Genomic DNA, 57,671 nt, shown 5'->3' on the forward strand with positions numbered 1-57,671 from the left:
ATGGGCGGCGCGCCGTACTTCGAGCGGACCATGCTCTTCGATCGGCGCGATCGACATCTCCCGTCCGAACGCATCGGCCTGTTCCGAGAGCTGCCGCAAAGGGCGGATGACGCGCGAAATCGCCCAGGCGGACATCGCCGCAACGCCTACGCACAGGAAGATCAACGCGCTGTAGAAGGGACCGGTGAACCTGCCCGGCTCTCCCGAAGTACGGTCCGTCAATATCTCGAGGGTCTGGCCGTCCAGCGGAACAAGAACCTGGATGGTCTCGCCGGGCTTGTGGGAAGTGCAGGCGCGCACGGCCAGATCTGTGATGCCGGGAAGTTCGGCCCTGAGTGCAGCGTCGAAGTCATGCGTATCCAGTGTCTGTCGGGAGCACGCCGAAGGCGACGATGTCAGCCGGACGGACAGGTCGGGGCGCCTGACGGCGGCGACGATGGTGTTGCGTACGTCTTGCGGCGCGCCCCGGAGACTTTCCACGAGGCCCGCGACGCGATAGGCATTCTGCCAGGGCCACGGCGGAGCCGGTGGCGAGCCGAAGTAAGACAGCAGGACGATGAAGAGCAGGAACGTCGCAACCGATGAGCATCCGATGATGGCCAGTATCTGTCCGAGAGTGGTGGAAAGAAGGCGCCGCATCAGATAACCCTGACCTCGGGCTCAAAGGCGTACCCGTCGGCGCGCACGGTACGGATCGTTTCCGCGAACGGATCATCGCCGGCGAGTTTGCGGCGCAGCCGGCTCACGAGCAGGTCGATCGAGCGCTCTGAGATTGGAAAGTCTCTGCCGCGCGTCAGGCTGATGAGTTCCTCGCGTGAGAGCACTTCACGCGCATGCTGGCACAGCACGAGCAGCAGGTCCGTTTCCGCGCCGGTGAGCGGCACGCGCAGGCCCGCGGGGGAACGCACGAAGCGCCGGTAAGGATAGAACGTGAACCCCGAAAACTGCATGACCAGTTCCACCGCTGGCGCGCGCCGTGCGTTTTCCGCTCCCGCCGGCCGTCGCAGTACGGCACGGATGCGGGCAAGCAGTGCGCGCAGGTCAAACGGCTTCGACACATAGTCATCTGCACCCATCTCAAGGCCAACGACCGTGTCGGTCGGGTCGTCCAGCGCGGTGACCATGATGATGCGAGGGCCCCCCTTTGCACGCAGGCGTCGGCAGAGGTCCAGTCCGTCGGCGCCCGGCAGCATGATATCGAGCAGGATCAGATCGATGTTGACCTTCTCGAGCATGTCTTCGGCCGCTTCGGCGCTTGCCGCCACATACGCGGCGTAGCCCTTGTCCGCAAGAAAGGTGGCCAGCGGGGCACTGATGTCGGGGTCGTCATCGACGATGAGGATATGGATATCGTTCAAGTGTTTTCCGCAAGCAGGAGCCACCTTCCACATGGAATGTGGCCATGGACTCGATGGCCGCGACGGGTGCAGCCCCGTCAACGATTCCGTATTCTCCAGCAAAGCGATCCGCCCCGAGCATTCTGTAATGTGTCAATCCAGACACAATATGTGAATGCTTCAAAGTACCAACAGGCTGCGGCGTGATTGCCTTATTGTGCATGACTTCATCCGAACTGATGGTCATGACCATGAAAAGGCAGACTGTGCGTCGCGGATCGTCGCGGCGACTTTCGACGTCACAGGGAATTCCAGGTGTCCATCCGGGCTGCCGGAGGGCCGGATGGTCGTTCGCACTGGCCTTGCTGGTGGCGCTCGGCATCGCGGCCTGTACGCGCCATCAGAATGCAGCTTCGCCGCCGCCGGCCGCCGCGGCCGTCGAAGTCGGTGTCGAAACCGTCTCGCCGCAGCGGATCGTGCTCACCACGGAGCTGTCAGGCAGACTGTCGGCGCTCAAGGTTTCCGACGTACGCCCGCAGATCAGCGGAATCGTCCAGAAGCGGCTTTTCACCGAAGGCGCGGACGTGAAGGTCGGCCAGATCCTTTACCAGATCGATCCCGCAACTTACCAGGCAACCTACGATCAGGCGCGCGGCACACTCGCCAAGGCGCAGGCAACCCTTGCGTCCGCGAGGAGCAAGGCCGACCGCTATGCCCAGCTAGTGAAAATCAACGCGGTCAGTGCGCAGGACAACGACGATGCAGTCGCCGCGGTCCGCGAAGACGAGGCCGACGTCATCGCCGACCGCGCATCGCTCGAGTCGGCACGGATCAATCTCGGCTATACGCGAATCACGGCTCCGATTTCCGGTCGGATCGGCGCTTCGTCGGTGACCGAGGGTGCCCTGGTCACCTCCGACCAGACAACCGCGCTCGCCACGATCCACGCCTACAACCAGATGTACCTCGATGTGACCCGCTCGAGCGCTGAATGGCTGCGGCTGCGCAAAGCGTATGCGTCCGGACGGCTTCAGCTTGCCACTGGCGGCGCGACGGTGCGCCTGGTCATGGAGGACGGTACGCCGTATGCGCAGCCGGGTGTACTGCAGTTCTCTGGCATAGCCGTCGATCAGACTACGGGTTCGGTCACGCTGCGGATGATTTTCCCGAATCCGGACGGCGAACTGTTGCCGGGGATGTTCGTGCGGGCGCAACTCGATGAGGGCGAGGACGCGGGCGCACTGCTCGTTCCACAGCTCGCGGTCACCCGTGCATCGGATGGTAGCGCGACGGTGTGGGTCGTCGACGCGACGGACCATGCGAAGCAGGTCGTGGTTCGCGCTGATAACGCGTATCGGGACAGTTGGATCGTCACGAGCGGCCTGAAGGCCGGTGACCGCGTGATCGTCAGTGGGCTGCAGAAAGTGCAGGCGGGCGTTGCAGTTCACGTCGTCGCGAACGCATCGGCGAATGTTGCTGGCGGGGCCAACGCCACGAACGTGGGTAGCGCGGCCTCAGCCGTACCATCCAGCGCGCTTCGGGGCGTCGTGTCGTCCGCAGTGGCAGGGTGAGGAGGGCGCATGGCAGGCTTTTTCATCCAGCGGCCCATCCTCGCGTGGGTCATCGCAATTGTGATCATGCTGATAGGCGGCGCGGCAACCACGCGGCTGCCGATCGAACAGTACCCGACGATCGCTCCGCCGTCGGTCCAGGTCAGCGCGACCTATCCGGGCGCCTCCGCCGATACGGTGGCCAGAACGGTGACGCAGGTCATCGAGCAGAAGCTCTCCGGGATCGACAATCTGCTGTACATGTCGTCAACGAGCAGCGGCTCCGGCCAGGCGACGATCAACCTGACGTTCAGCCCTGGCACCGACCCGGACATCGCCCAGGTGCAGGTCCAGAACAAGGTCAGCCAGGCCAGTGCCTCGCTGCCCGAGACCGTGCAGGAACAGGGCGTACAGGTCGCGAAAGCCTCGAGCAACTTCCTCATGATCGTGGCGCTCTGGTCACCCGGGGGATCGCTCAATTCGACTGACCTGGGAAACGTGATTGCCACCCAGCTTGAAGACCCACTCACCCAGCTGAACGGCGTTGGCGATGTCACGCTCTTTGGCGCACAGCACGCGATGCGGATCTGGCTGGACCCGGTCAAGCTGCGTGGTGTCGGTCTCACGGCCTCCGATGTGACGACCGCCGTGACAAACCAGAACGTCCAGTTATCGGTCGGCGAGCTCGGTGGCGCGCCAGCGACGGACTCCCAGGCGATCAACGCGACGATTTCGTCATCGAGTCTGCTGAACACACCCGACCAGTTTGGAGACATTCTGCTGCGTGTGAACACGGATGGCTCGAAGGTTCGGCTCAAGGACGTGGCGCGCGTCGAGATCGGCGGTGATTCGTACGACACGTCGTCGCGGCTGGACGGCAAACCCGCGGCCGCCCTGGCGATCAAGCTGTCGACCGGTGCCAACGCGATGGCGGTCGCGAAAGCTGTCCGTGCCAAGCTCACCGAGCTGCAGCCACAGCTGCCGAAGGACATCGCCATTGCCTATCCATACGACTCGACACCGTTCGTCAGGATCTCGATCGTGGAGGTCGTCAAGACACTCGTTGAAGCAGTCATCCTCGTGTTTCTCGTGATGTACCTGTTTCTGCAGAATCTGCGCGCAACCCTGATTCCGACGATTGTTGTGCCAGTCGCGCTGCTCGGAACCTTCGGCGTGATGTCGGCGATCGGGTTTTCGATCAATGTGCTGTCGATGTTTGCGATGGTGCTGGCGATCGGGTTGCTCGTCGACGATGCGATCGTCGTGGTCGAGAATGTCGAGCGGATCATGGCCGAGGAAAAACTTGGGCCCAGGACGGCGACGAAGAAGGCAATGGGGCAGATCACGGGCGCGCTCGTCGGTGTGACGACGGTGCTGACCGCGGTGTTCATCCCGATGGCGTTTTTCTCGGGATCGACTGGCGCGATCTACCGCCAGTTCTCCGTGACCATTGTCTCGGCGATGGTGCTCTCGGTGCTGCTCGCGCTGACGCTGACGCCTGCCCTGTGCGCAACCCTGCTGACCCCGTCGGCGGTCGGACATGAGACACGCCGCGGCGTGCTCGGCGGGTTCAACCGGCTGTTCAGCAGGGCCAACGCAGGCTACAGTTCGTCACTCGCCCGGGTCGTCGCGAAGCCTGCACGCTGGATGCTCGTGTATGCGCTGATCACCGGAGTGGTCGCCATTCTTTACGTGACGCTCCCCTCGTCGTACCTGCCGGAGGAGGACCAAGGCTCGTTCATGGTATCCATTTCGGCGCCCGTTGGCACGCCAGCGGCCGTGACGCTGAAAACCGTCGAGGCGGTCGAGCAGTATTTTCTGAAGCAGCCGGCCGTGACCCATGTGATGGCGGTGAACGGCTTCAGCTTCAATGGCCAGGGGCAGAACAACGCGCTCGCGTTCGTCCAGTTGAAGGACTGGGGCCAGCGTGGGTCGGATGAGAGCGCGCAGGCCCTCATCAGTCGCGCGAATGGAGCGTTTGCGAAGAGCCGTGACGCGCAGGTTTTCGTGATGAATATGCCGGCAATCCAGGGACTCGGCACGCAGAGCGGCCTCGACTTCGAGATTGAGGACAGTGCTGGCCACGGCCATGACAGTCTGCTCAAGGCGCGCAACCAGTTCATCGCGCTTGCGGCGAAGGACCCGTCGCTCGGCATAACGCGTGCCGCGGGTCTTGAGGATACGCCCCAGCTTTACGTCAACATTGATCGCGAAAAGGCGAGCGCGCTCGGCCTGTCCATATCGGACCTGAATTCGACGCTGTCCACGGCGTTTGGCTCGACGTACGTGAACAACTATATCGATACTGGCCGCATCCAGAAGGTGTACGTGCAGGCCGATGCGCCTTACCGCATGATGCCGGCAGATATCGGTCAGTGGTACGTGAGGGCGGATTCCTCCAGTTCCTCGTCGGATTCTTCGTCATCGTCGTCGGGCACCTCTTCCACTTCGACCTCGACGAGCTCAAGCTACGACGGGCAGATGGTACCGTTTTCCGCATTCGCGACGACGCGCTGGACGTTCGGCCCCCCGCAGATTGAACGTTACAACCGCGCGCTTGCAATGGAGATGAGTGCCCAGCCGGCGTCCGGCATCAGCACCGGTCAGGCGATGGCCGCCGTCGAGAAGATCGCCCGCCAGTTGCCGTCCGGGTTCGGTATCGAATGGACGGGTGAGTCGTACCAGGAGGTGCTTGCCGGCTCGCAGGCGAGCTACCTGTACGCCATTTCGCTGATTGTCGTTTTTTTGTGCCTGGCCGGACTGTACGAAAGCTGGTCGGTACCCCTCGCGGTCATCCTCGTGGTACCGGTCGGCGTGCTCGGTGCGCTGCTCGGCGCCCATCTGCGCGGACTGTCGAACGACGTCTATTTCAAGGTGGGTCTCCTGACCACAATCGGACTGTCGACCAAGAACGCCATCCTGATCGTCGAATTCGCGAAGGACCTGCAGACACAGGGGCGTGGACTCATCGCGGCGACGCTCGAGGCAGCGCACCTGCGGCTGCGGCCGATCCTCATGACGTCGCTCGCGTTCGTGTTCGGGGTGCTGCCTCTCGTCGTCAGTAGCGGAGCGGGTTCGGCCGCGCGACGAGCCATCGGGACAGGGGTGGCAGGCGGAATGATCGCCGCGACAGTCCTGGCGATTTTCCTCGTGCCCGTGTTTTTCGTCGTTGTGCGCGGACTGTTCAGGGAAGAGCGGTCCGATAGTGAGGCCGCACGCAGACAGGAGGATGAAGCATGAAACTCAAACTCCTGTCGCTGCTTTGCGCAGCGGCGATGTGCGCATGCTCGTTTGACCCGGTTTACCAGCGGCCGTCCGCGCCGGTGGACGCCACCTGGCCGACGGGCGATGCGTATGGTACGCGCGACCAGAGTGCGGCCGCCGCGACACCTGCTTCGACTTCTTCCGCAAGTCTGGCAGCGACGGCGACACCAGGATCGAACGTCACGGCCGCCGCGGCTACCGACACCAGCGCCCCGGCGGCGCCGCTTGCCGCAGACGTGGGCTGGCGGGATTTCTTCAGGGATGCACGGCTGCAGTCCCTGATTTCGCTGGCATTGCAAAACAACCGCGACATGCGGGTCGCCGCGTTGCAGGTGGCCGAGTATGAGGCGCAATACCGGGTCACGCGAGCACAGCTTGCGCCGACGATAGACGCGACGGGTTCGATAAGCAATGCGCGCAGCGATGGAATAACTACCCGGTCCGATAGTGTATCCATCGGCACGACGTCGTGGGAAATCGACTTCTTCGGCCGTCTGCGCAGCCTGACCCGTCAGGCGCTCGAGAACTATCTGGCGACCGACGCGTCGCGCGCGAGTACACAGCTGTCGCTGGTCGCGACCGTTGCGACTGACTATCTGCAACTGCGGTCCGACGAGGCGATGCTGAAAATCTCCACCGATACGGTGAAAGCAGATCAGGGAACGTATGACCTGACGGTTAGCATGATGAAGATCGGCAGTTCGTCACTGCAGGATGTACGCGAGGCACAGACGTCGCTCGCGAGTGCTCGCGCGAGCGTGGCGGCCTACACCCGGGCAGTGGCACAGGACCGGAACAATCTGGTTGCGGAGATTGGCTGCCCGTTGCCTGACGGCCTGGACGGTGGCGCCACGCTCCTCGATAGCGATGCCATGCTGGCTGACATCGGTGCGGGTGTGCCGTCCGACCTGCTGATCCGGCGTCCCGACATCATCGCGGCCGAGCACACGCTGAAGGGCGCGAACGCAAACATCGGTGCAGCACGCGCCGCATTCTTTCCGAAGATCGAGCTGACCGCAGCGGCCGGCACCGCAAGCACGAGCCTGTCGACGCTATTCAAGGCGGGAACCGGCGCATGGACTTTCGCGCCGTCAATCACGATGCCGATCTTCGACTATGGCAGCAACAAGGCATCGCTGGATGTCGCGAAGATCGAAAAGGACATCGACGTCGCCGATTACGAGAAGACCATCCAGACCGCGTTCAAGGAAGTATCGAACGCACTGGCTGGGCGCCTGACCTACGTGCAGCAGGTCGACGCCGACCGTGACTACGTGAACGCTGCCCAGGACTACTACAATCTGGCGCAATCCCGCTACAGGACCGGTACCGACAGTTTCCTGACACTGCTCACCGCGCAGCGCACCTTGTACACGGCGCAGGAGCAGCTTGTGACCGACCAGTTGTCGAAGCTCTCGAATCTCGTGACGCTTTACAAGGTGCTGGGTGGTGGGTGGTCTGAGACGAGTGGAGGCAGTTCTTCGATCGCGGTACACGACGGCTCCTGAGCGCCCGAGGTGTGCCAATTGTCCGTCTATCTGGTTCGGGGCTAACTGGTGAGCTATCAAACCAGCGTACCTCACAGCCTCCACTAATTCGATACCGTTTGCAGGTTCAAGGTGTGCAACAACAGGTTTCCTCATCCACTCGTTACATAGGAACGGGAGAGCAGTTACAAAACGACACGGACGCCACCATTCCGTAATACGGCGGTAAAAAACGCACGCCAACTGGGTGCGAACATTTGATGGTCAATTGCAACTGAGGATAGTTCATGAAAAAACAGGCAATCTTTTTTGCTGTGGCAGCAAGTCTGCTCGGGTTATCGGCGTCTGGATCTGCGCAGCAAGGGCCGGGGCCGGGCGGCCCGGATGACGGCGGTCCCTATGCGCTGCGTCCGGATCGCCATGATGGACCTGTGCCACATCACGACTGGCATCCCGGCGAACCGGTGCCCCCATCCTACCGCGGACCACACTATGTGGTCGATGACTGGCGCGCTTACGAACTGCAACCGCCGCCCGCCGGCTATCAATGGCTGCGCGTGAATGGCGATTTCGTGCTCGCTGCCGTAACGACAGGTGTCATCACGAGCATCCTCGCGGCGCCCCATCGATAAATTTTCCCTGCCGGCACCGCCGTTTGCCGGGGCAGCGGCTTGCCGGTCCGGTGATCGGTTTCATGGTCGAAGTCGCAACCACGGAGTCGACTTCCAGACAAATTCGTCTTTTACCGAAGGAGAAATGCATGAAAAAAGTAACGATGTTTGCAGGATTGGTTGTCCTGGCTGCTGTGCTCGGAGGATGCTGGTGGGGACCGCCTCCCGGCGGTCCCGGCCCGGCTGGCGGCCCCGGCGGCGGTGCACCAGGTGGAGGTGGACCAGGCGGGCCCGGTGGCCCGCAAGGATCGGTTCAGGTACCGCACTCGTCTGGTGCCGCGTAACAAAGCCGTGTGAATGGGTTCCTTCTCATTTCAGCCATCGTCTACTGATAATCGCTGAACCGGGACGTCGGTTCAGTGATCGTCGAACTCGGCGTATAGCCCGGCACGTTCGCGCGAAACTGATTCAGCAAGCCGTTATCCACCTGCGAAAAACCCTTGAGCTGAAGCTGCATCAATACGCGCGTGCCGGTGCTGGGCGACGTCGTCGAACTGGTCGCATTGGTGTACTTCTCGAACGCGATTCCCAGCGACCAGCAATCCGCGTCGTACTGAAGTCCCAGCAAGCCCGCGATAAGACGGTGCGTGCTCATGTCGTAATTCACCCGTCCGACGCTCACCACGTTATGCGCGAGCGGCCATTGCTCCGACACGATGAACTGATTGATCGGCTGGTAGTCGAGCGTACTGTTCGCGCGGGTATAGCGATAAGCAAAGTTCAGTACCCGCTGCGGACCCGGCGCCCATCCCAAACCAGCCTCCGCATTCGACAGGTAATTGTTCGCCTGGCTATATTCCACCGCCTGTTCGGCGGTGAGATCCGTCCCGAGCTTGTACGATGCCCCGGCGATGACCCCGGTGCGCGCGACCGTGCTGATCGCATCGTCCGTTTGCAGCGTCACGCGCGGCGTGCGGAAGTCGTACTGCTGCGCGAGGATGAAACGGGCTCGCTCGTCGCCGCTGGCCGCATCGATGAATCGCGTAGTCAACGCGGCGGTGACGCGATTCGCGTCGGACACCCTGTCGTTGCCGACGAAGCTGTTGGGCATGAACAGTTCGGTGAGCCCGAAGTCGGCTGCCGCCGTATCGAAGAGCGGCGCGAACGACTGGTTGCGATACGGCGTGTACACGTAAAAGAGCCGCGGTTCGAGGGTCTGGATGTACGATTGCCCGAAGAGCCGAACGCTGCGCTCGAAGCGCATGCCCGAGTCGAGCGTGAAAGTGGGCACGTTGACGGAAAACGTCTTCGGCTCGCCGGCCGGTACATCGGTGCCGATCGAAGTCAGATCGTAGGCGGCGAAGTGCCATGCCAGCTTCGGTGTGATGAACCATCCCGGGCGCTCGATCGGATAGCTGACATACGGATTGAAAACGAAGCGGTTACCCTCGGTCATATCCGCCGACGAGATCGTGAAGCGCGTTGCGTCCGCTTCCGCGCCGAAGTCGAAACCGCCCACCGCGTAACGTGCATAGCGCACGTTGACCTGCGGCTCGCGGTTATATGTCGAGTCGCTCGTGAAAGCCTGCCAGCGCTGCTCGCGGGCCAGAACGCTCCACGGCCCGTTGTTGTACGTGAGACCCGCTTCCTGTTGATACAGCGTGGTCGAGCCGGTTGGAAACGCGATGCCCGACGCCAGATCGGTCGTTACCGTCGAGTCGGACACGCGGTTGTAGTGCACGTATGCGCCGAAACCCGAACCGGGATTCCAGACCTGATTCAGTGCGATCGAGTAGCGCTGCGTGCCGGTGATCATGTCGTGTGGCAACCACGCAAACGACATCGTTCCCGAATCGTTCGGTTGCAGATAGCGGTAGTCCGCGGTCAGCATCTCGCCTCGGCGCGTCATGATGCGCGGCGTCACCGTGAGATCGTAGTTCGGCGCGAGATTGAAGTAGTACGGCAGCGCGAGGTCGACGCCATTGGTCGAGCTGAGCGAAAACGTCGGCGGCAGAAAACCGCTGCGCCGCGCGCCGGATAGAGGAAACGACAGCCACGGGCTCGCCAGCAGCGGCACGCCCTGGAAGAACAGCACGCCGTTGTGCGCAATGCCTTCGTCGTTGCCGTTGTCGATCTCGAACTCGGATGCTTTCAGATACCAGTCCGGCTGCGCATCGCATTGGCAGGTCGTATAGGTGCCGTGATGAACGACGGTGCGTTCGTTATCCAGCACATCGGCGCGCTCGGCACTCCCACGCCCGCCGCTCGGATAGAACCGGTATTTCGGCACGCTGATATAGCCCTGGCTCGCTTCGACGTAGAAATGCGCGTCCGGCCCCTCAAACACGTCGCCATTGTCGACGAGGCGCGCGTGGCCATACGCGTCCGCCTTGTCGCGATCGACGTCGTAATGCAGCGCGTCGCCCGCGACGACCGACGCCGCCTGCCGCAATTGCGCATGCCCTTTCAGCGAGACGTCCGTGTCGGCGGTGCCGGTCATCGAATCGGCGATTGCCGACGTGCCGGGTCGATCGCCCGGCCGCAGCGGATGCTCGCCCAATTGGGGCTCGAGGCGCAAGCCCCAGATGCCATCGAGCGCTTCGGGCTCCGCGGCGGCGCCGGCCAGTTGCGCGAAAGCGGACAGCGGCACGAGCAGCGGCGCGCATCCCACCGCGCACAGCACGAGCGGAACCAGCGGGCGCATGCGCAGACGCCTGAAAACACTGCGTAGTATCAAGTCAGGTAAAACTCGGGAAGGATCAGGGGCGCAATGACGCGCGAAGAAGAGAAGAGCAGGGCTTGCGCGCTTGCCAGAAGTGTCGTGCGCGCCATGTGGACCATGCGCGCACGCTCGAATGACGGGTCATTGCAGCGTCGCGTCGTCGGGGCGCGGTGCGCTCGCAACGGCGCTCGCGGCCGCCGCGTCCATTCCCGCGACGCCCCCGAGCGCCTGCAGCAGATAGGGAATCTGCCCGGCCGGCAGGGAAAACGACAGGCCAGCGTTGCCGGAGAGCCGGAAGCGAATCACCACCATCCCCATGCCGTTGAGCCGCCCGACTTCCCAGCCCTGACAGTGCAATGCGAAACCCATCTCCTGATTGTTGTGCAGCACGCGATCGGCGTGTTCGATCGCGTTCGGCAACGCGACGAGCAGGTCGTTGAGCACCGAGCGGTGCAGCGCCGCGCTCGACTCGGCGCCGTGTAGCAGCAGATATTGACCGTCCGCGGTCAATTGCATGTTGGTAATCGCATTCAGCACGAGGAGCGGATCAGTCACGACTCGTGCCCTCCTGCGTGCAGGTTGCGGTGCGCGCGGCGTTGAAGCGCGTTTCGCGCGGCGTCGGCAGCGACGTGAGCGCCGACTGGATCGAAAAGACCGGTGTGGAACTCGCACGCAGAACGGCCGCAAGGACTTGGGGTGACAGATATTTGATCATGGGCGCTTCTCCGAAACGCGTTTCGCGGGGAGCGAAATCGACGTTTCTGACAATAGCAGCGTGCGCCGCGCGCCGGGTTACACGTGTCCTTCTCTTGCTTCCGTTCTGTAACGCTGTATTTCAGCGCGCGTCGGCCAAATCCGCGTCCCGACGCAATTCAGGCGATCGCCAACCCCGTCCGCGGCAAATTTGCGGAAAGTTTTCGGTAACGATCGATCCTACGCGCAGTCCCTATACTTCGCGCTTTCCAGGAGTCAAGACACGTCGCCTCGAATGCGTCGCTCATTGCTCCGCGCGTCCCGCGCGATGTATCAGGACTGAAAACCCAAGATGAACTTCAAAGTTTCAACGAGCCGTTTAGCCAGCGCGCTGTCGTTCGCCGGCATCACGCTGACCAGCGGGCCTGCCCATGCGGTGCAGCCGTTCGTGGTGCAGGACATCCGCATCGACGGTCTGAGACGCATCGAATCCGGGACGCTGTTCGCCTATCTGCCGATCAGGCAGGGCGACACATTCACCGACGATAAGGCATCTGAAGCGATTCGCGCGCTGTACGCGACCGGCTTTTTCAACGAGGTGCGGATCTCGACCGAGGGCAATGTCGTCGTGGTCCACGTGCAGGAGCGTCCGGCGATCGGCACGATCGATTTCGCGGGCATCCACGAGTTCGACAAGGATAATCTGACCAAGGCGCTTGCTTCCGTCGGGCTGTCGCAGGGCCGCTATTATGACAAGTCGCTGGTGGACAAGGCGGAGCAGGAACTCAAGCGCCAATATCTGACGCGCGGCTACTACGCTGCCGGGGTCACCACGACGATCACGCCGATCGACCGCAATCGCGTCGGGCTGCTGTTCTCGGTCGCCGAAGGCCCGAGCGCGAAGATCCGCCAGATCAATTTCATCGGCAATCAGGTATTCAGCAGCAACACGTTGCGCGACGAGATGCAGTTGTCCACGCCGAACTGGTTCTCGTGGTACACGAAGAACGACCTGTATGCGAAAGACAAGCTGACCGGCGATCTGGAGCGCGTGCGCTCGTACTACCTGAACCGCGGCTATCTCGAGTTCAGCATCGAGTCGACCCAGGTGTCGATCTCGCCGGACAAGAAGGACATGTACCTGACGGTCACGCTGCATGAGGGCGAGCCGTACACGATCTCGTCGATCGGACTCGCGGGCAATCTGCTCAATCGCGAGGCGCAGTTGACGAGACTCATCGACATCAAGCCGGGCGAGCGTTTCTCGGCCGAAAAGCTGCAGGCCACCACGAAGGCGATCGTCGACAAGCTCGGCGAATATGGCTATGCGTTCGCCACCGTCAACGCGGTGCCGAAGATCGATCAGCAACGTCATACGGTCGATATCTCGCTGCAGGTCGATCCGAACCGGCGCGTCTATGTGCGCCGTATCAACGTGGTCGGCAACACGCGCACGCGCGACGAAGTGGTGCGCCGCGAAATGCGCCAGCTCGAAAGTTCGTGGTTCGATTCGAACCGGCTTGCGCTATCGAAAGATCGGGTCAACCGATTGGGCTATTTCACCGACGTCGACGTGACCACGGTGCCGGTGGAGGGCATGCCCGACGAGGTTGACATCGACGTGAAGGTCGCTGAAAAACCGACCGGCGCGATCACACTTGGCGCGGGCTTTTCATCGACGGACAAGGTGGTGCTGTCGGCCGGGATTTCGCAGGACAATGTGTTCGGCTCGGGCACGAGCCTCGCGGTGAACGTCAATACCGCGAAGACGTACCGCACGCTGACCGTCACTCAGACCGATCCGTACTTCACGGTGGACGGGATCAAACGGATCACCGACGTCTACTATCGAACCAACTATCCGCTCTACTACTACACCGATACAAGCTTCCGGATCATCACGATGGGTGCCGACCTGAAGTTCGGCATTCCCTTTTCAGAGGCCGACACGGTCTATTTCGGCGTCGGGCTCGAACAGAATCGCCTGAATACGGATTCGAAGACGCCGCAGAGCTATCTGGACTTCGTGAATGAATTCGGCCACGTGGTCAACAACGTGCCGCTGACGACGGGCTGGGCGCGCGACAATCGTGACAGCGCATTGGTGCCGAGCCGCGGCTACTATCTTCAGGCCAATGGCGAAGTCGGCACTCCCGCGGGCGCCACCGAGTACTACAAGACGGACGTGCAGGCACAGTACTTCTATTCGTTCGCGCGGGGCTTCATTCTCGGCCTGAATCTGCAGGGCGGTTACGGCAATGGCTTTGCCGGCAAGGCCTATCCGATCTTCAAGAATTACTATGCGGGCGGTATCGGCTCGGTGCGGGGCTACGAATCTGGCTCGCTCGGCCCGACCGACAAGACGACGGGCGACCCGATCGGCGGCTCGCGCATGGTGGTGGGCAACATCGAAATGACGGTCCCGCTGCCGGGTAGTGGCTGGGACCGGACGCTGCGCGTCTTCACGTTCGTCGACGCGGGGAATGTCTGGGGCAGCGAAGGCAACAGCAACGGCGCGAACGGCTTGCGCTACAGCTATGGCGCGGGCCTCGAATGGATTTCGCCGATCGGGCCTCTCAAGCTGTCGCTCGGCTTCCCGTTCGTCAGACACGCGACCGACAAGTACCAGGTGTTCCAGTTTCAGATCGGCACGTCGTTCTGAGGGGGGCCGTTGTCGATGGCGGTCAGTAGCCGCACGAGCGCAGCGCACGCGTCGGCGAATCAGCTTCACCGTTGGCCGAACTGCTGACAGCAGTTAGCGGAAATTGAAGCCGCTATGAGGTAGGAATAATTCCAATACTCGCCCGGCGCGACGTCCTTCGAAGCCGATCGACAGATGCGCGACTTCCGGGTGGCCGGTGTCCGAGCTCATCGGCGGGCTTCGGGCGGATGGGCGGCGCGCGGCATTGGCCACGTCAGCGTGATCGACTTGACCGTGAATGCTCCTAAGACATGTGCCGCATTGCGAGGAGGTTTGCGTCGACCCAGCGAGGGAAGAGATCGTCACCTCAGGCTGAAACGCAAGCGACCGGTTAAATTCTTCGCGACCCAGGCATGGCGGCTGGCGGCCTGAAGCGGCGGCAACCGGTCGAACATCTATGCTCCTGATGCATCTCCGGATTTGAGCCGCGCCCGCGGCTGGGGCATTTCCAGCCGGATCCATCGAATCAATCGATATCTGATTTCGCTTTCGTGAGGTTTTTCGACGGCACGCTTCTGCGTATATTGCCCGGGTGCCCGGCAAATCGATGTACCGCCATGCCGTGCCCGCCAGTCAGAAAAGAACCGATGGGGACACTATGGTTTTGGAGAAGCGCTTTCCGTCGCCGCGATACGCGTGGACGCTCGTGTTCGTGCTGTTGTGCGCAAGCGTCGTTTCATATCTCGATCGCTATATTCTCTCGCTGTTCGTGGGGCCGATCCGCGCGGAGCTGGCGCTCTCGGACACTCAGGTGAGTCTGCTTCAAGGTGTCGCCTTCGCGTTGTTTTATGCGGTGATGGGTCTGCCCTTCGGACGTCTCGTCGATCGTTATACGAGAAAGAACCTGATCGTCGTGGGCATTCTGGTCTGGAGCGGGATGACGATGCTATGCGGTCTCAGCACCGGTTTCTGGCAGCTGTTCTTCGCCCGTATGGGAGTGGGCATCGGCGAGGCGTGTCTCGGACCCGCGGCGTTTTCCATGATTGCCGACTGCTTTCCGCACGAACGGCGCGGCCGCGCGCTCGCCACCTACAACATGTCGAACTATGTGGGTGTCGGCGCTTCGCTGCTGTTCGGCGGGCTCATCATCTCGTTGCTGTCGCATGGGGATGTAGCCGGTTTCTGGCATGGTGACAGTCTGAGCGGGTGGCGTATCGCGTTCGTCGGCTCCGCGTTGCCTGGCGTCGTGCTCGCGTTCGTGGTTCTGGCGCTCAAAGAACCGGCGCGCACCGAGTTGATGCGCTCACGCGCGGGCGCGACATCCCGCGTGGTCGGCTTGTGGGCCTTCTTCCGAGCCCGAAAGCGCGCGTTCGTCAGCATCTACACGGTCTATGCGCTGACTGCGATGGTCGGTTACATGATCGTCGCGTGGGCACCGTCCTTCTATATGCGGCATTTTCACATGCGTCCCGCGGACGTCGGGCTCTCGATGGGTGTACTGGCGATCATCGCGGGAGTCGGCGGGTGCCTCTCCAGCGGCTATATCAGCGATCGCCTGATCGCCTCGGGCGCTCACGGTGGCCGCTTCCGCATCCCGCTGCTGTGGTGGCCCATCGCGCTGATGTCGATCATCGGCATGACACAAAGTCCGAATGCGGCGGCGAGCCTCGTTTTTCTGGGCCTACTGACGTTCGGTAGCGCGCTGGGGCTGTCGAGCGCGCCCGCGGTGATCCAGGATGTGGTGCCCAATCAGCTGCGCGGCCAGGCCGCCGCGTTGCACTTCATTTTCGCGGGGCTGTTTGGACTGTCGCTCGGGCCCACGGCGGTAGCGATGGTGACGGATTACGTCCTTCACGACCCGACCAGGGTGGGCGTGTCGCTGCTAGTCGTGATCGCGCCTCTCTCGGTCGTTGGGTTTATTGCGTGCTGGCTGGGTCAGTCGCACTATCACCGCATCCGCGCGGAGCTGCTGTCGATCCTCGAAACGAAAATAGACAACTCGCTGCCCCCGGGGGAACACGTAAATGGCGAGCGTGGTATGGAGCAGCAGGTTCGGTGAAGATTCGCGGTCGGCAGGGGGCGGCTTCAAAGGCAATGAGGACCGTGGCGGAGCCCCCGCGATCTTCAACCGGCGGATGATGTTCGGCCCGTTGCCCGACTATCGGTTCTCGAAGCGCACGGACATTTTCATCGCTCCGGCATAGAACCCGTATCGGGTGCTCGCCGTGCCCGCATACTCATATAGGGCGCGCGGCATCCCGCGGCCCTCGGTTCGCGCTCGACGTAGGGATTCGTCATAATTTCTGAACCGGCCGTGGTTTGCCACAATCACCGGGGGACGCATTCCTTGCTTTTTTGCGCGACGCGTCCCCGCGCACTTCGCACACCACCGTCGCCATCGCGCTGCGTCCGCCGTTTTCGCGCGGCCATTCTCGCTCAGCCAATGATGCCTGCCACGCGTGGCGTGCCTCCAACGGGACGTCGATGAAATGCCCCCCATGACGATTGGCGAAATTGTTCGAACCGCGCGCAATGGCCGTAGCCAGAAGGCGTTCGCGGATCTGCTCGGCGTCAGGCAGAGTTCCGTGAGCCGCTATGAAAGCGGCAGAGCGAATCCTCCGGCAGCCGTGATCGATACATGTATGCGGCTCGTGCATCAATTGAATGCTGGAGCATCGGAAGCGCGGAGCCGAACCGCCGCGGAGCCGCGTGCCGGATCGAAGCCGCTGAAAGCCGATACCGCCATGCCGCGCAGCGCTGATTCGTTATCCATTCATCGAGTTGAGGCGAACGCCATGCCTCGGCCGGCGCTACAGAATCAGGAGTCCGCCGCGCGCAAGCCGCTCGCGCTGACGATTCTGGACCCGCGCTGGTCGGTTTTTCTTTCGGTTGCGCTGTCGGGTAGCTTCAGCCGCGCAGCCTCGGCCTTGAATATGCCGCAATCGATGGTCAGCCGCAGCATCGCGCAACTCGAGATGCAGTGCGGCGAGCGGCTATTCAGACGGACCGGGCGCGGCGTAGTGTTGACGGAGTTCGGTGAGCAAACGCTGCCGCGGGTTGCCTGCCTGAGCGCCGATGCCGAGGCATTGGCGGACGACATTCGCAGTGCCAGAGGCCAGCCGCTTGGCGAAGTGCGGATCGGCTTATTGCCTTCCGCGGTCAAGCGCTTTGCCGGTCCGCTTTATGCGGCGGCTCGCAAGCAGCTGCCGGGCGTGCGCTTGCATTTCACCGAAGGCGCGAGTGCGCAGCTCGAAGAGCATCTGCGCGAAGGGCGCCTCGATATGGCCTTGGTGCTTCGCGAAGAAGAACGGGCAGTGCGCGATGACCATGTAATCGCGCGGGTTCCGTTGCATCTGGTCGGCCTACGCGGCGAAGCGCCGCTCGCCGCGCCGGAGGTGTCGCTCGCGATGCTCTCGGGCTTGCCGCTGGTCGTGCCGAGCCGGCCGCATCTGCTGCGCGCGCGTCTCGATCGCCTTGCGGAGGAATATGCGCTGACGCTGGACGTTGCGGTGGAAGCCGATTCGGTCGACCTGCAATATGCGGTCGTGGCGGCGGGCGGCGGCTTTGCAATCGCGTCGGTAGTCAGTGGCCAACTGGGCGACGAGCTCGCGTCCGCGCGGATCGTGCAGCCCGAGCTCGAGCGCTTCGTGGTACTGGCCGAATCGCCCAGACGTCCGGGCACGCGCGCAACGGAGGCGATCAAGCGGCTGCTCCACCGCGTCGCCGAGACCCTTCGCGCCGAGGACTGAATCCATCCATCGGCCGGATATCTGCTTTCGATCCGGCGGTCTGTCTCGTGCATGGGTTCGTCCCTATAGTTCGCTGGTCATCCACTTCGACACCAGCCCCATGAACGACGCTCTGCCGGAGTGCCGGCCACCATCCACCGTATTTCTCAGCGACGCGGACGTCGCAGCGCTGGCCGACTGGCCGTCGGCTGTCGCGGCGCTCGCGCGCGCCTATGCCTCGCCCGTGCCGGCCAACGCGGTGCCACCGCGTTCGATGGCGCGCGGCGACGGCATCTGGTTGCGCAGTCTGACCGCCGTTTCCAGCTCCGGACAACACATGGGTTGCAAGCTCATCGCGGCGAGCACGCGCGCACGCCGCGCGAGCTACCTGATCGCCTTGTTCGACAAGGACACGATGGCGCTCAGCGCGCTGATCGACGGCAACCGCGTGACGGCTTTGCGCACCGCCGGGACAGCCGCGGCCGCGGTCGATCTTCTCGCTCCGCCCAGGCCGTTGCGCGTCGCCGTGATCGGCTCGGGCTTCGAGGCGCGTGGCGCGCTCGATTGTCTGCTCGCGATCCGTGAAGTTGCGCAGGCGACGGTTTTCAGTCCCACCCCGTCCAGCCGCACGCGCTTCGCCGATTCGTTCCGCAACGTGATCGACGTCGGCGTGGCCGAGGATCCGCAAAGCGCCGTAAGCGCGGCCGACGTCGTGATTTGCGCGACCCGCAGCCGCGACGAGACGCCGGTGCTCAAGGGCGCATGGTTGCCCGCCGGCGCGAGCGTCGTGTCGCTCGGCTCGACATTGCCGGAACAGCGTGAGGTCGACGAGGAAACGATGCGCCGCGCGGCATGCATCGTGGCCGACGTCGCGGACGAAGTCGCCCACGACACCGGCGACGGCCTTGCGGCGGCGCAGGCCGGCGTCGACCTCGCGAGCAAGCTCGTGCCGCTTGCTTCGCTCGCGGCCGGCTCGATCGTCCCGCGGCAGACGAACGACGACATCGTGCTCTACAAATCCGTCGGCTCGGCGCTGCAGGACGTCGTCATCGCGGAGATGCTCTATGCGCGGGCTCGGGAAGCCGGCGTGGGCATTCCGCTCGCGTCGACGATCGAACCGGTCGCGAAATAACACCCTTCAATCTTCGGAAATAAACACATGGCAAATTATCAGAAGCGCGATGCGCGCGCATGGGCGCGCGAACATCTGACCGGCTGCTCCGCGGTGACCATCCCGAGCTACAGCACCGATCTGAAGCGCTTGAACGAGCGCGGCATCCGGCACGACATCGAACTGACCAGCAAGCTCGGCTACAGCTTTACGCTGCTGTGCAGCGAAGTCGCGATCACGCCGCAGGAAAACGCGCAATTCACCGCGTGGGCGCGCGAGAGTGCCGGCCAGAATCTCGGGCTGTTTTTCCATGCGGCCTTCGGCACGCTCGCCGAAAACATCGAAGCGGTGAAGCTCGCCGAAAAGGCTGGCGCGGATATCGTGCTGCTTGCCTATCCGTCGCAATTCTGGCCGACCACGGAAAAGGAAATCTTCGACTATACGAAGGCCTTTTGCGATGCGACGGATCTGGCCGTCATGCTATTCCCGATTCCGCTGTGGGGCTTCGAGCGGATTCATCCCGCGGGCATGCCGGTGCCGCTCGTGCGCCAGCTTCTGGAAGCCTGCCCGAACATCGCCGCGATCAAGTCGGAGCAGGGTTTCCCGCTGCCGGCCGGCATTTGCGAGATGTATCACCATTTCCGTGACGAGGTGGTGATCAGCTGCCCGATCGAAGGCGATGCAATTCCGCTGATGAGCCTGATGGACCTGCGGTTCTCCGGAACGAGCAACACGGCGTGGATGAGCGACTACTACCCGAAGGCATTCGAACTGGCTCGCGAGGGAAAGTGGGAAGAAGCGATGGCGCTGTACTGGAAAGTCAATCCCGCTCGGAGCGCCAACGGTGCGGCCGCGCAATCGTATGCGGGCGGGACCGGTGTGCTGAACCGCACCATGTGGAAGTATCAGGACTGGCTCGCGGGCTTCAATGGCGGTCCGCTGCGCGGACCCGCGATGCGCGTGCCGGACCGTTTCATGAAGATGCTTCGCCAGGGGCTCGTTGCTTCCGGTCTGCCGGTCACGTCCGACGCCGACGCCGAGTTCATGGCCGGCCGCTATCGTTGCTGAGGCCCGCGATGAAACATCTTCTCAGCGATCCGTCACTGTGGCGCGAAGCAGCTTTTATCGGCGGCGAATGGGTGAGCACCACGCCGCACGGCAGCTATGCGGTGCGCAATCCCGCGGACCAGTCCGTGCTCGTCGAATTGCCGCGCTGTCGTGAAGGAGAGGTGAAGTCGGCGATCGAAGCGGCTCACCGGGCATTTCACACGTGGCGTTCGACGACCGCGAGACATCGGGGCGACGTGCTGCGACGCTGGTACGAGCTGATGATCGCGAACCGGGAAAATCTCGCGATACTGATCACGCTCGAAGAGGGCAAGCCGCTCGCGGAGGCACGCGCGGAAGTGGATTATGCCGCGTCGTTTCTGCGCTGGTTCTCCGAAGAGGCGACCCGGGTTCGCGGCGACGTGATTCCCGCGGCGCGCGATGGACAGCGCATCTTGACGTTGCGCGAGCCGATCGGCGTGTGCGCGGCCATCACGCCCTGGAATTTTCCGGCGGCGATGATTACCCGCAAAGCTGGCCCCGCGCTGGCAGCGGGCTGCACGATGGTCGTCAAGCCCGCGAGCCAGACGCCGCTCTCCGCATTGGCGCTGGCAGAGCTTGCGCAGCGCGCCGGGGTGCCGGCGGGTGTATTCAGCGTCGTCACCGGCAATGACACGCGGGCGATCGGCGGCGAACTCACGAGCCATCCGCTGGTGCGCAAGCTGACGTTCACCGGCTCGACCGAGGTGGGTCGCCTGCTGCTCGGACAGGCTGCCGGAACCGTCACGAAATGCTCGATGGAACTGGGCGGCAACGCGCCCTTTATCGTCTTCGACGACGCCGACCTCGACGCCGCCGCGGACGGCATCGTGGCCGCCAAGTTCCGCAACACCGGCCAGGCGTGCATCAGCGCGAACCGCATTCTCGTGCAATCGCGCGTGTACGACGAGATCTCGCGGCGGGTGGTCGAACGCGTCGCGGGGCTGCGCCTCGGCAACGGTCTGGAGCCGGGCGTGCAACTGGGTCCGCTGATCGACGCGGCAGCGGTCTGCAAGGTGGAAGAGCACGTGGCCGACGCCGTCGGCAAGGGCGCGACGCTGTTGCACGGCGGCCGGCGCTCCGGGCTGGGCGGCGGTTTCTATCAGCCGACCGTACTCGCTGACATGACTGCCGGAATGCGAATCGCGCATGAGGAGACCTTCGGTCCTGTCGCTGCGTTATTCCGCTTTGAAACCGACGACGACGCCATCGCGATGGCGAACGATACCGAGTACGGCCTCGCGGCCTATCTGTACAGCCGCGACGCCGCGCGCATCTGGCGCAATGCCGCGCATATCGAGGCGGGGATGGTCGGGATCAACTGCGGCCTGATTTCAAACGAAGTCGCGCCGTTCGGCGGCGTCAAGCAGAGCGGTCTCGGACGCGAAGGATCGCATCTCGGGATCGACGAGTTCACCGAAGTCAAATACCTGTGTTGGGATGGGCTTGCGGTTGCGTGAACGGTCGTCGCGCTCGCCGCCGAAGCGCGTTGCTTCGGCGCTTGCCGAACGCGCGGCGCCGCGTGGACACCGGCCCGAACGGCAGGCCGGCGTGATCCGCCTAGAAGCCAAACCCGCCGCCGTCGACGTTCAGCACCTGGCCGGTGATGAAGCGCGCGTCGTCGGACACCAGAAACGCCAGCGCGCCCGTCAGGTCGTCCGGCAGCTCGGTGCGCGGGATGAACTGGCGCGCGCGGACCGCTTCGAACGCCTGCGCCGGCAGATTCGCGGCGCTGCCCGGATGCCGCGTGAGCCCCGGCGAGATCGCGTTGACCGTGATGCCGTGGCCGCCGAGTTCCGCCGCGAGCGCGCGGGTCAGGCCGATCACGGCCATCTTGCTGCTCGCATAGGCGCTCATGCCGGGCGGCGGTCCCCATACCGTGCTGGACGCGAGATTGACGATACGTCCCCAGCGCCGCTCGATCATCGCGACCGAGAACGCCTGAGCGAGCAGGAAGGGCGCGTCGACGTTGACCGTCATGATCTTGCGCCAGAGCGCGGCCGTGATCGACGCGAGCGGCGCCAGTGGCATGAACGCCGCATTATTCACGAGCACGTCCACATTGCCCACGCGTTCGAGAACGTGCGCGGCAAAGCGCGCGATCCCGGCGGGTTCCGCAAGGTCGCATGCCAACGACGTAGCCGAGCCGCCGCTCGCGACGATCCGCGCGGCGAGTGCGTCGCACGGCTCGCGGTCAGTCAGCACGAGGGCGTGCCCACTTGCCGCGAGACGCAATGCGAACGCCTCGCCGAGGCCGCCCGCCGCACCTGTCACGACGGCTGTACGTTGCGTCGTAGTCGCCGGTTTTTTCATCTCTGTCTCCTGGAATGTGCCGGTCCTGATCGCGCTTTTCGCTGCTTTAGAGCGGCTCGCGCAGCGCCTGTTGGGCCGCGATCATTACACGCGTATGTTCGTCGCGCGAGCCGCTTGCGCGTTCGATCTCGCCGAGGCGTCCCGAAGCGCTGACCACCAGCCGCGCGCGGTCGTAGTGGCGTCCCGTATAGGCGACGAGCGCGCCTTCGAGCGAATGACGCCGCGCCAGCTCGCGGGCAAGGACGATTGCGCCTTCGACCGCGATACCCGCGCCGGACGCCAGGTGCGGGGTGGTCGCGTGCACCGCGTCGCCGAGCAGCGCGATACGTCCGTTGTGCCACGGCGCAGCGACGATGTGACCCATTAGCGGCCGGTACAGAACGCGCGCGTCGGAGAGCGAGCCGTCGAGCAAGCCGTCCCGGAACTCGCCGACGGTTCCGCCGAACTCCCGCAGCAGCTCCGCGAGCATATGCGGCCACCGCTCGGGTGCGATGAAATCCATGTCGTCGCGCCGGTCCAGCACGAACAGATAGGATTCCGTCGCGCTGATCGGATTCATGCCGGCCTTCGTGGTCGCGCCCATGTAGATCGTCGAGTTTTCGTGGCGGCGCGGCACCACCGCGCGCCATGACCCCTGGCCGGTGAAGCGGGGCCCGGGGTGCTCCGGCAGGATGTGCCTGCGCACGGCGGAGTTCACGCCGTCCGCTCCTATCACGAGATCGTAGCGGCCGCGGCTGCCGTCGGTGAACAGCACGTCGACGCCGTGATCGTCCTGCGCGAGCGTTTCGAAGCTGAGCCCGAGCCGGACCTCGACGCCCGCTGCGCGCGTCGCGTCGGCCAGAATATCCGCGAGCGTGGTGCGCATGATGCCGGCGCAGCCGGGCAGCTCGTCGGCGCCGACGGCGGGCGCAACGGGAACCGTCGCATTGCGTTTGCCGTTCGCATCGCAGATATCGACGGCGTTCCACACGCCGCCCAGCCGCAATACCTGCTCGACCACGCCGACTTCGCGCAGCGCGCGCAGCGTCGGGCCGCTGATCGTGATACCTGCGCCATCTGCCGCCCAGTGCGGATTGACTTCGACGAGATCGACGGCGATACCTTGCCTGCTGAGCAGAATCGCGGCGCTCATGCCGCCGATGCCGCCGCCGATGATCAGAACCTTGTTGACCAGTGCCATGGTGTGTCTCGATGTCGTTGTGTGTCGGCGACGCTCACCCGAGCGTGCCTCCGAGCTGTTGCGCGAGCCAGTCCGCGATCCGGTTGCCGGCGTTCAGCGGATTGTCGAGCGAGCTATGCTCGACGCCGCCTTCGCGCGCCGTGAAAATGAACAGATCCTTCCGCGGGCTGTTGACGAGTTGCTCGAAGCTCGCGTAGGCATATTTCAGCGGGATCTGCCGGTCGTTCTCGCCGTGCGTGATCAGGAACGGCACGCGGATGCGCTCGAGCACGCCGTTCAGATGCATGCGCGACGCCTTCTCGAAGAACTCGTCCATGTCCTTCGCGCCGAATACCCATTGCACGTGTTTCCAGTAGTGCGGCACGGGGTTTTCCCCTTCGCGCCTCAAACGCGCCTGCTGGACTTCGCGCCAGTCGTGATTGGCGCCCCACACGGCGCCGCACGCGAAGCGCGGTTCGAATGCGACGGCGCGCGGGCAGTAGTAGCCGCCCAGCGACACACCGAGCGCGCCGATCCGCCGCGGGTCCACCTCTTCATGCCGTTCGAGCCAGTCGACGATCGGCGTGGCCCACGTCTCGGTGTCGTGCACGGCGGGCAGGTTCGCCAGACGCAGTGCCTCGCCGGTGCCCGGCTGATCGACGAACAGCGCGGACAGCCCGCGCCGCGCGAACATCGTGCCCATCACGCTCTTTTGCAGCATCTCCTTGGTCGAGTCGAGGCCGTTCATCACGACGACGACGGGCGCCCGCCCGCCTTGCCGCAATCCTTCCGCACGCACGTAGAGCGCGGAAAGATGCGTATCGCGGTAAGGGATTTCGACGCGCGCGCAATTCTCGCGGCCGAGCGTGCGGCCGAGATCGAACAGTTCCAGCGAGCGGCGATAAATCGCGAGACGCGCGTCGAAGCCGTGCGCCTGCATACGTTCGGCGATGCCGTAATAAAGCCCGGCGCGCCCGTATTTCTCTCCAGCGGAGAGCTTGTGACCGCGCGCGAGGTCTTCTTCGGCGAGCGAGACGAGCCTGTCGGCGCCCGCCTTCCACGCGTCATAAAATGCGAGCGTGCCCGGATCGTCGCCGGCGAGCGCGGCTTCGCGCAACGGCGCGCACATCGCGTCGACCTCTCCGATATTGCCGCCGTGCGTGAGGGCGATCATCGTCGAGAGGCTCCAGACGTAGTTGGTTGGGAAATACTGGAACATGATGTCGTGTCGGTATGTCGTGATCGGTTATCGGTCGAAGATCGAGGGCAGCGCGGCGGGTATCCAGACGATGCCGTTCTCGACCCGCGCCGGCACTTTCGTCAGGTGCCGGCCGGTGCAGGGACCGGCGAAGCAGTAGCCGGTGCGAATGTCGAAGTGCGCCGAATGCGCGTAACAGACGATGTGCTGCGCGTCGCCGGACAGGAAGCGGTCCTGGCGGTACTCCATCGGCCGGTGTTCGTGCGGACAATCGTTGAGCCATACGAACACTTCCTCGCCCCGGCGCACCACGCACAGGCGGTCGTCGAGCCCTTCGCGCAGCATGCCGCGCGAGCCGCCGTCCGGCAGGTCGTCGAGTGCGCAGAGCTTGCGTTCATCGCTCATTGCCGCGCCTCCCGCGTCACTCGCCTGGCGCCCACTTGCTGCGGGCGTCGAACAGAAAGATCTGCGAGTTGTCGGAGCCGGGATCGCAGGCGCGCGGCAGCCAGCTGGCGTCGTGCTGGTCCATGTCCGCATCGAACTCGATGGTCGCGCCGAAGGGGCTGTTGAAGTACCAGAAGAAGTTGCTGCCGAGAATATGCCGGCCCGGTCCCCAGAAGCTCCTGTAGCCTTTCTTCACGAAATTCCAGCCGTGTTGCAGCACTTCCGCGGCGGAGCCCAGATGGAACGTGAAGTGATTGCAGCCGATCATGTGATCGTTCTGGCTTTCGATCATGAAGAGCGTGTGGTGATCGAGCGTGCCGGCCGGACGCATGAACGGTCCGAGACGGTTAAAGCGGTCCGTGACGACGAAGCCGAGGCGCGCATAGAACGCTTCGGCTTTCTGCGCATCTTCGACGAAGTACACGACGTGCGACAGCGTGCGCGGCCTGATGACTTCGTCGGGATTGGCCGCGCAGTCGTTCGGCGCGCGGCCGGCGGGCTGGCCGGGCACGTTGAAGCCGAGATGGCGCGCCTCGTACGCATGCCGCCGCGTCACCATGAAGGCGACGCCGAAGCCGGCGTCGTCGATGCAATGCACCGTGCCGTCGGGGTCGACGCGCACGTCGCGCTCCGCTTCCAGGTGCGCGCGGACCGACGCGAGCGTGTCGGCGTTGTCGACGCCGTAGACGGTCTCGCGCAGGCTCGGCGTCGCCGCCTTCGGCGGCAGCGGTGGCAAACGCGGATCGTCCGCGGCGCGCATCACGAGGCCGGTGCCGTCGAGCGCGGTGAATACGCCACCTCGTTGCGGATCGTATTCGGCTTCGTCGAGACCATAGTCGAGCAGGTACTGGCGCGCGCCCGCCATGTCGTCGATACCGAAGACGAGAAATTCGAGTCCCACGATATTCATGTGCTGGATTCCTTTTATCTGAAGTTGCGCTGGCGAAGAGCGGCGCTCAGCCGGCCATCGCGCGCGTGATGAGTTGCTCGACGCCGCCGTCGGAGCGCAGCCCGAGACGCTCGGATTCGGGCGTGAGAAGCGGCGGGTAGGCGGCAAACAGCCGCTCGATCAACGGATCCGGCTCGTACGTGACGAGTGCCTTGCGATCGGCGCCGAAACGCGCGCCCAGTGCGTCGACGACCTCGGCCATGGTGAGCCGCAACACCGGCATCTGATACGAGCGGCGCGCGTTGAAGCGCTCGGCATCGACCGTCGCGGCATGCAGCAGGTTGTCCACGCATGCGCCGACGGATATCCACCATGCGACGCCCTGCGGCGATACCGGCACGGTGAGCGACTGATCCGCGGCGAGCTTCCAGAACAACTGGCTCATGAACGCGGACATCAGTCCCGCGCCGTCGCCCGGACGCGCGACCACGCCCGGCAGCCGCAGCGAGCAGCCCTGTACCCAGCCAAGGCGGGTCGCATCCGCAACCAGCGTTTCGCCGATAAGCTTATGCGCGCCGTAGCTCAGCGCGGGCGCCGGCAGCGTGTGTTCGTCGACGCTCGCGGGTAACTGCTCGCCGTACACCGCGACCGTGCTCGCGAACACGAAACGCGGCGGGTGGGTTTGCGCGCGCAGGTCTTCGAGCAGGCCCAGCGTCGCGTCGAGGTTGATCGAGCGGCCCAGCGTGTAGTTTCTTTCGGCGGCGCCGCCGGGAATGCTCGCGAGATGAAACACCGCGTCGACGGGGCTGCCATAGGCTCGCGCTCGCAACTCCGCGTCCGCGATGCTGCCCGCGAGCTGGACGACGCGCGGGTCGCCATGCGGCGCGTCGAACGCGATATCCAGCAGCGTGAGCCGCGACACGCGCCGCGCCCCGAGTCCGTCGGCCAGTAGACGTTCGACCAGCGCGCGGCCGACGAAGCCTTGCGCGCCGGTCACGACGACGTGCGTCATCGCGCGCCTCCTTTGCGGAACGGCAGCGAAGCGAGGAAAGCGAGGCGCGACGCGCCGAGCATCTTCAGCCCGGCACGCGCCGATGCGGCGTCAAGGCGCGCTTCCATGGGCATCGTGCCGAAGCTCTTGCCCTTGATGACGAGTTCGTTGCCTACCCGCTCCAGCGACTCGACGTGCATCAGCTCTTCGTCGGCGGGGCCGCGCAGGACCATGCCTTCCCTCGCGGGAAGGTTCGCCACCGACTTCGAGCCGCCGGCCGTGGCCGGCACGCCGGTGTCCTCGCGCACGCCCTTCGCGATCCGGCTGAAATCCATGCCGAGCTGTTCGAACATGCGGATCGCCGTCGCGCGGCCCGCGCCGTAGACGCCGCCGCCCGGATGCTGGAACGGGCCGGCAAGATAGAGGCGCTCGACGCCGGGCACGGTGAATTGCCCGAGGTCGGGAGTCGGCCGATGCCCCGCGCTCTGATAGAAGTAGGGCGCCACGCCGTGGACGTCGCCGCGCATCATGCTGTTGGGGCTCGAGCGTTCGAGGTCGACGGGGCTGACGATGCTGCGCGCGACGATGTTGTCGCTCGTCAGGTTCGACACGAACCGGCGGTAGTGCGCGAGCGACAGGTCGCCGATCTCTTCCTTGAAGTCGTCCCAGTGGCGGCCGGCCCAGCGCCGGTCCTTCACGTCGTAGGGGGCGAAGGTGATGCCGTGGAACATGCCCGCGCCCGCCGGCACGCGCGTCTTGTCGCCGATGCTTTCGTCGCCGCCGGCGCACAGGCGCCGCTCGGTGATCAGGCCGCGCTTGAGGTCGTCGAAGTCGGCCAGCATCTCGTCGAGGCGGTCGGTGGCCATGAATTCGAGCATGGTCGCGTAGCCCACTTCCTCGCCGGCGTAGTACTCGCAGTTGCGCTTGAGGTCGTAGTGGCTGACCATGATCGAGAAGGGCGCGAGCTGGGTGCGCTCGGCCTTCTTGAGCACCGGCTCGGGCACGCCCTCGACGAACTTGCGCACCACGTGCGGGTGGATCGCGCCGATCACCGCGTCGCGCGCGTCGATGCGCTCGCCGTCGGCCAGCTCGACGCCGGTGGCGCGGCCTTCGCGCGTCAGGATCTTCTGCACCTCGGCGTTGCAGCGCACCTCGCCGCCGTGGGATTCGATGCAGCGCACCAGCGACTCGGTCAGCTTGCCGCTGCCGCCGATCGGCTGCGACACGCCGTAGGTGTGGATGATGCCGGGCATCAGCAGCACGCCCATGCCGGTGCCGAGTTCGCCGGGGGCCTGCAGGTTCTCGCTGACGAGGCGCAGCAGGTGGATCTTGATCTTGTCGCTCTCGTACAGCCGGTTCACCAGGTCGAGGCAGTCGCGCTGCATGTAGTCGAGCATCAGGCGGCCTTCGTCGCTGCGATCGAGCATCGCGACGAGTTCGCCCAGCGGCGGCGGCGGCGCGTAGAGTCCCGGCATGAAGGTCTGCAGCACCTGCTGGCTCATCCTGACGAAGCCGCGGTAGGTCTCGGCGTCCTTCGGCGAGATCCGGGCGAAGCATTCGCAGGTCTTGTCGATGTCCTTGTACGTGAAGAGCGCCGACTGGTCCGGGAAGATCGTCGCGTGCGGCACGGGCGAGTAGTGGTAGTCCAGCCCGTGCCTGGACAGCAGCCCGAGCTCGTCCTGGCGCAGCATCGGATTGCCCTGGATCATGATGTGCACGCTCGAATGCTCGTCGTGCCAGTAACCCGGCGTGTTCAGCTCGCGCGTGCTCACGCCCCCGCCCGGCCACGCCTTGCGTTCGAGCACCAGCACCTTTTTGCCGGCCTTCGCGAGATAGGCCGCGGCAACGAGGCCGTTGTGCCCCGCGCCCATCGCGACGATGTCGTATTGCTGGCTCATGCTCGCGCTCCTGACCGGACGAAGCGATGCTCGATGGCGCCGAATACCGACCGGCCGTCGTCGCCGAACATCTCGAAGCGCAGGCGCTCGCCGAAGCGCAGCCACGGCGTCGACGACTCGCCGCGTTCGATCGCCTCGATCGCACGCTGCTCGGCGAGACACGCGGAGCCGCTCGCGCGGTAATCGACGTTGGAGAACGTGCCCGAGCCGAGGATCATCCCCGCGCGCAGGTTGCGGTTGTACGCGATGTATTCGATCAGCTCGTGGAAGCCGAAACTCATCTCCCGGCCGTTCGGATGGCCGAACGGCTCGCCGTTGCGATGCACCCGCATGTCGAGGTGCACGCGGCCGTCCCGCCATGCGTCGCCGAGTTCTTCTGGCGTGACGGCGACCGGCGCGAACGCGGTTGCCGGCTTCGCGAGAATGAAGCCGAAGCCCATGCCCAGTTCGCGGAACAGATGCTTGCGCATGCTGACATCGTTGAAAAGCACCAGCAGCCGCACCTGCGCGAGCGCGTTCCGCGCGGGCGTGCCCATCGGCACGTCGCCGAGCACGACGCCGACTTCGCCTTCGAAGTCGCAGTTGTCCGCTTCGTCGGGGAACGGGTAGTCGTCGTGCGGGCCGGCGAAATCGTCGCCCTGGCGCTGGATCAGGACCGGCACCGAGCCGTCCGTTTTCTTTTCCGGGTGATACGCCTGCGTCATGATGCGGCCGTGGTTCAGGAACGCGGAGGCGTCGATGAACTGGCTGGTACGCGGCAGCGGAGCCGTGCACGCATGCGGGTCGAAAGCGAACGCGTGCGGGGCGGCGTCGCGGTTCAGGGCATCGTAGAGCGCCTGCAACGCGGGCTGCGCGCGCGCCCAGTCGTCCAGTGCGGCACGCAAGCTCGGTGCGACCGGGGTGGCGTCGAGCGCGCGGCTTAAGTCGCGCGACACGACGATCAGCGTCCCGTCGGGACCGCCGTTTTTGAGCGACGCGAGTTTCATGATGCCTGTCTCCTTCGTTGTGTTGACTGAGCGCTCCGTGGCGAGCGCGACCGGCGCATTAGCTGAGCGGCCGGCCGCCGTCCACGGGCAGCACGCATCCGGTGGTGAAACGCAGTTCACGCACGGCGGCGAGCACCGCGCGCGCGATTTCCTCGGGGTATGCGAGGCGGCCAAGCGGTGTGCGGGCCGCCTGTTCGTCACGCCACGCGCTGTCCATTGATTTGACGAACTCCGTATCGACGAGTCCCGGCGCCACCGATACCACGCGTATCGTCGGTGCGAGCGCGCGGGCGAGCGAACGCGTGAGGTTGTCGAGCGCGGCTTTCGACGCGCAATACATCACGTTGCTGCCCATCGCGGTCTGCGCGGCGATCGACGAGACGTTGATTACCACGCCGCCGCCCGCAAGGCGGCTGCCGGCGAGCAGGGCCCGCAGCGCGCGCACCATCGCGAACGGACCGCGCACGTTGGTCGCGAGCACGTCGTCGATCAGTGCATCGTCGAGTGCGTCCAGGTCTGCGTGCGCGACGAAGCGGGTGGTGCCCGCACAATTGACGAGCACGTCGCAGCGGCCGTAACGCGTCGCCACTGCGTCGGCGAGGCGGGCGAGCGCGGCGCTGTCGGCGACGGGCGCGCAGAGCGCGCAGTGCCCGTCGCCGGCAAGTTCTCCGACCAGCGCGTGCGCCGCGTTGGCCGAACTACGATAGCCCGCGACGATCGCGAAGCCCGCTTGCGCAAGCGTGCGGCAGATCTGGGCGCCGAGTCCGCCCGTCGCCCCGGTGACGACGGCGACGGGGCGCGCGCCGTGCGCGGTGGTGAGCGTCGTCATGTCGGTCCCGCCTGCGCGAGTTCGAGGATCATCGCGTGCTCCAGTGGGACAGCGCGAGGCCCGGTACCGGCGAACGGAAACTCGCGAGCGCCGTGCCGCCGAGGCTGCCGAGGTACACGGTGCGCAGGTCCTCGCCACCGAACGTGACGCTTGCCATCAGCGGCGCAAGCGTGCCGCGGCAGGCGCCCATCAGTTCGGGCGTCGTCGTGCCCAGCCGGTAGTGTTCTTCGTAGCGCGCCAGCGCCTCGGGATTGCCGTCGTCGAGCAGCGTCAGCACGTCGCCGTCCGGCGTCAGCGCGATGAGCTTCTCCGTCAGGATCAGCGTGATCCACAGGTTGCCGTGCGCGTCGAACGCGAAGCCGTCGGGAAAGCCGCCGAGGTCGTGCGGGCCGTAGATCTCGCGCCTGCCCAGCGAGCCGTCCGGCGCGACGCGCAAGCGCGAAATGCGGCGCGCGTTGGTCTCGACCACGTACAGCCATTCTTCGTCGGCATCGAGCCGGATCTCGTTGGTGCCGACGAAGCCGTCCGCGACGATGCGGATGCCGTGCTCGTCGATCAGGCCCACGTAGCCGTCGGCCGTCTTCTCGTTGATCGAGCGGGTCCAGGGCAGCTGGCGCGTCGTGACCGTGAACCAGATACGGCCTTTCGAATCGGTCAGCACGAAGTTCGTCTTGCCGAGCGGCATTCCGTCGATGCTGTCGTACAGCGTGCGTGAGGCGCCGTCGCGCGTCATCAGTTCGATCGCATCGGTGCCGAAGTTCGCGATCACGATCCGGCCGTCGCGATCGAACGCGAGGCCGTTGGGAAGCGTGCCGCCCAGCATCAGTTGCTGCGCATCGTCGGAAGCGGGCGCGCGAACCGGCTCGCGCTGTTGCGCGATCAGCGTCTGCGAGCCGTCGGGCGCGATGCGCATCACGCCGCCACGGGCGTCGGCGGTCCACAGCGTGCCGTCACGCTCGGCAAGAATGCATTCGGGGCGCAACAGGTCGCGGCCAACCATGCGGATGTCGTCGCGGTTGACCTGCCAGCCACGCAAGGGATTCAACGAAGTCGTCATCGGAAACCACGTTGTGGGTTGAATGGGAAAGAGCGGCTTGCCGCGTGTCACGCGGCGGGCCGGTCGACGGCGAAAGGTTCGAGCAATTCGATCAGATTGCCGCACGGGTCCCGCACGAATGCGGTCGGATTGCCGTCCACGACGAGCTCGAACGCGATGTCGGCGCCCTCGGCTCGCAACGCGGCGACAGCCGCGCGCACGTCGGGGACTTCGAAGCACATATGCTTGTTGCCGTGAGTGCGCAGATCGAGGTTCGGCACGCGGCGCTCGTCGGGCAGCGGTGCGGCGCCGGGTACCTCGAACAGTTCGATGCGAAAGCCTTCGCGGCGCATGAACGCGATCCGGGCGGGAATCTTGTCGATCGTCATGCACGACTCGAGCGCAAAGCCGAGCATGCGGCCGTACCAGTCGATCGCGGCGTCGAGATCGGGCACGCTGACGCCGAAGTGATGTGGTCGCAGCACGGGTAGCAGCGCCGATTTCGTCTCGATGATGTGGGAATGAGCGGCGGCCTCGCGCGCCTCGTCGGAGCGGGGCGCGTGTTTCGCCGGCGTGAGCGGCGCTGTTGTCATGGTGCATGTCTCCGGCTTGGCTGGCGCGCTTTGCGGCACGCCATTCTGTTTTGCTTGCCGGTACTGTAAAGCGCTTCATCTATCGAGACCATCAATTCCTAGTGGAAACACGCATTGATGGCATCGGATGCTTACCGGATAGTGCCGTCCATGAGACTAGGCCACTTCGACATGAATCTGCTCGTCGCGCTCGACGCGTTGCTCGACACGCGCAGCGTCACGCGCGCGAGCGAACGGCTGCATATCGGCGCGTCGGCCACGAGCAGCGCGCTCGGGCGGCTGCGCGAGTATTTCGGCGATCCGCTGCTGATGCAGGTCGGCAGGCGCATGGAATTGACGCCGCTCGGCAGGAGTCTCGCGCAGCCGGTCCGCGAGATCCTGCTGAGCGTGCAATCGACGGTCGTCGCGCGGCTCGAATTCGATCCGGCGCAGGCGCGGCGCAACTTCGTGATTCGCGCGTCGGACTATCTGACCACGGTGCTGCTGACCGACGTCGTGCAGCGGCTGCAGCGCGAGGCGCCCGGCATCACGCTGCACATCGCGAACATGGCCGACGACGTGCCCGACCAGCTCGATCGCGGCGAAGTCGACTTCGTGATTTACCCGAGCATCTCGGTCAATCCGAATCATCCTTCGCAGGTGCTGTTCGAAGACAGCCTCAGTTGCGTCGTGTGGAACGGCAATCCGCTCGTCGGCGAGGAACTGACCCTCGATCAGTACAGGGAGATGGGCCACGTCGCGGCAACTTTCGGCGACAGCCGCAGCGTGAGCTTCGACAGCCTGATGATGGCCAACCTGGGGATGTCGCGTACCGTCGAAGTCACCACGACCAATTTCAACACGCTGCCGCAGCTCGTGATCGGCACGACACGCGTCGCCACGGTGATGACAAGGCTTGCGCGGCTGTATGCGCATTACCTTCCCTTACGGCTGTTGCCGCTGCCGATGAAGCTGCCCCCGCTCGTCGAGGTGATGCAGTGGCACGCGATCAACAACAGCGATCCCGCGCACGTGTGGATGCGCCGAGTTTTGCAGGAGCAGGCGCAGTTGTACGTGGGCGCGGCCACGAAAACATTCGACTGATCGGGCGGCGCGGGATGGCCGTTCGTTCGATGCAGTCAAATGGTCGTGTCGACGCAATCTGATTGTGTCGTACGGTGTCTGCGGGAATCATTCGTCTCACACAAAACGGCAAGCGTTGTTAGAACGACGCCGGCATCCGCCGGCAGAACGGGCAGCGCGGACCTCGATAAACGGAGACGACCTCATGCATGTCCAGACGGATGGGCGCCGCGGCGCGCCCGCTGCCCGTGAAGCAAACCTGTTTCACGCGCTGATTCTGCTCAGTACGGTCATTTGCGGCACGCTCGCGCCGACCGTGATCGGCCCGGTGCTGCCCGCGATGCAGAAGCACTTCGCGAACGTACCCGACATCGAAACGCTGGTGCCCGTCGTCGTCACGATGCCGATGCTGGTGCTCGGCGCGCTGGCGATGGTGATCGGTGCGATCAGCGACCGCATCGGCCGCAAACGCGTGCTGGTCTTTTCGCTCGTCGCCTATGCCGTGGCGGGCACCGCGCCGCTCTACCTCGATTCGATTCATGCGATTCTCGCAAGCCGGGCGCTCGTGGGGCTCGCCGAGGCGGCGGTGATGACGGTCAGCACGTCGTTCATCGGCGACTACTTCAGCGGCACGCAGCGCGACCGCTACGCGTCGCTGCAGGTCACGGTCGCGTCTACCTCGGCGTTCGTTTTCAACCTGCTCGGCGGCGCGCTGGGCGCGCACGGCTGGCGTACGCCGTTCATCGCGTACGCGTTGCCGCTGTTGCTTGCGCCGCTGGTGCAGATCTTCATCTGGGACACGCGCCGCGAAACGGGCACCGCGGCCGCGGTCAGCCATGCCGGCGTCGACGAACCGGCCTTCAACCCGTGGCTGCTCGCGCTCATCTGCGTGGCGGCGTTCGGTGTCGGGATGGTCTTCATGGTCGTGCCGGTGCATCTGTCGTTCATGGTGGTTCAACTCGGCGTGCAGTCGACCAACGAGATCGGCCTCGCTTACGCGACGAACAGCGTCGGGATCATCGTGGGCACGCTCGCGTTCGGCTGGTTTATCGCCGCCCGGCTCACGGTGCCGCAGCAGTTTGCGCTGGGTACCGCGCTCTGCGGCGCAGGCTTCGTTTGCATGGGTTCGGCTCATGACTTTCCGACGCTGACTCTGGGCGGCGCGCTCAACGGCTTCGGTTGCGGCGTGATCCTGCCCGCGCTCGTCAGTTGGGGGCTGCGCTCGCTGCCGTTCTCGCGCCGGGGTTTCGGCACGGGTGCGTTCACCGCGGCGCAATTCGTCGGCTACTTCTGCAGTCCGCTGGTGGTGATGCCGATGGTCGCGCATTGGGGCTCGCGTTTCGTCGTGGTGCAGGCATGGGGCGTCGCGCTGCTGCTGCTCGCGGCGCTTGGCTTCGCCGTCGCGCTGATCGGCGCGCAACGCCTCAAGCTCAGCTGAACCAGTGGAGAACCCGATGAAACCTGTTTTCAAACCCGCTCTCGCGATTCAGGCAGGTGAGCGCCTGCGCGGCAAGGTGGCTGTCGTGACGGGCATCGGCAGCGGCATAGGCCGTGCATGTGCGATGTTGTTCGCGGCGCAGGGCGCGCGCGTGGTCGGTTGCGATATAGATGCCGATTCCGCCGGCCGCACCGTCGATGCGGTTCGTGCGAACGGCTTCGAAATGGACAGCTTGCAGCCTTGCGATCTGACCGATCCCGAGGGCGCGGCGAAGCTCGTCGAATTCGCGTGCGCGCGGCACGGTGGCTTCGACGTCGTTGTCAACGCGGCGGCGTTCGGCGCATTCGCGTGGCTGCAGGAGATGGACTATCAGACCCAGTGGCGCGCGACGCTGACCGGCGAGCTCGATATCGTGTTCCTGCTATGCAAGGCCGCGTGGCCCGTGCTGATTGCACGGGGCGGCGGCTCGGTGATCAACTTCGCGTCCGCGAATGCGTCGGTCGCACTCGACGGCTCGCCGGCGGTCGCGCATTGCGCCGGCAAAGGGGGCGTGCTCGCGATGACGCGTCAACTCGCAATGGAAGGCGGACTGCACGGCATACGCGTGAACAGCATCTCGCCGGCGCTCGTCGAAACGGCCGCTACGCGCGCGCACATGGCAGCTCAGCCCGAGTTTCTCGAACGGGCACTCGCAAAGGCGATGGTCAAGCGAACCGGTCAGCCGGAGGACATCGCCTGGTGCGCGCTCTATCTCGCCTCCGACGAGTCGAGCTGGGTCACGGCCGCGAACTTTCCGATAGACGGCGGCGCTACGGCCTGGTAGCGCAGCACCGCTCATCCATTTCCAACTTCCTGTAGCAGACCGCTCCCTCGAGAGGCGCGGTGGGCCCCTCTTTGCCCGCAAAAATAACGGAGACACCACATGACATCGAACAGGTCTGGAATCATTGGCTTTCGGCATCCTGCCGCCCTGCGTCTGTCGGCGATCACGATCGCTGCGATGCTGGCGGCGGGCACGGCGTTCGCTCAGGCGACGAACGATGCGGCCGCCCCGGACGCAACGGCGAAGCCGGCCGATGCGCAGCCGGCCCGGCCCACGAAGGGAGCCGACGCAACGCGCGGTGGTGACGCCCGCGTGCACGGGCAGAAAGCGGACCTGCATGCCGCCGGTACCACGGCGGCGAGCACGCCGGCAGCGGCCACGCTCGCGCAGAACAGCGATACCTTGAGGCAGGCCTTCACTGACCGCCCAACCGTTCAACAGGGCATACCGTCCACTGACCAGCTCGGCGTATCGCACGTCGGCAACGCGACGCCGGAGCCGCCGGAAAATCCGCGGCAGGGACCGTTGTCCTCGATCGGCAAGAAGATGAACGACTGGGGCTTTACGCCCGTGTTTAACCTCGTGCAGATGTATCTCGCCAATCCGGGTGTCGGCCAGCAGACCGGCAACCACGAGGCGCTGACGTTTATTTCGGTCGGCGGCGATTTCGATATGCAGAAGATCGCGGGCCTGAACGGCGCGACCATCCACTTCCAGCAATTGTTCGTGCCGTTCACCTACAACCTCGACTGGGGCAAACAGGTCGGCGACGTACTGGCCGGTCAACCGGGGCCTTACGTGCCGAAGGTTTCCCATCTCGCGCTCTTCACATGGGAGCAGAAGGCGTTCCATGACAAACTCGACTTCGAAGTCGGCAAGAGCAATCCGGGGCTGTACTTCGCCGCTCCGGTATGCAATCAGGGCTTCGGTTGTCAGAGCGCGATCCTGCAGGACAACGCAGGCATGAACCCGCCCATCTATGTGAACTGGGGCGGACGTGTCCGCTATAACCTGACGCCTGCGTGGTCCGTGCAGGCGGGCGTCTGGCGATCCAACCCGGCGTTCCCGTTTACCAATGGGTGGGAATGGACGGACAGCGTGCCTTCCAGCAACGTCTGGCTTGCGAACGTCGTGTACCGGACCACGTATCAGACCGACCCTTACCCGAAGAGCTATGAGCTGATGCTCTACTACAACACGGCGACGCAGACCGATCCGTTCACGCTGGGAACGCACAAGGGCACGTCAGGCGTTTATTTCGGCGGCCGCCAGGTGGTGTACCGGCCCGATGGCGGCAAGGCCGGCGCGAGCAGTCCGACCGCGCTGTCGGTATTCGCGACTTCGACGGCCACGTTCGATTCGCGCTCGAGCACGGGGCTCGCAATGACGGGCAGCACGGGCCTGATCCTGGAAGCGCCGTTTCAGAGCCGGCCACATGATAGTTACTCGCTGAGTTTCAACTGGGCGACGCTGACACCTCACGAGCAGGAGTATCTGAAACAGCAGAATCTTGCCGCGGGCGGAACCGGCTACACGGTGGGACGCACCCAGTTGGGACTGAAACTGGATGCCAATATTGCGGTCACTCGCAGCATCATCGTGAGTCCCTACGTGATGCGCACGTGGAATACGAACACCTGGGGCAATCCCGCGTATGCCGGTACGCCGAGAAACGGTTTTGTCGCGGGCGTTCTCGCGAGTGTGTTCTTCGACAAGATGCTGGGCTTGACCGACCACTGAAACCGGGCGTGAGCGGTTTGCGGTGTTGCCTTCCTGACTGGGAGGACGGTGACGTCATCGCGGCATTGCTGACGTGATACCGCCGCCGCATGCATGAGCGCGATGCCTGGCATCGAAAAATGCGATGCCGGGTGTAGTCGCAGCGGTGACTACAATTGCAGCGCGTCGGCGCGAGCAGGGGCAAGCTTTGCGATAACAGAACAGGCGGCGGCGCGCCTACCATGAGGGAGACCGTCAACGATGTCGCTGTTCCAGTATTTTCCGACCAATTACGTATGGAGTCTTGCCGTCGCCGGCGCGCTGGAAGCCGGCGCGAAGATCGGTGAGATCGAAGAAATCTGCGGATCGCTGCGCAAGGCAGCGGAGCAGGGCGACGACGCCGGCACCGAAGCCTTTTTTGCCGCATGGGTCGTAATGGGCGACAAGCTGATTGCGCTCGCCCGAGCCGACCTCGAAGCCGGCCGTGAACTGAGCGCCGGTGAAAAGCTCGACCGCGCGGCGCTGTACTTCATCACCGCGGAGCGCATGCAGGCGCACGATTTCGCTCCGCGTCACGCGCTCTATCGCAAGATGCTCGACACGTTCGCGCAGGCGCAGCGGCTGTTGCGCTCGAACTGCACGCGCATCGAGATTCCGTACCGCGACGTGCATCTGGCCGGTCTGCTGGTGCGGGCACGCGGAGCATCTGCCGACTCGCGCCCGCCGTTGCTTGTGATGCTGAACGGACTCGATTGCACGAAGGAGATGCTTTATCCCAATCCGTTCACGCGGCAGATCACCGAGCGGGGCGTTTCCGTTCTATATCTCGATCAACCGGGATCGGGCGAGGCGCTGCGCTTGCACGACCTGCCCGCGGTGGCGGACACCGAAGCGTGGGCGAGTGTCGTCGTCGACTACCTCGAGACGCGAGCGGACGTCGATCCGCAACGTATCGGCCTGGCAGGGGTCTCGTTGGGCGGCTACTACTGTCCGCGCGCGGTCGCGTGCGAGCCGCGCTTCGCGCTCGGCGCCGTATGGGGCGCGAATCACGATTGGGGGGAAATCCAGTTACGGCGGCGTCAGCGCGAGGGCGAGAACCCCGTACCGCATTACTGGCAGCACGTGATGTGGGTGTGGGACGCGCAGAACGTCGACGACTTCATGCGCAAGGCCGCGTCCGTCACCCTGGAGGGCGTGCTGGATCGCGTGAAAGTGCCGTTCCTCGTGACGCACGGCGCAAATGACCGGCAAATTCCGCTCTCGTATGCGCATCGTACTTACGAGCAACTCGTCAATAGCCCCGACCGCGAGTTGAAGATCTTCACGAGCGAGACGGGCGGCGTCGAACACGTCAGTCTCGACAACATGTCGAATGCCGGCGCGTACATCGCCGACTGGATCGCGGAGCGGCTCGGCGGCCGCACCACGGCCGCCTGAACGCGCGCCACGTCGCCCGCGCCACCGAGCAGGATTCAGACGGGCGGCAGACGTTTGGCCGCGGCGATGATCCTGTCGCGCAACCAGACCGTGGCCGCGTCGGAATCGCGCGAGCTGTGCCATTGCAGTACTTCGACCAGTCTCGGCGTTTCGAACGTCGGCTTGACGAGGCGTACTGGCAGGCTGTCGGCGCAGCGGTATGCAAGCCGCGTGTGCATGGTCGCGAGCCGTTGTGTGCCGACGACCATATGCGGCAGCAGGTTGAACGTGTGCGCGGCGACTTCGACGCGGCGTGCGCGCTTGTGCTGATGCGCAAACCACATCTCGAACATCGGCAGGCTGCGGCTGCCGTTCTGGAACCCGATGTGGCCCGAGTCGAGGTAGTCGTCCAGCGAGATCTCGTCGCCGAAACTGTCGTTTTCCCGCGCGGCGACGATCGTGTAGGTATCTTCGAACAGCACTTCGCTCGAATGGTGCGGCGAAGCGAACAACTCGTGATTGATCACGAAGTCCACTTCGCCGGCTTCGAGTTCCGCAGCCGAATTCACGCTGGGCTGACGCAGTTCGACCGTGAGTCCCGGCGCTTCGCGATGCAATTCGGCGAGAACGTCGAACAGCAGGATGCTCTGCACGTAGTCCGAGGCGACGAAGGAAAAATGCCTGCGTGTGTGCGCGGGATCGAACATGGGACGCGAGGCGAGGGCTGCGTCGATGCGCACGATGACGTCGTTGATGGGCTCGATGAGGCTTTCCGCCAGTTGGGTGAGCTCGGTTCTGCGGCCGACCTGGACCAGCAGCGGATCGTCGAAGAACTCGCGCAGGCGGCCCAGCACGCCGCTCATCGCCGATTGCGTCATATGAAGGCTCTCGCCCGCACGCGTCACGTTCTTTTCCTGTAGAAGGGCCTTGAGAGCGACCAGTAGGTTCAAGTCCAGCCGGTTGTAACGCACTGCTATCTCCTGCCTGAAGCCTGATTGCGGATATGGGGAAATGGCGCGAGTCGCGCGAAGGCCTGGCGTGGCCGTGGTGCTGGACCCGCCAGTATCGATAAACGTGATGCCGTAGATCGTGAAATTCGATTTTTCGGGCAATGGCGAGGTGGCTAGTATGCCCCAGCGTCAGGCGAAAAGCCTACATCGACAATAACACTTCGGGACAACCATGAACCTGCTGGTGACCGGTGCCAACGGATTCGTTGGACGGCTGCTCGTTGCCCGCCTCGCAGGCGGCGCAATTCTTCCCATCCCTTTCACGAAACTGGTGTTGCTGGACCGGACGTTCAACACTGCTTGCCGTGAATGCAACGATCCACGCGTCGAATTCGTCGAAGGCAGCATCGCCGACGGCGATGTGGTCGCGCGCGCATTCGAGAGCGCGCCCGATATCGTGTTCCACCTCGCGAGCGTGCCCGGGGGCCTCGCCGAGCTCGACTACGCGATGGGCCGTGAAGTCAATCTGAACGGCACCCACGCGCTGCTCGACGCTTGCGCACGACTACCGCGGGCGCCGCGGTTCGTGTTCGCCAGTTCCATTTCGGTGCTGGGCGCACCGCTGTCCGAGCCCGTCGACGACACCACCGAGCCGCGTCCGAACATGAGCTACGGCGCGCACAAATGGATCGGCGAAATCCTCGTCGACGACTGCCACCGGCGTGGCTGGATCGACGGACGCAGCATCCGCCTGCCCGGTATCGTCGCGCGTCCGCCGCAGCCGACCGGCGCGCTGTCGATCTTCATGAGCGATGTGATCCGCGAACTCGCGGCCGGGCGCCCCTACGCGTGCCCCGTCTCGGGCGACGCGACCATGTGGCTGATGTCCGGCGCGACCATCGTCGACAACCTGATCCATGCGGCGCTTGCCGACATTCCTCCCGACGTGCGCAAACGCAGCTGGACGTTGCCCGCGCTGCATTGCTCGATGCACGAGCTGGTCGAAGCGGTCGGCATTCATGCGCGCCGTCCGGTCGAGTCGCTGGTGAGCTATCGCCCCAATGCAGCGCTCGAAGCCAGCTTCGGCAACTACCCGCCGTTGGAGACCCCGGCCGCCGACGCGCTGGGCTTCCGTCACGACGGCACGCTAGCGCGGCTCGTGGCGCGCTCGCTCGACCCCTCGCATATCGATTCCCTCCCCGCGGACGCCTGATCCATGCCATCCATCCAAAACCCGCTGAAAGGCTGGCAACTCCAGCGCAGCGACATTAGCTACGTAGGCCATGATCTGCGTCGCCCGGAATGCATCCTCGCGCAGTCCGACGGCACGTTATGGACCGCGGATGCGCGCGGCGGAATCATGCGCATCGCTGCGGACGGCCAACAGACTCTGATCGCGGAGGTGCAGACTCACGCGCAACTCGACGAGAAGCCGGGCGTGGAACGGGTCATCCTCGAAGGCACGCTCCCCAACGGCGTGGCATTCGACAGCAACGGCGACTTCCTGATCGCCAACTTCGGCACCGACCGGCTCGAATTGATGCGTCGCGATGGCAGCTCGACCGTTCTGCACGACAACATCGACGGCGAGCCCATCGGCAAGGCCAACTTCGTACTGACCGATTCGAAGGGCCGCATTTATATGACCGTGACGACGCGACTGCAGCCATGGACGCGCTCGATCAATGAAAAAACCCCCGACGGCTATATCGCGCTGATCGACGGGAAGGGCATTCGCATCGTTGCCGATGGCTTCGTCGGCACCAACGAAATCCGCTTTGACGCGAACGAAGAGTGGCTCTACGTCGTGGAGAGCAACGGCAAGCGCATCTCGCGCCTGCGCGTGCGCGAGGACGGCACGCTCGGTGAGCGCGAGATCTTCGGGCCCTCGAATCTGGGCACCGGCTTCCCGGACGGCTTTGCGTTCGACGCCTTCGGCAACCTGTGGATCACGATGATCATGGCCGAGCGCCTGATCGCGCTCACGCCCGAAGGCGACCTGCTCGAACTGTTCGACGACGGCGTGCCGCCGGCCGTGGCCGCGGTCGAGCGGCACTATCGGGAGGGCACGGTGACGCCGGAAATTCTCGCGGCATGCCAGGGGACGGTTGCGCCGTGGATGGCCAGCGTCACGTTCGGTGGCCCGGACCTGCGAACCGTCTACCTGGGCAGCCTGCTCGGCAACCGCTTGCCGTGCTTCCGCGCCCCGGTCGCCGGCCTGCCCCTGCCGCACTGGCATCGTCAATTCGACCTGAAGGAGACTGCATGAAATTCGCTACCTTGCGTGACGGCACCCGCGACGGCTGCCTGTTGCTGGTATCGCGCGACCTGTCGCGCGCCGTGAAGTCAGACGACATCGCGCCTACGCTGCAACGCGCACTCGAAGACTGGCGCTCGGTCGAGCCGGCGCTGCTCGAGCGCTACGCGGCGCTGAACGCAGGAACGGCGGCGGGCGCCTTTGCCTTTGAGCCGGCGGCATGCATGGCGCCGTTGCCTCGCACGCATCAGTTCGTCGATGCATCCGCGTTTCTCAATCATGGCCAGATCATGAGCCGCGCCTACGAGCTCGACCCGCCGCCGACGGACCGTTCGGTGATGATCCAGCGCCAGGGCGACGACTTTCGCGGCGCGCGCGAGGACTACAGCTTCCCGGATCCCGGCGATCAATGCGACTTCGAGGGCGAGGTGGCGGTCGTGCTCGACGACGTGGCGCAGGGCGTGTCGCATGAAGCCGCGCTCTCGCACGTTCGCCTCGTGCTGCTGTTCAACGACGTGAGCATGCGCGGCAAGCTGGTGCAAGAGCTCAAACTCGGCTTCGGCTTCATTCAGGCGAAGCCCGCGCCGGCCTTTGCGGCAGTGGCGGTGACGCCGGACGAACTGGGCGACGGATGGGCGGACGGCCGGGTCAACCTGTCACTGCACGTGTATCGCAACGATGAGCGGGTGGGCAAGCCCAATGGCCGCGAGATGTCGTTCCCGTTCGGGCGCCTGATCGAGCAACTGGCCTATAACCGCAATCTGACAGCGGGCACGGTACTCGGCTCCGGCACCTTCTCTAACGAAGACCATGCCGCCGTAGGCTCGGCGTGCCTCGCTGAAATTCGTGCGCTCGAACGGCTCCGGTATGGCGAGAGCCGCACGCCGTGGCTCGCCTATGGCGAACGTCTGCGCTTCGAGATGTTCGGGCTGGACGGCCAATCGGTGTTTGGCGCGCTGGAGCAGCGCTTCGTGCCGCCGCAGCAGGCGGCGATCCGCGATACGGCGGCGTAGCCGGCGATGGTCGAGATGGCAACTTTCGAGGTGATGGCTGGGGAAGCGGAGCGGTTCGAGACCGTGTTCGGCGCGGTGGGACGGCTGCTCGCGAGTTCGCAAGGCTACGCCGGACACCGTCTGCTGCGCGACATGAACGACTGCGAGCGGTACGTGCTGATCGTCGACTGGCGTGACGGCGGTGGCGGCGCCGCCAGCTTTCGCGATTCGGGGCGCCTCGCTCAGGTGCGTGCGCTGCTCGAACCTTTTCATCGCCTCTCGCCTTCGCTGACTTTTTTCAGCGACGTGGATACGGCTGCCGACACGGCAGGGCTATCGCCCTGGAAGTCACATTGCGCGGACTGAGAGCGGGCAGCAAACAACGGAGCGGTATGAACACGACTTCAATCAAGGCGCCGGCGCCCGTATCGGTGGTGACCGGCGCCGCGGGCGGCATCGGCGCGGCCATCTGCAAGGCTTTCGCCGACGCCGGATTTATCGTGGTAGCGGGGTATCGCAGCTCCGCGGGACCGGCCCAGGCGTTGGTCGACAGCCTCGGCGGCATGGCAGGTCATGTCGCGATGCAGGTCGACGTGGCCGACAGCGCCTCGCTGGCGAAGCTGTCGCAGGCAGTGGCCGGGCGCTTCGGACGCTGCGATGTGCTGGTCAACTGTGCGGGTACTACCGGCTTCATACCGCACGCCGATCTGGAAGGGCTCGACGACGAATTGATCGATGCGATTCTCGCGACCAATGTGCGCGGCCCGTTTGCCGCGGTGCGCGCGTTTCGTCCGTTGCTGGCGCAAAGCGGGCAGCCCGGCGGTGGGGTCGTCGTCAACCTGTCCTCGATTGCGGCGCGCACGGCGATGGGCAGCAACGTCATGTACTGCGCGTCGAAGGCGGCGCTCGACAACATCACGGCTTCGCTCGCGCGTGCTCTCGCGCCGTGGATCCGCGTGCTGTCGGTCTCGCCGGGGCTCGTCGATACCTCGTTCGTCAAAGGACTCGACCGCGGCTGGCGCGACGAGCAGGCGCAGCGCACGCCGTTGCAGCGCTTCGCGGCGCCCGCCGAGGTCGCGGCTGCCGTCGTGGCGGCCAGCGTGGCGCTGAGTTTTTCGACCGGCTGCGTCATCGCTGTCGACGGCGGCCGACCGTTGGGCTGAAGCGCCGTGCGTGCGGCGGACGCCCATCTGGGCATCGAGCGCGCGAATGGGGCCCATCGCGAGAAACGATTCGAATTCGGGGGCATGACTGGCTAGCCTCTGTCGAAACAACGATCGCAATCCGTCGCGGCAGGCAACGGATGATGCGAGCCATAACAAAAGCAGGATGAAGGAGACAATCGTGAAGAAACTATTCGATGCGCTGGCGCACATCCGCGCGTGCATCCTGGTGGCGCTACTGGCCGCGGCGAGCATCTCGTCCCCGGCGGCGGCGGACGAATTCATCGTCGGCTTTACCGGCATGGGCGACTATGCGCCGATCTTCGTCGCGAAACAGCAAGGCATGTTCAACGCGCAGGGCATCGATCCGTCGCTGAGGATGATGTCCCAGGTCGCGTCGGCCGTGGCGTCCAATTCGGCGCAGATCGGCGGCGTCACGCCGACCGTGCTGCTTCAGGCGATCGACAGCGGCCTCGACCTCGTGGTGATCGCCGGCGGCTCGCAGACCACGCACGCCGATCGCAGCTTCGGCGTGGTCGTGCGCACCGGTCGCGACATTCACCAACCGAAGGACTTCGAAGGCAAGACCGTCGGCGTGCAGGCGATGGGCGCCTTTCTCCACGTGACGTTCCGGAAGTGGTTGCAGGACAAGGGCGTCGATAGCAACAAGGTGCACTTCGTCGAAGTCAAGATCCCGCAGATGAACGACGTGCTGAAGGGCGGCTCGGTTGATGCGGTGGTGGTGCCGAACCCGTTCATGCAACGCATCGTCGACGCCGGCAATGGTTTTGTCGGCGCCTACTACTCGGCGGATTTGCCCGAAGGCATGCCGTCCATGGTGTACGTGTCGACGCGAACGTGGGCCGACGCGCACCGCAAGGAAGTCGCCGCGTTCCGCGCAGCGCTCGAACAGGGAATCGCGTTCACGCGCAGCCACCCGGACGCCACGCGCGCGGATATCGGCGCGTTCATCAAGGTCCCGCCTCCCGTGCTCGCCAAGATCCAATGGGCGCGCCTGAATGCGCAGATCACGCCTGCCCAGCTCGACATGTGGAACGGCATCATGCGCGATCAGCATCTGCTGAAGGCCCCCGTCGACGTTTCGAAGCTCTTCTTCACACCATGAATTCATCATTGAAATCGCTACGCAGCGTCCGCGCCGTGCCGGATCTTTCGCCTGACACCACACCGACGCAGACCACGTCTTTCATCTCGTTTCGCGACGTTTCGCTGACGCTGGGCGGCCGGCAGATCCTCGAGCGTCTGAGCCTCGATTTGCGGCGCGGCGAGTTCGCCTGCGTGATCGGCCCTTCCGGCTGCGGCAAGACGACCTTGTTGCGCCTGTTGACGGGACTTGCGGCGCCGAGCTCGGGCGTGATCCTGCGCGATGGAGTACCTGTCAAAGGCCCGGCGCCCGACGTGGCGATCGTGTTCCAGGACTACGCGCGCGCCTTGCTGCCGTGGCGTACGGTCAGAGCCAACATCGGTCTCGCGCTGGAAGCGCTCGGCGTGGCGCGCGCCGAGCGTCCAGCGCGTATCGACGAGTTGCTGCACAAGGTCGGCTTGAGCGCGCATGCCGACAAGTTTCCCGCGCAACTTTCCGGCGGCATGCAGCAGCGCGTGCAGATCGCGCGTTGCCTCGCACAGCGGCCGGCAGTACTGCTGATGGACGAGCCCTTCGGGGCTCTCGACGCGATGACGCGCCAAAGCCTGCAGGACCAGTTGGCCGAACTCTCACAGGAGGCGGGCACGACCGTGCTGTTCGTCACCCACGATCTCGAAGAAGCCATCTACCTGGGCGACCGCGTGATCGCGCTGCAGGCGAACCCCGGGCGGCTTGCCAGCGTCATCGAGGTCGGCCTGCCGCGGCCGCGCGACCAGCTCGGCTCGCGCGAGCATCCCGCTTTCCTGCGGCTGCGCCGCGAGCTCTTCGACTTCATTCAGGGGCATGAGGTATGAGTCGCGCCACATGGCAGGCCCTCGCATTGCCGGCGTCGCTTGTCGTGCTGGCCGAGCTGGCGATGCGCACCGCACACGTGCAGAGCGACGTGATCGCGCCGCCTTCGGCCGTCGTCGTTGCGGCGTGGGACGCGCTCAAGGACGGCACGCTGCGGCGCGCCACCTTCGAAACGCTCGGCGCGGCGTTGGGCGGCGTGCTGCTCGGCGGCCTGAGCGGCCTCGCACTCGGCATCTGGTTCGGTCTCTCGCGCAGCGCCGCGCGGCTGGGGGCAATGTCGATCGAGATTTTCAGGCCGATCCCGGCTGTCGCGCTGATGCCGATCGCGATGCTCGTGTTCGGCTTCGGCTACCGGATGGAGATCGCCACGGTCGGCTTTGCCTGCTTCTGGCCGGTGCTGCTGCTCACCCAGGCGGCTGTCGCGAACGTCGAGCCCCGGCTGCTCGAAGTCGCCAGGGTGCTGAGCCTGAGTCCGTGGCGACGTGTCTGGTCGATCGTGCTGCCCGCAGCGTTGCCGCGCATCCTCGTGGCGTTCCGGCTCGCAACGGGCGTGGCGCTGGTGGTGGCGGTCACCGTTGAGATTGCAACGAACCCATTCGGTTTGGGATACGAAATGATGAATGCGTCGCAGAATCTGCAACCGGCGTTGACGCTCGCGCTGCTTGTCTGGGTGGGACTGCTCGGCTGGTCATGCAATGCGTTGATGAGCGCCGTGGAGCGGCACGGCTTGCGAAGATTCTCGGGAGTGCGCCCATGAGAGCGGAAATCAAGGCAGGCGAACGTCTGTTGTGGTCGGCCGGCAGCGTCGCGGTGACGGCGGCGATCATCGGCGCATGGGCGCTGTGCACGTCGCGCCATTGGGTTTCGCCGGTGTTCCTGCCGGCACCGTTCGACGTGTGGACGACCTTGCGCGACGGCATGCTCGACGGCGATCTGGGCAAGCTTGCGGCCGGCACGGTCGAACGGATGTTCCTCGGATGGCTCGTGGCGTCGGTGCTGGGCATCGCGGCAGGGGCGGTGCTGAGCATGTCGGGCGCGTGCCGGCGCTGGCTGCAGCCGTCGCTCGAATTCATGCGGCCGCTGCCGGCCTCGGCCATCGTACCGTTGGCGATCGGCTTTCTCGGTCTGTCGCCCTCGATGGTGCTGTTCGTCATCGCGTTCGGCGCAGTATGGCCCGTCCTGCTCTCGACGATGCACGGCTTCCAGTCGGTCGAACCGCGGCTGCGCGAAGTGGCGAGCGTGCTGCGCCTCTCGCGTGCCGCGTTCATCTTCAAGATAGGGTTGCCCAACGCGCTGCCCGACGCGCTGGCTGGCATGCGGCTCTCGCTGACGATCTCGCTGATCCTCGCGGTAGTGGGCGAGATGCTGGCCTCGCAGGACGGTTTGGGGACGGCGATTCTGTTGGCGGCGCGCAGTTTCCGGGCGAGCGATCTGTTCGCCGGCGTCGCGCTACTGAGCTTGATAGGTTTTGTCAGCAATTTCCTGTTGCTGACGGTGCAGCACTTTGCGTTGCCGTGGAAACGTACGACGCATTGACGATGTCCTGACCCGTCCGCGGAGGCGGCCGCGAAAGCCCGGCGCTCCCGCAGGCATGAAGGCGAAACGATAACAACACGGAGACCCGAATTGGAGATCAAGAAATTAGTAGTATTGGTGGGTTTGACCATCCCGGTTATGGCCAGCGCGCAATCGAGCGTCACGCTTTACGGCGTTGTGGATACCTCACTGGAAATGGCGAATACCGGCGCGAACCAGGTGGTGCGGATGGCGAGCGGCAAGGTTGTCTCGTCGCGCTTCGGCATGCAAGGGCAAGAGGATATCGGTGGCGGCACCAGAGTGATATTCCGGCTCGAGAACGGTTTCAACAGCGCGACGGGCGCGCTGGCGTCGTCCAGTGTGTTGTTCAACCGCGAGTCGTGGGTTGGCCTGCAGAGCAACTATGGGACCGTCAAGTTCGGCGTGCAATACACGCCGTTTCATACCGCGCGCGTGAAGTTCGGTGCGACCGTGTTGGGCGACGGCATGTCCTGGGGCGTGGCGATGACCGATTTCACGTTCGGACCCACCGTGCGGCCGAACAATTCGGTGCGTTACGAATCGCCGGTCATCGCGGGCTTCACGTTGCGAGCAATGTATGCGCGCGGAACGAACGGCACGACGGGCCAGCCGGGGTCGCTGGGGGATATCCGCAGCGCGGGGCTCGAGTACGCCAATGGCGCGCTGCTGTTCGAAGCCGCCTGGCTCGATCAGGTCGGCACGACGGCCAATCCGATCACCAGTAGCAGCCCGACCGCGCGCGGCAACTTCTCGCTCTTCACGCTCGGCTACGACTTCGGCTTCATGCGACCGCGCGCGGTGTTCCAGATGCATCGCGGAGGACCGAACGTCAGTACTTCCTATGCCGCGGGAGCGGTCACGCCGAAGCACAACATTTACGAGCTCGACGACACCATCCCCGTGGGCCGCGACATGGTCACGCTGTCGGTCGGCCATTACGCGAAGCTCGGCGACAGCAGCGGTGATGCGACGGGCTATCACATCCGTTATGACCATCCGCTCAGCAAGGCCACCGTCTTGTATGCGGGTGCCGGTTACGTTCGCAACGGCAGTTCGGCGAGCTTCACCGTCGGTGACGCCTCGGCCGCGGGCGTAGCGGTCAAGGCCGGCGAGAACGCCACTTCGGTGGCCGTGGGTCTCGTGCACAGCTTCTGATCCAACGGCGGCCTCGGGGCGGGACGCGACACTCGCGTGGCGTGTTTCCGCCTGCATTGCAATCATTCAGGAGGAGTTTCGATGCGGGTATTGAGAATGCTGGTGGGCGCGCTCGCGTGCGTGCTGATGTTCGACCACGCGGCGGCACATGCGCAAGGCTTGCCGATCGTGGTCGGCTACACGGGCGTGTCGGAGTTCGCTCCACTCTTCGTCGCGAAGGACAAGGGTTTCTTCGCGCAGCGCGGGCTCGACGTCGAGATCAAGCGCATGACGCTGACCTCGACGATTCCGTCGGCGCTGGTGTCGGATTCGCTGCAGGTGGGCGGCACGCCCGGCACCAACGTCTTGCAGGCCGTGGACAGCGGGCTGGACCTGACGGTGATCGCCGGCGACACCGTTACGATGCACACCGACCGCAACTTCGCCGTGGTACGGCGTCCGGGCGCACCGATTCACAACGCCGCGGATTTCATCGGCAAGAAGGTCGGCGTACCGGGGCTCGGTGCCTTTCTGCATGTCGCATTTCGCAAGTATCTGACGGCGCACGGCGTCGACTTCCACAAAGTGACCTTCGTCGAAGTGCAGATCCCGCAGATGCGCGATGCACTCAAGGGCGGGCTGGTCGACGCCGTGATCGCGCCCGACCCGTTCCTGACGCGCATCGTGCAGACTGGTACGGGCGAAGTGGTGTCCTACTTCGCGGCGGATCTTCCCGATGGCCTGCCGTCGCTCAGCTACGTGGCCGCGTCGCGCTGGGTGAGCGCCCATCCGCAGGCAGCGCGCGCGTTCCGTGACGCAATCGCGCAGGGCGTCAGCTGGATCGCGGCCAATCCTGAAGAGACGAAGCAGATCGTCGGCAAATATCTCGGTCTGCCGCCGGATGTGCTGGCCACCGTCAGGATCGCGACGCTCGGCGCGACCCAAACCCAGGCGCAGTACGCGCTCTGGGTGGACATCATGCGAGAGCAGGGGATGTTGCGCAATTCGCCCGACCTCAACCGCCTGATTCTGAACTGACATTCAACCAGTCATCGGCCGGGACCTTTCCCGGCAGGAGCACATTCCATGAGTCATCCGTTGTACGACCTGCATGGCAAACATGCGCTCGTTACGGGAGCATCGCGCGGCATGGGGCTCGCGATCGCGCGCGCACTGGGTCAGGCAGGGGCGAGCGTCATTATCGCGAGTAACGATGCCGATGAAGGCGAGACGCAGGCTGACGCATTGCGCAAGCTCGATCGCCTCGATGCGAGCTTCGTCTTCGTCGACGCCGGCGAACGCGAAAGCGTCGAGGCGATGTGGCGGCAGGCGCTGCAAACGCGTGGCGCGATCGACATCGTCGTCTGCAATGCCGGCGTCGCGCCGCACATGGGTTCGCTCGCCAGCGCGAACGACGATCAATGGGCAACCACGATGAACGTGAATCTGCACGGCGCGGTGTGGCTGACGAATCTCGCGGCACCGGCGATGGCAGAGCGTGGCGGCGGCAGCATCATCCTGACGTCGAGCATTGCCGGTGTGCGCGGCAATAAGGCGCTTGGCGTGTATGGCGTGTCGAAGGCCGCGCTCGCTGCGCTGGCGCGCAATCTGGCCGTGGAGTGGGGGCCGCGGAACGTGCGTGCCAACGCGATTTCGCCCGGCATGATCGCGACTGAGTTCGCACGGCCGCTGCTCGACGACCCCGAAGTGCGCGACCGCCGGATGCGGGCCACCCCGCTGCGCAGGCCTGGCACGCCCGAAGAAATCGCCGGCGTGGCGCTGCTGCTTGCGGCGCCGGGTGGCGCATTCATCACCGGCCAGAACCTGATAGTCGACGGCGGCACGACGATCAGCGATGGCAATTGAGTCGGACGAACCGGACCAGGACAGGAAGGAGGCTTGCGTGAAGCATCAGGTAAGGCGACTCGTGACGGGCAGCGATCCGCAAGGACGCTCGTATCTGCTCCAGGATGCCACGGCGCCGGTCAAGCCCGTCAAGGGACTGCCGGGGCTCGTCTTCCACGAGCTCTGGCGTACGGCGCACGCGCCGTCGCCGGTGGCCGCGCTGGCCGATCCGGCGGCACCATTGCGTCTGACGCCGGAACCGGGAGGGACCGTGATCCGGATTTGCGACATTCCGCCCGACGCCGCGCATCACCAACCGGGCGCGGATATCGATGCGCATTTCGCCGAAATGGGCCTGAGCAAATCCGGGGCGCCGGTCGATGCCGATCCGCACGCGCTGATGCATCAGACCCGGACCGTCGACTACGGCATCCTGCTGGAGGGCGAAGTGTGGCTGGTGCTCGACGACGGCGAGACCCGCCTGTCGCCAGGCGACGTGGTGATCCAGCGCGGCACGCGCCACGCGTGGAGCAACCGCACCGAGTGCCCGGCGCGCATGGCCTTCGTGCTGGTGGACGCCAGGGCCGACTGACCACGGGCGCGCCACGGGCTGGCTACGCGGCACGGGCGCGTCGTTTCGTACCGATATCGAGGAGACCCCGCGATGAAACCTGTCCTGCCGGTGCAGGCCGAAGACCTATTGTTCCGGCGTATCGCCCGCCGCATCGTGCCGTTGCTGTTCACTTGCTACCTGGTCGCGTTTCTCGATCGGGTCAACGTCGGCATCGCGCAGTTGCAGATGTCGCAGTCGCTCGGTTTGAGCGCGGCACAGTACGGGCTCGCGGCGGGATTGTTCTTCTTGCCCTACGCGTTGCTCGAAATCCCCAGCAACCTCTGGTTCGAGCGGATCGGCGCGCGGCTCACGTTGCTGCGCATCATGGTGCTGTGGGGGCTGACGGCCTCTGCCACGATGTTCGTCAGAGGGCCGGCCCAGTTCTTCGCGCTGCGCATGCTGCTGGGGGCGTTCGAAGCCGGCTTCTTTCCCGGCGTCATTCTCTACCTGTCCTACTGGTTTCCGAGCCGCTATCGGGCGCGCACGACCAGTGCGTTCTGGGTCGGCAGCGTGGCGGCCGGCGCAGTCAGCGGACCGCTGTTCGGCAGCATCATGACCGGGCTCGACGGCGTAGCGGGCCTTCAAGGCTGGCAGTGGGTATTCCTGCTCGCCGGCGCGCCCGCATGCATGCTAGGCGTCATCTGCTATTTCTGGCTCGACGACCGGCCGCAGGACGCCCGCTGGCTCTCTGCGCAGGATAAGGCGATGCTCGAGGAAGCCCATCGCGCGGATCACCTCGCGCTGCATGCAACAGATGCTGCGCGTGGCGAGGCGGCCGCGAGGCCCTTCGCCGTGATCCGCGATCCGATGATCTACGCGTTGACGCTGATCTACTTCGCCGGTTCATGCGGCGGCTTCACGATGAATTTCTGGTTGCCCGCAATGATTCGCGATACGGGCGTGACGTCGACCACGACCATCGGCTGGTTGGCCGCGATTCCCGCGGTCGCGGGAATCGTAGGGGCGTTGGTGCTGAGCTACAGCTCCGACCTGCGCCTCGAGCGGCGCTACCACCTGGCCGGCTGTCTGGCGGCAGGCGCGTTGGGGCTCGTCGGGACACTGCTCTGGAAAGGCGGTCCTACCGCTTTGCTGGTGGCGTTTTCGTTCGCGAGCGTCGGCATCTTCGGCAGTATGGCGCTGTTCTGGTCGCTGCCTTCCAGCTACCTGCCGCGCTCGCAGGCGGCGCTGGGCATCGCAGTGATCAACACGCTAGGTATCAGCGCGGGTTTTTTCTGCCCGTCGATTCTCGGCTTCGTCAAGACAATGACAGGTAGCGTTTCGCCAGCTATTGCACTGTTCGCGTTCCTGCTCGCCGTCGGTTGCTATCTGACCATTTTCGTCGTTCCCGAGCGGGCGATGGCGATGAGCCGGCGCGAAATATCCGAAGACGCCAACCTCGGGTTGCCTGCAAACGGCAGCAGCCCGGCTGAGCGCGCGTAGACCACGAATAGCAATCGTTGCACTGAATCCCGCTCTTCACCGCGATCGGCGCCTGCTGCCTCGTGTTTCGAGGGGCGGGCGCCGGCCAGCTCCAGCACGCCTGCTCGTTGCGTTTTTCCCCGATTGCCGCTTCGTTTCGCTTCGAACGAATCCCTCTGCGTATCTGCGCGCACTGGATGATCGGACGGTCATGCACTGAACGACCTCGCGAAAACATCCAGGGCAGGAGCGTTGCCGGGAACTGCCTGCGTTCTGCGCCCACGTCCCCGTGAGATGGAAAAGCACTAGTATGTTTATCGAGCCGCCTCCGTCGATGCATAGGCGGGGCTACCCTTCGAGCCAATAGTTTTTTGCGGATAATGGTTGTGTGCGTTCGCCCCACGAATCCTTGGAGGGTCATCATGAGAATGCATATTGGCAGGAAAGGATTATTTGTGTTTTCGGCCATGATCTGTTGGGCAACCCTGGCGCAGGGATCAGCGAGCATGGCTCATGCAAACGAGGCGGAGCACGTGTCAGGGCCCCCGCCCATGCGGAGGATGTCGGACCGGCAACTGGCAAAAACCGTGCAACGCGCTATTCAGCAATCAGGTGGAATCTACATGGCGGACATGGCAGTCCGCGCGAAAAACGGAATCGTGACCCTCGTCGGGGCCGTGCCGACGACCACTGAAGTCAGTCAGGCAGCCGAGGTGGCGCAGCGTGTTCAGGGAGTGGTCGGTGTCACCAATAACTTGAGGACACAAACACAGGAAAACTGAGCGTCGATAGCCACACGAGCAAAGAGGGCGTGAATTCAATCCAGGGAATCGAAAACCTCACTGTCTGCGCGCGTACGGTTGGCGATCGCGATCTGATCTAGCCGGGCAATTGACAATACCGGCGCACGTCCATTACTGTGCGCGGGCATTTCGCGCTTCGATTTCCCGGTGTGCGGGTGCGGGCGTTTCATTGTGCCCGAGGTTCATTCGATCCAGCTATGGCATCAATCGAAAACGTCGGTCTGCATCGCTTGATTGGCGCGGTGCATGGCGGACGCAGTCGCCGGCTTGCCGCCGCGCGCTGCCGGCTGTCCCGGCTCGCACTACCCGACCAAAGCCAATCGATCTCACCACAAGATTTCTGTCCGGAGGTAAAGCAGGTATGGCCGAGACAAGCTCTCCCCGTCGTCCCGCAACCGCTCATGAGGTTGCGCGGCTCGCCGGGGTCTCGCAGTCGGCGGTGTCGCGCGTGTTTACGCCGGGTGCGAGTGTCGCGCCAGCCACTCGGGAGCGCGTACTCGCCGCCGCCGAGCAGCTCGGCTATCGCCCGAACCTTGTCGCACGTTCCCTCATTACACGACGATCGAACGTGATCGGTGTCGTCGTGCCGGCGAATGGCAACCCGTTCTACCAACGCGTGGTCGAGCGCTTGTCCGCCGCGTTCGCGGCTGCCGGCTACCGCGCACTGCTGTTCACGACGGAGCCGCCCGCCGGTGCCGATCCGATCCTCGAAGACGTGCTGCGATATCGCGTCGACGCGCTGGTGCTGATCTCAACCAGCTTCTCGTCGCGCTTCGCCGACGAATGTCTGCAAATCGGACTGCCCGTCGTGATGTTCAACCGCAAGGCGGATAGTACGGCCGCCTCCAGTGTGACGGGCGAAAACCGCGCGGGAGCACAACGGATCGCTGACTTTCTCGTCGCAGGCGGTCATAAGCGATTTGCGTATCTCGCCGGCCTCGCGCACTCGTCTACCAGTCGCGATCGAGAGGATGGCTTCGTTGCAGGCCTTGCCCGCCATGGCGTGCGGCGAATTCAGAGCGAAGCGGGTGAGTATTCGGCTGAAGGCGCCGAGCGGGCGGCGCGCGCATTGCTTGGCGCGAGGCGCCCCCCCGACGCGATTTTCTGCGCGAACGACCACATGGCGCTGGTCGCGCTGAGCGTGGCGCGCACCGAATTCGGCTTGACCGTCGGCGACGACGTATCGATCGTTGGATTCGACAACATTGAGATGGCGCGCTGGCCGATATTCGGGCTGACAACCTATAGCCAGCCGCTCGACGAGATGGTCGCACGTGCCGCGCGGATGGTTTTCCGGCAGTTGTCCGGCGAGATATCGTCGAGCGTGCAGGAGGTCGTTCCGGGAGAACTCGTTGTCCGCACGTCGGCGCGGCGCCCTGCGAGTGGCGTTGTCGAGCGCGACGGCGAAGCCGTCTGGGCGGGATAGGTGCGTTTCTGGTGCGCCGGGACTGCCTCGGCGCTAATGGGGGAGTACTGTCGTTCCGCTCGTCCGTAGGGTTAACGATAGCTCTCCGTCGCTTGTAGCGACTCATCAACTTCCCGTATCCTTCGCTTTGTTGCATACGTATGCAAACCATCGTCAATCTACTGAAAAGGTGTTTTCATGGCTGTGTGGCTCAAGCAGGGCGCGGAAGCAGAAGTGATCAAATCCGCCGCGAAGGAAGTGCGTGAAACCGTCGAAGCGACGCTCGCCGATATCGAAGCGCGGGGCGATGCCGCTGTGCGCGACCTGTCGATCCGGTTCGACAGACTCGACCGCGACGACTACCGTCTATCGCAGAACGAGATCGACGACTGCCTGGCGCAACTTTCGAAACGCGACATCGCGGATATCGAATTTGCCCAGACGCAGGTCGAGAACTTCGCCAGACACCAGCGCGAATCGATGCGCGACGTTGAGGTCGAGACGTTGCCTGGCGTTGTGCTTGGCCATACCAACATTCCTGTCAACGCGGCCGGCTGCTACGTGCCGGGTGGCAAGTATCCGCTCCTTGCGTCCGCGCACATGTCGGTAATTACCGCTCGGGTGGCGGGCGTAAAGCGGATCATCACCTGCGCGCCACCGTTCAACGGCAGGCCGGCGCCTGCGATCGTCGCTGCGCAACATATGGCCGGGGCCACTGAGATCTACTGCCTCGGCGGCATTCAGGCAGTCGGCGCGATGGCGATCGGCACGCAAAGCATCGCGCCCGTCGACATCCTGGTCGGCCCGGGGAATGCCTTCGTCGCGGAGGCAAAACGCCAGTTATTTGGCCGCGTCGGCATAGACCTGTTTGCGGGGCCGACTGAAACGCTCGTGATCGCCGACGAGAGCGCGGACGGCGAGATGTGTGCGACTGACCTGCTTGGTCAGGCCGAACATGGTCCCGATTCGCCGGCCATTCTGCTGACCACGTCGGAAACACTCGCGCGCGAGACGATGCTCGAAATTGAACGGCTGCTGGAAATCCTGCCGACTGCTGACATCGCGCGCAAATCGTGGGAGAAGTTCGGCGAAGTGATCGTTGCCGCCAGCGACGAGGAGATGGTCACGATCGCCGATGAGATCGCTTCCGAACATGTGCAGGTGATGACGAGGGATCCCGACTACTTCCTGAAGAACATGACGAACTACGGCGCGCTGTTCCTGGGCTCGCGTACGAACGTTGCATACGGGGACAAGGCGATCGGCACTAACCACACTTTGCCGACCAAGAAGTCCGCGCGTTACACCGGTGGATTGTGGGTTGGCAAGTTCCTGAAGACCTGCACATATCAGAAAGTGCTGACCGACGAGGCGTCGGCGATGGTGGGCGAGTACACATCGCGCCTTTGCGCGTTGGAGGGATTCGCGGGTCACGGCGAGCAGGCCAACCTTCGCGTACGGCGTTACGGCCACAAGGACGTACCGTACGCTGGCGCGGCCGTCTGAGTCAGACCGCTTTCCAGAAAGATTACCGCCGCCGTGTGCGGGACCGACAGGTCCACGGGCACGGCGGCGGTGCAAAAACTACTGGCTGGCTCAATCGGCGGCTCACAACGATACGATAAAGGAGGACCGGGAGTATCGTCATCGTTCCTGTCGTGCTTTCCTTGCTGATTCAGGGAGTGGACGCGAGAACAAACGACCTGCTATTGCGCAAGTTGTCGAGTTAATTTGGTGAGATTCGCGGCATCGCGATACTCATCCAGGGCGAAGCGGCGACCTCGGGCACGCGCAGAAGCGAGCGGGTCAGGTTTCGCAGGCGCGGACATTTGCTCCGCGTAATGCTGATCGTTGCCGACGCTGCCGCTCACGACCTTATCGAATGCGTCCTTCAGGTGATCGATCACCGCAGGTTGCCCGTCGGCACCCTGCAAGCGCGCGGTGCGAGCGGCCAACTCTTGAGTGGAAACGAGACCGGAGACGGCATGGCCATCTCCATTCCTTCAGGCGTGTCGATCTTTTCTGCACGTTGATCTTGCAAGAGGGAAGCTGAAATCGCGATGCGTCGCCGCGCTTCCTGCACGTGGCGATTGGCGCTTGCAAGCACAAGCTTCAAAACTAAACGGCATCGATCCTGAAGCGTATCTGCGATACGTCCTCTGACGCAAATCGCATGGCAGGTCGGACCGGAACCTCGCACCGCCTGAATGACGGAGAAGCACGAGCGGCACTCGCTCCTCGGTGCGCATGAACGCGTCAGCAATTGCCTTGGGTAGCGCAACCGGAAGTCACTGCCCCGGCGCGAGACGCCGCTCCAGCATGTCGATATCGTCGCGCAGCAACTGGATCACCGCGCCGACGCTCGGCTCGCGCAACTGCCGTTCGTTTTCCATCTGCACGGAATGCAAGGCCATGTCGGCGATCTGCTCGGAGATCTGTTCGAGCGAGCGCGGTCCGGCGGGCGAGTACCACCACGCGCTCCAGTTGCACATGCCGATGATCGAGAACGCCGCGACCTTCGCATCCAGCGCGCGAAACTGCCCTTGCTGAAT

At 64.5% G+C, this 57,671-nt stretch carries 51 protein-coding genes and 1 pseudogene (2 of these 52 cut by a window edge); 34 read left to right on the forward strand and 18 right to left on the reverse strand.

Annotated elements, in window-relative coordinates; all coding sequences use genetic code 11:
- Positions 1-639, reverse strand: the 5' portion of a protein-coding gene (locus QM685_RS23550) for an ATP-binding protein (protein ID WP_415119877.1). Its footprint begins 657 nt before the window's first position; the window shows 639 of its 1,296 coding nt (coding positions 1-639); it begins with the start codon at positions 637-639; the stop codon falls past the left edge of the window.
- A complete protein-coding gene (locus QM685_RS23555) occupies positions 639-1,358 on the reverse strand; it encodes a response regulator (RefSeq protein ID WP_415119879.1) in 720 nt (239 codons plus the stop codon). Before QM685_RS23555 ends, QM685_RS23550 begins: the two co-directional genes overlap by 1 nt.
- 200 nt (positions 1,359-1,558) lie before the next feature.
- On the opposite strand from QM685_RS23555, the gene QM685_RS23560 reads away from it, so the two are divergent.
- The 4 genes from QM685_RS23560 to QM685_RS23575 all read left to right on the forward strand — a co-directional run bounded on the left by QM685_RS23560 (position 1,559) and on the right by QM685_RS23575 (position 8,270).
- The gene (locus tag QM685_RS23560; protein WP_415119881.1) at positions 1,559-2,908 is read left to right on the forward strand and encodes an efflux RND transporter periplasmic adaptor subunit; all 1,350 of its coding nucleotides are present in this window, start codon (positions 1,559-1,561) and stop codon (positions 2,906-2,908) included.
- Between the two features lie 9 nt (positions 2,909-2,917).
- Complete coding sequence (locus QM685_RS23565; RefSeq protein WP_415119883.1) at positions 2,918-6,127, forward strand: efflux RND transporter permease subunit; 3,210 nt, start codon at positions 2,918-2,920, stop codon at positions 6,125-6,127.
- Positions 6,124-7,659 (forward strand): efflux transporter outer membrane subunit, encoded by a 1,536-nt coding sequence (locus QM685_RS23570; RefSeq protein ID WP_415119885.1) that lies wholly within the window; start codon positions 6,124-6,126, stop codon positions 7,657-7,659. The genes QM685_RS23565 and QM685_RS23570 overlap by 4 nt, the downstream gene beginning before the upstream one ends.
- 266 nt (positions 7,660-7,925) lie before the next feature.
- Positions 7,926-8,270: an RcnB family protein gene (locus QM685_RS23575; RefSeq protein WP_415119887.1), complete on the forward strand. Its 345-nt coding sequence runs from the start codon at positions 7,926-7,928 to the stop codon at positions 8,268-8,270.
- Between the two features lie 364 nt (positions 8,271-8,634).
- On the opposite strand, the gene QM685_RS23580 is transcribed toward QM685_RS23575, so the two are convergent.
- From QM685_RS23580 to QM685_RS23590, 3 genes are all read right to left on the reverse strand, one after another.
- Positions 8,635-10,953 carry an LPS-assembly protein LptD gene (locus QM685_RS23580; protein WP_415119889.1) on the reverse strand — a complete coding sequence of 773 codons (2,319 nt, stop codon included), beginning with the start codon at positions 10,951-10,953 and terminating at the stop codon, positions 8,635-8,637.
- 159 nt (positions 10,954-11,112) lie between these two features.
- Positions 11,113-11,487, reverse strand: a complete 375-nt coding sequence (locus tag QM685_RS23585; protein ID WP_415120105.1) for a hypothetical protein — start codon at positions 11,485-11,487, stop codon at positions 11,113-11,115.
- A 31-nt stretch (positions 11,488-11,518) separates the two neighbouring features.
- Positions 11,519-11,686, reverse strand: coding sequence for a hypothetical protein (locus QM685_RS23590; protein WP_415119891.1), 168 nt, complete (start codon positions 11,684-11,686; stop codon positions 11,519-11,521).
- Positions 11,687-12,016: 330 nt separating this feature from the next.
- On the opposite strand from QM685_RS23590, the gene bamA reads away from it, so the two are divergent.
- The 7 genes and pseudogenes from bamA (at position 12,017) to QM685_RS23625 (ending at position 21,690) form a co-directional block, all read left to right on the forward strand.
- The gene (bamA, locus tag QM685_RS23595; RefSeq protein ID WP_415119893.1) at positions 12,017-14,326 is read left to right on the forward strand and encodes an outer membrane protein assembly factor BamA; all 2,310 of its coding nucleotides are present in this window, start codon (positions 12,017-12,019) and stop codon (positions 14,324-14,326) included.
- A gap of 637 nt (positions 14,327-14,963) precedes the next feature.
- Entirely contained in the window at positions 14,964-16,364 is a 1,401-nt protein-coding gene (locus tag QM685_RS23600; RefSeq protein WP_415119895.1) for a spinster family MFS transporter, read from the forward strand.
- Positions 16,365-16,803: 439 nt separating this feature from the next.
- Positions 16,804-16,944, forward strand: a pseudogene (locus tag QM685_RS23605) (helix-turn-helix domain-containing protein); the annotation flags it as partial.
- A 156-nt stretch (positions 16,945-17,100) separates the two neighbouring features.
- A complete protein-coding gene (locus QM685_RS23610; RefSeq protein WP_415120107.1) occupies positions 17,101-18,054 on the forward strand; it encodes a LysR substrate-binding domain-containing protein in 954 nt (317 codons plus the stop codon).
- Positions 18,055-18,154: 100 nt separating this feature from the next.
- Complete coding sequence (locus tag QM685_RS23615) at positions 18,155-19,165, forward strand: ornithine cyclodeaminase family protein (protein ID WP_415119897.1); 1,011 nt, start codon at positions 18,155-18,157, stop codon at positions 19,163-19,165.
- A gap of 27 nt (positions 19,166-19,192) precedes the next feature.
- Positions 19,193-20,212, forward strand: a complete 1,020-nt coding sequence (locus QM685_RS23620) for a dihydrodipicolinate synthase family protein (protein WP_415119899.1) — start codon at positions 19,193-19,195, stop codon at positions 20,210-20,212.
- An 8-nt stretch (positions 20,213-20,220) separates the two neighbouring features.
- Positions 20,221-21,690, forward strand: coding sequence for an NAD-dependent succinate-semialdehyde dehydrogenase (locus QM685_RS23625; protein WP_415119901.1), 1,470 nt, complete (start codon positions 20,221-20,223; stop codon positions 21,688-21,690).
- Positions 21,691-21,790: 100 nt separating this feature from the next.
- Here the strand turns inward: QM685_RS23625 and QM685_RS23630 are convergent, their stop codons facing one another.
- Genes QM685_RS23630 through QM685_RS23680 form a run of 11 tightly spaced genes read right to left on the reverse strand, consistent with a single transcriptional unit; the run spans position 21,791 to position 32,566 of the window.
- Positions 21,791-22,543, reverse strand: coding sequence for an SDR family NAD(P)-dependent oxidoreductase (locus QM685_RS23630; RefSeq protein ID WP_415119903.1), 753 nt, complete (start codon positions 22,541-22,543; stop codon positions 21,791-21,793).
- 46 nt (positions 22,544-22,589) lie between these two features.
- Entirely contained in the window at positions 22,590-23,723 is a 1,134-nt protein-coding gene (locus tag QM685_RS23635) for an FAD-dependent oxidoreductase (protein WP_415119905.1), read from the reverse strand.
- Positions 23,724-23,757: 34 nt separating this feature from the next.
- A complete protein-coding gene (locus tag QM685_RS23640) occupies positions 23,758-24,921 on the reverse strand; it encodes an alpha/beta hydrolase family protein (RefSeq protein ID WP_415119907.1) in 1,164 nt (387 codons plus the stop codon).
- Between the two features lie 27 nt (positions 24,922-24,948).
- On the reverse strand, positions 24,949-25,305 hold the full coding sequence (locus tag QM685_RS23645; RefSeq protein WP_415119909.1) for a Rieske (2Fe-2S) protein: 357 nt from the start codon (positions 25,303-25,305) through the stop codon (positions 24,949-24,951).
- Between the two features lie 16 nt (positions 25,306-25,321).
- Positions 25,322-26,254 (reverse strand): VOC family protein, encoded by a 933-nt coding sequence (locus QM685_RS23650; RefSeq protein ID WP_415119911.1) that lies wholly within the window; start codon positions 26,252-26,254, stop codon positions 25,322-25,324.
- A 46-nt stretch (positions 26,255-26,300) separates the two neighbouring features.
- The gene (locus QM685_RS23655; protein ID WP_415119913.1) at positions 26,301-27,245 is read right to left on the reverse strand and encodes an NAD-dependent epimerase/dehydratase family protein; all 945 of its coding nucleotides are present in this window, start codon (positions 27,243-27,245) and stop codon (positions 26,301-26,303) included.
- Positions 27,242-29,122 carry a phytoene desaturase family protein gene (locus tag QM685_RS23660; protein WP_415119915.1) on the reverse strand — a complete coding sequence of 627 codons (1,881 nt, stop codon included), beginning with the start codon at positions 29,120-29,122 and terminating at the stop codon, positions 27,242-27,244. Before QM685_RS23660 ends, QM685_RS23655 begins: the two co-directional genes overlap by 4 nt.
- A complete protein-coding gene (locus QM685_RS23665; RefSeq protein ID WP_415119917.1) occupies positions 29,119-30,108 on the reverse strand; it encodes a fumarylacetoacetate hydrolase family protein in 990 nt (329 codons plus the stop codon). The genes QM685_RS23660 and QM685_RS23665 overlap by 4 nt, the downstream gene beginning before the upstream one ends.
- 58 nt (positions 30,109-30,166) lie before the next feature.
- Positions 30,167-30,937 carry an SDR family NAD(P)-dependent oxidoreductase gene (locus QM685_RS23670; RefSeq protein WP_415119919.1) on the reverse strand — a complete coding sequence of 257 codons (771 nt, stop codon included), beginning with the start codon at positions 30,935-30,937 and terminating at the stop codon, positions 30,167-30,169.
- A 28-nt stretch (positions 30,938-30,965) separates the two neighbouring features.
- Entirely contained in the window at positions 30,966-31,994 is a 1,029-nt protein-coding gene (locus tag QM685_RS23675; protein WP_415119921.1) for an SMP-30/gluconolactonase/LRE family protein, read from the reverse strand.
- 47 nt (positions 31,995-32,041) lie between these two features.
- On the reverse strand, positions 32,042-32,566 hold the full coding sequence (locus tag QM685_RS23680) for a VOC family protein (RefSeq protein ID WP_415119923.1): 525 nt from the start codon (positions 32,564-32,566) through the stop codon (positions 32,042-32,044).
- A gap of 150 nt (positions 32,567-32,716) precedes the next feature.
- Here QM685_RS23680 and QM685_RS23685 point away from each other — a divergent pair, with 150 nt between their 5' ends.
- The 5 genes from QM685_RS23685 (at position 32,717) to QM685_RS23705 (ending at position 39,045) form a co-directional block, all read left to right on the forward strand.
- Positions 32,717-33,649, forward strand: a complete 933-nt coding sequence (locus QM685_RS23685) for a LysR family transcriptional regulator (RefSeq protein ID WP_415119925.1) — start codon at positions 32,717-32,719, stop codon at positions 33,647-33,649.
- Between the two features lie 184 nt (positions 33,650-33,833).
- Complete coding sequence (locus tag QM685_RS23690; RefSeq protein ID WP_415119927.1) at positions 33,834-35,066, forward strand: MFS transporter; 1,233 nt, start codon at positions 33,834-33,836, stop codon at positions 35,064-35,066.
- 16 nt (positions 35,067-35,082) lie between these two features.
- The gene (locus QM685_RS23695) at positions 35,083-35,889 is read left to right on the forward strand and encodes an SDR family NAD(P)-dependent oxidoreductase (RefSeq protein WP_415119929.1); all 807 of its coding nucleotides are present in this window, start codon (positions 35,083-35,085) and stop codon (positions 35,887-35,889) included.
- A 99-nt stretch (positions 35,890-35,988) separates the two neighbouring features.
- Entirely contained in the window at positions 35,989-37,629 is a 1,641-nt protein-coding gene (locus QM685_RS23700; protein WP_415119931.1) for a carbohydrate porin, read from the forward strand.
- A gap of 246 nt (positions 37,630-37,875) precedes the next feature.
- On the forward strand, positions 37,876-39,045 hold the full coding sequence (locus tag QM685_RS23705) for an alpha/beta hydrolase family protein (RefSeq protein WP_415120109.1): 1,170 nt from the start codon (positions 37,876-37,878) through the stop codon (positions 39,043-39,045).
- 35 nt (positions 39,046-39,080) lie between these two features.
- Here the strand turns inward: QM685_RS23705 and QM685_RS23710 are convergent, their stop codons facing one another.
- The gene (locus QM685_RS23710; RefSeq protein WP_415119933.1) at positions 39,081-39,995 is read right to left on the reverse strand and encodes a LysR family transcriptional regulator; all 915 of its coding nucleotides are present in this window, start codon (positions 39,993-39,995) and stop codon (positions 39,081-39,083) included.
- A 211-nt stretch (positions 39,996-40,206) separates the two neighbouring features.
- Between QM685_RS23710 and QM685_RS23715 the strand changes: the two genes are divergently transcribed.
- The 18 genes from QM685_RS23715 (at position 40,207) to QM685_RS23800 (ending at position 57,152) form a co-directional block, all read left to right on the forward strand.
- Complete coding sequence (locus QM685_RS23715) at positions 40,207-41,187, forward strand: NAD-dependent epimerase/dehydratase family protein (protein ID WP_415119935.1); 981 nt, start codon at positions 40,207-40,209, stop codon at positions 41,185-41,187.
- Positions 41,188-41,190: 3 nt separating this feature from the next.
- Entirely contained in the window at positions 41,191-42,243 is a 1,053-nt protein-coding gene (locus QM685_RS23720) for an SMP-30/gluconolactonase/LRE family protein (protein WP_415119937.1), read from the forward strand.
- A complete protein-coding gene (locus QM685_RS23725; RefSeq protein WP_415119939.1) occupies positions 42,240-43,244 on the forward strand; it encodes a fumarylacetoacetate hydrolase family protein in 1,005 nt (334 codons plus the stop codon). The genes QM685_RS23720 and QM685_RS23725 overlap by 4 nt, the downstream gene beginning before the upstream one ends.
- Before the next feature lie 15 nt (positions 43,245-43,259).
- Entirely contained in the window at positions 43,260-43,589 is a 330-nt protein-coding gene (locus QM685_RS23730) for an antibiotic biosynthesis monooxygenase family protein (protein ID WP_415119941.1), read from the forward strand.
- 26 nt (positions 43,590-43,615) lie between these two features.
- On the forward strand, positions 43,616-44,386 hold the full coding sequence (locus QM685_RS23735) for an SDR family NAD(P)-dependent oxidoreductase (protein ID WP_415119943.1): 771 nt from the start codon (positions 43,616-43,618) through the stop codon (positions 44,384-44,386).
- A gap of 181 nt (positions 44,387-44,567) precedes the next feature.
- On the forward strand, positions 44,568-45,512 hold the full coding sequence (locus tag QM685_RS23740) for an ABC transporter substrate-binding protein (RefSeq protein WP_415119945.1): 945 nt from the start codon (positions 44,568-44,570) through the stop codon (positions 45,510-45,512).
- A 35-nt stretch (positions 45,513-45,547) separates the two neighbouring features.
- Positions 45,548-46,345: an ABC transporter ATP-binding protein gene (locus QM685_RS23745; protein ID WP_415119946.1), complete on the forward strand. Its 798-nt coding sequence runs from the start codon at positions 45,548-45,550 to the stop codon at positions 46,343-46,345.
- On the forward strand, positions 46,342-47,100 hold the full coding sequence (locus tag QM685_RS23750) for an ABC transporter permease (protein WP_415119948.1): 759 nt from the start codon (positions 46,342-46,344) through the stop codon (positions 47,098-47,100). Before QM685_RS23745 ends, QM685_RS23750 begins: the two co-directional genes overlap by 4 nt.
- Entirely contained in the window at positions 47,097-47,879 is a 783-nt protein-coding gene (locus QM685_RS23755) for an ABC transporter permease (RefSeq protein WP_415119949.1), read from the forward strand. Before QM685_RS23750 ends, QM685_RS23755 begins: the two co-directional genes overlap by 4 nt.
- 90 nt (positions 47,880-47,969) lie before the next feature.
- Positions 47,970-49,055 carry a porin gene (locus QM685_RS23760; RefSeq protein ID WP_415119951.1) on the forward strand — a complete coding sequence of 362 codons (1,086 nt, stop codon included), beginning with the start codon at positions 47,970-47,972 and terminating at the stop codon, positions 49,053-49,055.
- 81 nt (positions 49,056-49,136) lie between these two features.
- Positions 49,137-50,072 (forward strand): ABC transporter substrate-binding protein, encoded by a 936-nt coding sequence (locus QM685_RS23765; RefSeq protein ID WP_415119953.1) that lies wholly within the window; start codon positions 49,137-49,139, stop codon positions 50,070-50,072.
- Between the two features lie 48 nt (positions 50,073-50,120).
- Positions 50,121-50,900 (forward strand): SDR family NAD(P)-dependent oxidoreductase, encoded by a 780-nt coding sequence (locus QM685_RS23770; protein WP_415119955.1) that lies wholly within the window; start codon positions 50,121-50,123, stop codon positions 50,898-50,900.
- 37 nt (positions 50,901-50,937) lie between these two features.
- Positions 50,938-51,471 carry a cupin domain-containing protein gene (locus QM685_RS23775; protein ID WP_415119957.1) on the forward strand — a complete coding sequence of 178 codons (534 nt, stop codon included), beginning with the start codon at positions 50,938-50,940 and terminating at the stop codon, positions 51,469-51,471.
- Positions 51,472-51,543: 72 nt separating this feature from the next.
- Positions 51,544-52,932: an MFS transporter gene (locus QM685_RS23780; protein WP_415119959.1), complete on the forward strand. Its 1,389-nt coding sequence runs from the start codon at positions 51,544-51,546 to the stop codon at positions 52,930-52,932.
- Between the two features lie 401 nt (positions 52,933-53,333).
- Positions 53,334-53,693, forward strand: coding sequence for a BON domain-containing protein (locus tag QM685_RS23785; protein ID WP_415119961.1), 360 nt, complete (start codon positions 53,334-53,336; stop codon positions 53,691-53,693).
- Between the two features lie 190 nt (positions 53,694-53,883).
- On the forward strand, positions 53,884-55,140 hold the full coding sequence (locus QM685_RS23790) for a LacI family DNA-binding transcriptional regulator (RefSeq protein ID WP_415119963.1): 1,257 nt from the start codon (positions 53,884-53,886) through the stop codon (positions 55,138-55,140).
- Between the two features lie 177 nt (positions 55,141-55,317).
- Positions 55,318-56,625, forward strand: coding sequence for a histidinol dehydrogenase (gene hisD / locus QM685_RS23795; protein ID WP_415119965.1), 1,308 nt, complete (start codon positions 55,318-55,320; stop codon positions 56,623-56,625).
- Positions 56,626-56,960: 335 nt separating this feature from the next.
- Complete coding sequence (locus QM685_RS23800; RefSeq protein WP_415119967.1) at positions 56,961-57,152, forward strand: hypothetical protein; 192 nt, start codon at positions 56,961-56,963, stop codon at positions 57,150-57,152.
- Between the two features lie 255 nt (positions 57,153-57,407).
- Here QM685_RS23800 and QM685_RS23805 read toward each other — a convergent pair whose 3' ends face one another.
- Positions 57,408-57,671: the end of a TetR/AcrR family transcriptional regulator gene (locus QM685_RS23805; protein WP_415119969.1), read on the reverse strand. Its footprint extends 426 nt past the window's final position; 264 of the gene's 690 nt are visible here — the last part of the coding sequence; its start codon lies off the right edge, out of view; it ends in the stop codon at positions 57,408-57,410.

Origin of the sequence: Paraburkholderia sp. (assembly GCF_047605525.1) — a bacterium.
Classification (GTDB): domain Bacteria; phylum Pseudomonadota; class Gammaproteobacteria; order Burkholderiales; family Burkholderiaceae; genus Paraburkholderia.

Bases quoted from the DNA above. Each gene is read 5' to 3' on its own strand.
- QM685_RS23560 (WP_415119881.1), top strand. From the start codon at position 1,559: ATGACTTCATCCGAACTGATGGTCATGACCATGAAAAGGCAGACTGTG.
- QM685_RS23565 (WP_415119883.1), top strand. From the start codon at position 2,918: ATGGCAGGCTTTTTCATCCAGCGGCCCATCCTCGCGTGGGTCATCGCA.
- QM685_RS23570 (WP_415119885.1), top strand. From the start codon at position 6,124: ATGAAACTCAAACTCCTGTCGCTGCTTTGCGCAGCGGCGATGTGCGCA.
- QM685_RS23575 (WP_415119887.1), top strand. From the start codon at position 7,926: ATGAAAAAACAGGCAATCTTTTTTGCTGTGGCAGCAAGTCTGCTCGGG.
- QM685_RS23580 (WP_415119889.1), bottom strand. From the start codon at position 10,953: ATGCGCCCGCTGGTTCCGCTCGTGCTGTGCGCGGTGGGATGCGCGCCG.
- QM685_RS23585 (WP_415120105.1), bottom strand. From the start codon at position 11,487: ATGCAATTGACCGCGGACGGTCAATATCTGCTGCTACACGGCGCCGAG.
- QM685_RS23590 (WP_415119891.1), bottom strand. From the start codon at position 11,686: ATGATCAAATATCTGTCACCCCAAGTCCTTGCGGCCGTTCTGCGTGCG.
- bamA (WP_415119893.1), top strand. From the start codon at position 12,017: ATGAACTTCAAAGTTTCAACGAGCCGTTTAGCCAGCGCGCTGTCGTTC.
- QM685_RS23600 (WP_415119895.1), top strand. From the start codon at position 14,964: ATGGTTTTGGAGAAGCGCTTTCCGTCGCCGCGATACGCGTGGACGCTC.
- QM685_RS23610 (WP_415120107.1), top strand. From the start codon at position 17,101: ATGCCTCGGCCGGCGCTACAGAATCAGGAGTCCGCCGCGCGCAAGCCG.
- QM685_RS23615 (WP_415119897.1), top strand. From the start codon at position 18,155: ATGAACGACGCTCTGCCGGAGTGCCGGCCACCATCCACCGTATTTCTC.
- QM685_RS23620 (WP_415119899.1), top strand. From the start codon at position 19,193: ATGGCAAATTATCAGAAGCGCGATGCGCGCGCATGGGCGCGCGAACAT.
- QM685_RS23625 (WP_415119901.1), top strand. From the start codon at position 20,221: ATGAAACATCTTCTCAGCGATCCGTCACTGTGGCGCGAAGCAGCTTTT.
- QM685_RS23630 (WP_415119903.1), bottom strand. From the start codon at position 22,543: ATGAAAAAACCGGCGACTACGACGCAACGTACAGCCGTCGTGACAGGT.
- QM685_RS23635 (WP_415119905.1), bottom strand. From the start codon at position 23,723: ATGGCACTGGTCAACAAGGTTCTGATCATCGGCGGCGGCATCGGCGGC.
- QM685_RS23640 (WP_415119907.1), bottom strand. From the start codon at position 24,921: ATGTTCCAGTATTTCCCAACCAACTACGTCTGGAGCCTCTCGACGATG.
- QM685_RS23645 (WP_415119909.1), bottom strand. From the start codon at position 25,305: ATGAGCGATGAACGCAAGCTCTGCGCACTCGACGACCTGCCGGACGGC.
- QM685_RS23650 (WP_415119911.1), bottom strand. From the start codon at position 26,254: ATGAATATCGTGGGACTCGAATTTCTCGTCTTCGGTATCGACGACATG.
- QM685_RS23655 (WP_415119913.1), bottom strand. From the start codon at position 27,245: ATGACGCACGTCGTCGTGACCGGCGCGCAAGGCTTCGTCGGCCGCGCG.
- QM685_RS23660 (WP_415119915.1), bottom strand. From the start codon at position 29,122: ATGAGCCAGCAATACGACATCGTCGCGATGGGCGCGGGGCACAACGGC.
- QM685_RS23665 (WP_415119917.1), bottom strand. From the start codon at position 30,108: ATGAAACTCGCGTCGCTCAAAAACGGCGGTCCCGACGGGACGCTGATC.
- QM685_RS23670 (WP_415119919.1), bottom strand. From the start codon at position 30,937: ATGACGACGCTCACCACCGCGCACGGCGCGCGCCCCGTCGCCGTCGTC.
- QM685_RS23675 (WP_415119921.1), bottom strand. From the start codon at position 31,994: ATGACGACTTCGTTGAATCCCTTGCGTGGCTGGCAGGTCAACCGCGAC.
- QM685_RS23680 (WP_415119923.1), bottom strand. From the start codon at position 32,566: ATGACAACAGCGCCGCTCACGCCGGCGAAACACGCGCCCCGCTCCGAC.
- QM685_RS23685 (WP_415119925.1), top strand. From the start codon at position 32,717: ATGAGACTAGGCCACTTCGACATGAATCTGCTCGTCGCGCTCGACGCG.
- QM685_RS23690 (WP_415119927.1), top strand. From the start codon at position 33,834: ATGCATGTCCAGACGGATGGGCGCCGCGGCGCGCCCGCTGCCCGTGAA.
- QM685_RS23695 (WP_415119929.1), top strand. From the start codon at position 35,083: ATGAAACCTGTTTTCAAACCCGCTCTCGCGATTCAGGCAGGTGAGCGC.
- QM685_RS23700 (WP_415119931.1), top strand. From the start codon at position 35,989: ATGACATCGAACAGGTCTGGAATCATTGGCTTTCGGCATCCTGCCGCC.
- QM685_RS23715 (WP_415119935.1), top strand. From the start codon at position 40,207: ATGAACCTGCTGGTGACCGGTGCCAACGGATTCGTTGGACGGCTGCTC.
- QM685_RS23720 (WP_415119937.1), top strand. From the start codon at position 41,191: ATGCCATCCATCCAAAACCCGCTGAAAGGCTGGCAACTCCAGCGCAGC.
- QM685_RS23725 (WP_415119939.1), top strand. From the start codon at position 42,240: ATGAAATTCGCTACCTTGCGTGACGGCACCCGCGACGGCTGCCTGTTG.
- QM685_RS23730 (WP_415119941.1), top strand. From the start codon at position 43,260: ATGGCAACTTTCGAGGTGATGGCTGGGGAAGCGGAGCGGTTCGAGACC.
- QM685_RS23735 (WP_415119943.1), top strand. From the start codon at position 43,616: ATGAACACGACTTCAATCAAGGCGCCGGCGCCCGTATCGGTGGTGACC.
- QM685_RS23750 (WP_415119948.1), top strand. From the start codon at position 46,342: ATGAGTCGCGCCACATGGCAGGCCCTCGCATTGCCGGCGTCGCTTGTC.
- QM685_RS23755 (WP_415119949.1), top strand. From the start codon at position 47,097: ATGAGAGCGGAAATCAAGGCAGGCGAACGTCTGTTGTGGTCGGCCGGC.
- QM685_RS23765 (WP_415119953.1), top strand. From the start codon at position 49,137: ATGCGGGTATTGAGAATGCTGGTGGGCGCGCTCGCGTGCGTGCTGATG.
- QM685_RS23770 (WP_415119955.1), top strand. From the start codon at position 50,121: ATGAGTCATCCGTTGTACGACCTGCATGGCAAACATGCGCTCGTTACG.
- QM685_RS23780 (WP_415119959.1), top strand. From the start codon at position 51,544: ATGAAACCTGTCCTGCCGGTGCAGGCCGAAGACCTATTGTTCCGGCGT.
- QM685_RS23785 (WP_415119961.1), top strand. From the start codon at position 53,334: ATGAGAATGCATATTGGCAGGAAAGGATTATTTGTGTTTTCGGCCATG.
- hisD (WP_415119965.1), top strand. From the start codon at position 55,318: ATGGCTGTGTGGCTCAAGCAGGGCGCGGAAGCAGAAGTGATCAAATCC.
- QM685_RS23800 (WP_415119967.1), top strand. From the start codon at position 56,961: ATGCTGATCGTTGCCGACGCTGCCGCTCACGACCTTATCGAATGCGTC.